46 protein-coding genes and 1 other RNA gene (2 of these 47 cut by a window edge) are annotated in these 57,671 nt (G+C 44.2%); 22 read left to right on the plus strand and 25 right to left on the minus strand.

Annotated features, from left to right (window positions below; translation table 11 throughout):
- The 4 genes from AC1DP6_RS17905 to fbaA form a co-directional block, all read right to left on the minus strand.
- Window positions 1-879, minus strand: partial view of a hypothetical protein gene (locus tag AC1DP6_RS17905; protein WP_477056064.1) — the 5' portion only. Its footprint begins 273 nt before the window's first position; the window shows 879 of its 1,152 coding nt (coding positions 1-879); it begins with the start codon at window positions 877-879; its stop codon lies beyond the left edge, outside the window.
- A 50-nt stretch (window positions 880-929) separates the two neighbouring features.
- Window positions 930-1,367 carry an SsrA-binding protein SmpB gene (gene smpB / locus AC1DP6_RS17910; RefSeq protein ID WP_331966655.1) on the minus strand — a complete coding sequence of 146 codons (438 nt, stop codon included), beginning with the start codon at window positions 1,365-1,367 and terminating at the stop codon, window positions 930-932.
- 96 nt (window positions 1,368-1,463) lie between these two features.
- Window positions 1,464-2,312, minus strand: coding sequence for an acetyl-CoA carboxylase, carboxyltransferase subunit beta (gene accD / locus AC1DP6_RS17915; RefSeq protein WP_477056065.1), 849 nt, complete (start codon window positions 2,310-2,312; stop codon window positions 1,464-1,466).
- Window positions 2,313-2,507: 195 nt separating this feature from the next.
- The gene (gene fbaA / locus AC1DP6_RS17920; protein ID WP_441576991.1) at window positions 2,508-3,575 is read right to left on the minus strand and encodes a class II fructose-bisphosphate aldolase; all 1,068 of its coding nucleotides are present in this window, start codon (window positions 3,573-3,575) and stop codon (window positions 2,508-2,510) included.
- A 136-nt stretch (window positions 3,576-3,711) separates the two neighbouring features.
- Between fbaA and AC1DP6_RS17925 the strand changes: the two genes are divergently transcribed.
- The gene (locus tag AC1DP6_RS17925; RefSeq protein WP_477056066.1) at window positions 3,712-4,524 is read left to right on the plus strand and encodes an alpha/beta fold hydrolase; all 813 of its coding nucleotides are present in this window, start codon (window positions 3,712-3,714) and stop codon (window positions 4,522-4,524) included.
- Here AC1DP6_RS17925 and AC1DP6_RS17930 read toward each other — a convergent pair.
- The 3 genes from AC1DP6_RS17930 to AC1DP6_RS17940 all read right to left on the minus strand — a co-directional run bounded on the left by AC1DP6_RS17930 (window position 4,521) and on the right by AC1DP6_RS17940 (window position 7,233).
- Window positions 4,521-4,958, minus strand: a complete 438-nt coding sequence (locus AC1DP6_RS17930) for a QcrA and Rieske domain-containing protein (RefSeq protein ID WP_477056067.1) — start codon at window positions 4,956-4,958, stop codon at window positions 4,521-4,523. The genes AC1DP6_RS17925 and AC1DP6_RS17930 overlap by 4 nt on opposite strands.
- A 60-nt stretch (window positions 4,959-5,018) precedes the next feature.
- Entirely contained in the window at window positions 5,019-5,792 is a 774-nt protein-coding gene (locus tag AC1DP6_RS17935; protein ID WP_477056068.1) for a helical backbone metal receptor, read from the minus strand.
- Between the two features lie 82 nt (window positions 5,793-5,874).
- Complete coding sequence (locus AC1DP6_RS17940; protein ID WP_477056069.1) at window positions 5,875-7,233, minus strand: pyridoxal-phosphate dependent enzyme; 1,359 nt, start codon at window positions 7,231-7,233, stop codon at window positions 5,875-5,877.
- Window positions 7,234-7,513: 280 nt separating this feature from the next.
- Here AC1DP6_RS17940 and bioD point away from each other — a divergent pair, with 280 nt between their 5' ends.
- The 10 genes from bioD (at window position 7,514) to AC1DP6_RS17990 (ending at window position 18,358) form a co-directional block, all read left to right on the plus strand.
- Complete coding sequence (gene bioD / locus AC1DP6_RS17945; RefSeq protein ID WP_477056070.1) at window positions 7,514-8,158, plus strand: dethiobiotin synthase; 645 nt, start codon at window positions 7,514-7,516, stop codon at window positions 8,156-8,158.
- The gene (locus AC1DP6_RS17950) at window positions 8,155-8,730 is read left to right on the plus strand and encodes a 5-formyltetrahydrofolate cyclo-ligase (RefSeq protein ID WP_441576997.1); all 576 of its coding nucleotides are present in this window, start codon (window positions 8,155-8,157) and stop codon (window positions 8,728-8,730) included. The genes bioD and AC1DP6_RS17950 overlap by 4 nt, the downstream gene beginning before the upstream one ends.
- 6 nt (window positions 8,731-8,736) lie before the next feature.
- Entirely contained in the window at window positions 8,737-9,807 is a 1,071-nt protein-coding gene (gene lpxK, locus AC1DP6_RS17955) for a tetraacyldisaccharide 4'-kinase (RefSeq protein WP_477056071.1), read from the plus strand.
- 15 nt (window positions 9,808-9,822) lie between these two features.
- Window positions 9,823-12,915: a ribonuclease R gene (gene rnr, locus AC1DP6_RS17960; RefSeq protein ID WP_477056072.1), complete on the plus strand. Its 3,093-nt coding sequence runs from the start codon at window positions 9,823-9,825 to the stop codon at window positions 12,913-12,915.
- 24 nt (window positions 12,916-12,939) lie between these two features.
- On the plus strand, window positions 12,940-13,911 hold the full coding sequence (locus AC1DP6_RS17965; protein ID WP_477056105.1) for a polyprenyl synthetase family protein: 972 nt from the start codon (window positions 12,940-12,942) through the stop codon (window positions 13,909-13,911).
- Between the two features lie 185 nt (window positions 13,912-14,096).
- Window positions 14,097-15,728 (plus strand): amino acid permease, encoded by a 1,632-nt coding sequence (locus AC1DP6_RS17970; protein ID WP_477056073.1) that lies wholly within the window; start codon window positions 14,097-14,099, stop codon window positions 15,726-15,728.
- A gap of 136 nt (window positions 15,729-15,864) precedes the next feature.
- On the plus strand, window positions 15,865-16,329 hold the full coding sequence (locus AC1DP6_RS17975) for a DoxX family protein (RefSeq protein WP_441577001.1): 465 nt from the start codon (window positions 15,865-15,867) through the stop codon (window positions 16,327-16,329).
- 101 nt (window positions 16,330-16,430) lie between these two features.
- Window positions 16,431-17,480, plus strand: coding sequence for a Smr/MutS family protein (locus AC1DP6_RS17980; protein WP_477056074.1), 1,050 nt, complete (start codon window positions 16,431-16,433; stop codon window positions 17,478-17,480).
- A gap of 25 nt (window positions 17,481-17,505) precedes the next feature.
- Window positions 17,506-17,882, plus strand: an RNA gene (gene rnpB / locus AC1DP6_RS17985) — RNase P RNA component class A.
- Window positions 17,883-17,947: 65 nt separating this feature from the next.
- Window positions 17,948-18,358: a DUF4870 domain-containing protein gene (locus tag AC1DP6_RS17990; protein WP_441577003.1), complete on the plus strand. Its 411-nt coding sequence runs from the start codon at window positions 17,948-17,950 to the stop codon at window positions 18,356-18,358.
- Between the two features lie 120 nt (window positions 18,359-18,478).
- Here AC1DP6_RS17990 and AC1DP6_RS17995 read toward each other — a convergent pair whose 3' ends face one another.
- Window positions 18,479-20,176 (minus strand): S8 family peptidase, encoded by a 1,698-nt coding sequence (locus AC1DP6_RS17995; RefSeq protein WP_477056075.1) that lies wholly within the window; start codon window positions 20,174-20,176, stop codon window positions 18,479-18,481.
- A 359-nt stretch (window positions 20,177-20,535) separates the two neighbouring features.
- Here AC1DP6_RS17995 and AC1DP6_RS18000 point away from each other — a divergent pair, with 359 nt between their 5' ends.
- A complete protein-coding gene (locus AC1DP6_RS18000) occupies window positions 20,536-21,069 on the plus strand; it encodes a histidine phosphatase family protein (protein WP_477056076.1) in 534 nt (177 codons plus the stop codon).
- A 368-nt stretch (window positions 21,070-21,437) separates the two neighbouring features.
- Here the strand turns inward: AC1DP6_RS18000 and amaB are convergent, their stop codons facing one another.
- From amaB to panC, 9 genes are all read right to left on the minus strand, one after another.
- On the minus strand, window positions 21,438-22,964 hold the full coding sequence (gene amaB / locus AC1DP6_RS18005) for an L-piperidine-6-carboxylate dehydrogenase (protein WP_477056077.1): 1,527 nt from the start codon (window positions 22,962-22,964) through the stop codon (window positions 21,438-21,440).
- 23 nt (window positions 22,965-22,987) lie between these two features.
- On the minus strand, window positions 22,988-23,878 hold the full coding sequence (locus AC1DP6_RS18010) for a 2-oxoadipate dioxygenase/decarboxylase family protein (RefSeq protein WP_477056078.1): 891 nt from the start codon (window positions 23,876-23,878) through the stop codon (window positions 22,988-22,990).
- An 89-nt stretch (window positions 23,879-23,967) separates the two neighbouring features.
- Window positions 23,968-25,038: a saccharopine dehydrogenase family protein gene (locus tag AC1DP6_RS18015; protein WP_477056079.1), complete on the minus strand. Its 1,071-nt coding sequence runs from the start codon at window positions 25,036-25,038 to the stop codon at window positions 23,968-23,970.
- 492 nt (window positions 25,039-25,530) lie between these two features.
- Window positions 25,531-26,346 (minus strand): 3-methyl-2-oxobutanoate hydroxymethyltransferase, encoded by an 816-nt coding sequence (gene panB, locus AC1DP6_RS18020; protein WP_441577009.1) that lies wholly within the window; start codon window positions 26,344-26,346, stop codon window positions 25,531-25,533.
- A 181-nt stretch (window positions 26,347-26,527) separates the two neighbouring features.
- A complete protein-coding gene (locus AC1DP6_RS18025) occupies window positions 26,528-27,415 on the minus strand; it encodes a Ppx/GppA phosphatase family protein (RefSeq protein ID WP_477056080.1) in 888 nt (295 codons plus the stop codon).
- 44 nt (window positions 27,416-27,459) lie between these two features.
- Window positions 27,460-29,607, minus strand: coding sequence for a polyphosphate kinase 1 (gene ppk1, locus AC1DP6_RS18030; protein WP_477056081.1), 2,148 nt, complete (start codon window positions 29,605-29,607; stop codon window positions 27,460-27,462).
- A gap of 218 nt (window positions 29,608-29,825) precedes the next feature.
- Window positions 29,826-30,854: a lysylphosphatidylglycerol synthase transmembrane domain-containing protein gene (locus tag AC1DP6_RS18035; protein WP_477056082.1), complete on the minus strand. Its 1,029-nt coding sequence runs from the start codon at window positions 30,852-30,854 to the stop codon at window positions 29,826-29,828.
- A 44-nt stretch (window positions 30,855-30,898) separates the two neighbouring features.
- On the minus strand, window positions 30,899-31,243 hold the full coding sequence (gene panD, locus AC1DP6_RS18040) for an aspartate 1-decarboxylase (RefSeq protein ID WP_133811105.1): 345 nt from the start codon (window positions 31,241-31,243) through the stop codon (window positions 30,899-30,901).
- Window positions 31,244-31,364: 121 nt separating this feature from the next.
- Window positions 31,365-32,228, minus strand: a complete 864-nt coding sequence (gene panC / locus AC1DP6_RS18045; RefSeq protein WP_477056083.1) for a pantoate--beta-alanine ligase — start codon at window positions 32,226-32,228, stop codon at window positions 31,365-31,367.
- A gap of 110 nt (window positions 32,229-32,338) precedes the next feature.
- On the opposite strand from panC, the gene AC1DP6_RS18050 reads away from it, so the two are divergent.
- The 4 genes from AC1DP6_RS18050 to AC1DP6_RS18065 all read left to right on the plus strand — a co-directional run bounded on the left by AC1DP6_RS18050 (window position 32,339) and on the right by AC1DP6_RS18065 (window position 37,827).
- Window positions 32,339-33,157: a glycogen/starch synthase gene (locus AC1DP6_RS18050; protein WP_133811107.1), complete on the plus strand. Its 819-nt coding sequence runs from the start codon at window positions 32,339-32,341 to the stop codon at window positions 33,155-33,157.
- Window positions 33,158-33,211: 54 nt separating this feature from the next.
- On the plus strand, window positions 33,212-34,573 hold the full coding sequence (locus AC1DP6_RS18055) for a DUF4270 family protein (protein ID WP_477056084.1): 1,362 nt from the start codon (window positions 33,212-33,214) through the stop codon (window positions 34,571-34,573).
- Window positions 34,574-34,595: 22 nt separating this feature from the next.
- A complete protein-coding gene (gene metK, locus AC1DP6_RS18060) occupies window positions 34,596-35,852 on the plus strand; it encodes a methionine adenosyltransferase (RefSeq protein WP_441577015.1) in 1,257 nt (418 codons plus the stop codon).
- Between the two features lie 562 nt (window positions 35,853-36,414).
- Complete coding sequence (locus AC1DP6_RS18065; protein WP_477056085.1) at window positions 36,415-37,827, plus strand: right-handed parallel beta-helix repeat-containing protein; 1,413 nt, start codon at window positions 36,415-36,417, stop codon at window positions 37,825-37,827.
- A 99-nt stretch (window positions 37,828-37,926) separates the two neighbouring features.
- On the opposite strand, the gene AC1DP6_RS18070 is transcribed toward AC1DP6_RS18065, so the two are convergent.
- The 6 genes from AC1DP6_RS18070 to AC1DP6_RS18095 all read right to left on the minus strand — a co-directional run bounded on the left by AC1DP6_RS18070 (window position 37,927) and on the right by AC1DP6_RS18095 (window position 45,241).
- Window positions 37,927-38,868, minus strand: coding sequence for an alpha/beta fold hydrolase (locus AC1DP6_RS18070; RefSeq protein WP_477056086.1), 942 nt, complete (start codon window positions 38,866-38,868; stop codon window positions 37,927-37,929).
- Window positions 38,869-38,874: 6 nt separating this feature from the next.
- Window positions 38,875-39,645, minus strand: a complete 771-nt coding sequence (locus AC1DP6_RS18075) for a carboxylesterase family protein (protein WP_477056087.1) — start codon at window positions 39,643-39,645, stop codon at window positions 38,875-38,877.
- Window positions 39,646-39,700: 55 nt separating this feature from the next.
- Window positions 39,701-40,417 carry a TolC family protein gene (locus tag AC1DP6_RS18080; RefSeq protein WP_441577019.1) on the minus strand — a complete coding sequence of 239 codons (717 nt, stop codon included), beginning with the start codon at window positions 40,415-40,417 and terminating at the stop codon, window positions 39,701-39,703.
- Window positions 40,414-41,844 carry an O-antigen ligase family protein gene (locus tag AC1DP6_RS18085; RefSeq protein ID WP_477056088.1) on the minus strand — a complete coding sequence of 477 codons (1,431 nt, stop codon included), beginning with the start codon at window positions 41,842-41,844 and terminating at the stop codon, window positions 40,414-40,416. Before AC1DP6_RS18085 ends, AC1DP6_RS18080 begins: the two co-directional genes overlap by 4 nt.
- A gap of 120 nt (window positions 41,845-41,964) precedes the next feature.
- The gene (locus AC1DP6_RS18090; protein ID WP_477056089.1) at window positions 41,965-43,044 is read right to left on the minus strand and encodes an acyltransferase family protein; all 1,080 of its coding nucleotides are present in this window, start codon (window positions 43,042-43,044) and stop codon (window positions 41,965-41,967) included.
- 10 nt (window positions 43,045-43,054) lie between these two features.
- Complete coding sequence (locus tag AC1DP6_RS18095; RefSeq protein ID WP_477056090.1) at window positions 43,055-45,241, minus strand: GumC family protein; 2,187 nt, start codon at window positions 45,239-45,241, stop codon at window positions 43,055-43,057.
- Window positions 45,242-45,271: 30 nt separating this feature from the next.
- Here AC1DP6_RS18095 and AC1DP6_RS18100 point away from each other — a divergent pair, with 30 nt between their 5' ends.
- Window positions 45,272-45,415 carry a hypothetical protein gene (locus AC1DP6_RS18100; RefSeq protein WP_477056091.1) on the plus strand — a complete coding sequence of 48 codons (144 nt, stop codon included), beginning with the start codon at window positions 45,272-45,274 and terminating at the stop codon, window positions 45,413-45,415.
- Window positions 45,416-45,637: 222 nt separating this feature from the next.
- Here the strand turns inward: AC1DP6_RS18100 and AC1DP6_RS18105 are convergent, their stop codons facing one another.
- Together AC1DP6_RS18105 and AC1DP6_RS18110 are read right to left on the minus strand one after the other, a co-directional pair.
- The gene (locus tag AC1DP6_RS18105; protein ID WP_477056092.1) at window positions 45,638-51,760 is read right to left on the minus strand and encodes a fibronectin type III domain-containing protein; all 6,123 of its coding nucleotides are present in this window, start codon (window positions 51,758-51,760) and stop codon (window positions 45,638-45,640) included.
- A 387-nt stretch (window positions 51,761-52,147) separates the two neighbouring features.
- The gene (locus AC1DP6_RS18110; protein WP_477056093.1) at window positions 52,148-53,332 is read right to left on the minus strand and encodes a glycosyltransferase family 2 protein; all 1,185 of its coding nucleotides are present in this window, start codon (window positions 53,330-53,332) and stop codon (window positions 52,148-52,150) included.
- 423 nt (window positions 53,333-53,755) lie between these two features.
- Between AC1DP6_RS18110 and AC1DP6_RS18115 the strand changes: the two genes are divergently transcribed.
- The 5 genes in view from AC1DP6_RS18115 to asnB are tightly spaced (at most 47 nt apart) and all read left to right on the plus strand, a layout consistent with a single transcriptional unit that may run on beyond the window.
- Window positions 53,756-54,148: a response regulator gene (locus tag AC1DP6_RS18115; RefSeq protein WP_441577025.1), complete on the plus strand. Its 393-nt coding sequence runs from the start codon at window positions 53,756-53,758 to the stop codon at window positions 54,146-54,148.
- Between the two features lie 47 nt (window positions 54,149-54,195).
- On the plus strand, window positions 54,196-55,341 hold the full coding sequence (locus tag AC1DP6_RS18120) for a sugar transferase (protein ID WP_477056094.1): 1,146 nt from the start codon (window positions 54,196-54,198) through the stop codon (window positions 55,339-55,341).
- Complete coding sequence (locus AC1DP6_RS18125) at window positions 55,341-56,549, plus strand: glycosyltransferase family 2 protein (RefSeq protein ID WP_477056095.1); 1,209 nt, start codon at window positions 55,341-55,343, stop codon at window positions 56,547-56,549. The genes AC1DP6_RS18120 and AC1DP6_RS18125 overlap by 1 nt, the downstream gene beginning before the upstream one ends.
- On the plus strand, window positions 56,533-57,456 hold the full coding sequence (locus AC1DP6_RS18130; RefSeq protein WP_477056096.1) for a glycosyltransferase family 2 protein: 924 nt from the start codon (window positions 56,533-56,535) through the stop codon (window positions 57,454-57,456). Before AC1DP6_RS18125 ends, AC1DP6_RS18130 begins: the two co-directional genes overlap by 17 nt.
- Window positions 57,444-57,671, plus strand: partial view of an asparagine synthase (glutamine-hydrolyzing) gene (asnB, locus tag AC1DP6_RS18135; RefSeq protein ID WP_477026426.1) — the beginning only. It continues 1,674 nt past the right edge of the window; 228 of the gene's 1,902 nt are visible here — the first part of the coding sequence; it begins with the start codon at window positions 57,444-57,446; the stop codon falls past the right edge of the window. Before AC1DP6_RS18130 ends, asnB begins: the two co-directional genes overlap by 13 nt.

Raw genomic sequence — 57,671 nt, forward strand, 5'->3', positions numbered from 1 at the left:
CTTTTTGGTTATATACAAAGTAGCCGTTACCGTTTTATAAACATTGCTTTCTTTCCCGGTGGTATCTTTGGTAGTACCTACGATAATTTCTTTCGAAACATCGCGCTGGATGCGATCTACGTAGGTTTGTCCTACTATAAAATCAAAAAAGCGCAATTCAATATATTCATCAGGACGGAGATTTCCATTGCGGGCCACACGCTCATCGTAAAACTGCACAAACTGGTTAATATTGCGTTGTTGCAGGTTTCTGACGAGATAGTCCCGGAACTGGTCTGCGGAGAACTGGTAATAAGGAGAGCGCACCTCAATTTCGCTGACTACTACATTGATAACGCCCAGTTGATAGGCTTCATCTTTTCTTTGTTTGGTGTCGCGGTAGTTGGGGATGAGCTTAAGGGCAGCGCTAAATTCTTCATATGCCTGGCGTGCACTGGCTTTATCACCCTTGTCCAGTAGTGACATGCCCCTGTCGTATCGCGTTTCTGCGGCGTTTTCCTGGGCTCCTGTAATGGCATCGCTATAGTCCTTTGGTTGCACCAGTTTAAGGGCAGCAGGGGATTTATGAATGCTGTTATAAAGGCCTTGCAACGCCCTGTATTCATTACGTACAGATTCCCACTTCAAGTCGTTATTGGAACGCAGGTAGGCATTCACCCGTTCTTCCCGCTGTAATTGGGCCTGTTTATAAGCATCTGGCAGCATTCGGGTAGCGGTAGCATCCTGGGGCTTACGTTGCAGCTTCTTTACGAAGGCATTAACAGCTTCGTCGTACCTGCCTTTATTATATAATTTTTCGCCTGATTTGCAGGAAAGGAAGAAGGTGTAAAGGAAAATGGCGGCTACACTGAGTAGCTGCCTCCATAATAACTTTTTCAAGGGGATTAATTTTATAAGGATATGTTTGCCTGCTACAGCCCCGTTCCTGCCTATTTGTATTGTCTTCTGAGTTCTCTGTCAGCTTCTCTGGCTTTAATGGAGTCGCGTTTATCATGCAGTTTCTTTCCTTTACCAACACCTATTTCAATTTTGGCAAGACTTTTATCTGTGATAAACATACGCAGAGGCACGATGGTGTAGCCGCGTTCTTTGATTTTATTTTCAATTTTTCTTAATTCCTTCTTGGTCAGCAGCAATTTGCGTTCACGTATGGGGTCGTGGTTGGAGGAGGTGCCATGGGTGTACTCGGCAATATGCAAGCTTTTTACAAACAATTCTCCTTTGGAAAAATAGCAGAATGAATCATTGAAACTCACTTTATTGGCACGAATAGACTTAATTTCCGTTCCCAGCAATACCATCCCGGCAATATATTTATCTTCTATTGCGTACTCGAAATATGCCGATCTGTTCTTTAATTCTGCCATTTATGAAGCTGTAAGCCTTTAGCTTTTAGCTGTTAGCCGTCAGTATTCAGAGATGTTTATCTGAAATACAAAAGGGCTAACAGCTAAAGCTAACAGCTAGTTTTTAAATATGGTCAGCAAACTAGCCAACCTCGTCTTAAGTTCTTTTCTATCCATGATGAAATCCAGGAAACCGTGCTCCAGCAGGAACTCAGCGCTCTGKAAACCAGCAGGCAAGTCTTTTTTAATGGTTTCTTTAATGATCCTCGGACCTGCAAAACCAATCAGTGCACCCGGTTCTGCAATGTTCAGGTCGCCCAGCATTGCGTAGGAAGCGGTTACACCACCGGTAGTAGGATCGGTCATTAAAGAGATGTAAGGCTGTCTGGCATTGGCCAGCTGTGTAAGCTTGGCAGCCGTTTTAGCCATCTGCATCAACGAAAAAGCGCTTTCCATCATACGGGCACCCCCGGATTTGGAAATGATCATCAGCGGCATTTTGTTAACGATGCAATAGTCAATAGAACGGGCAATTTTTTCACCCACTACCGATCCCATAGAGCCCCCGATGAAGTTGAAATCCATACAGGCTACTACCAGATCGTTGCCTAATACCTTGCCGGCACCAACCGTCATGGCATCTTTTAGGCCCGATTTCTTCTGTGCATCTTTCAACCGGTCGCTGTAGGGCTTCAGATCTTTAAAGCCCAGGAAGTCCGTCGGGTATATATTTGGGAACAGTTCCTCGAACTGATTGTTATCAAATATGATCTCAAAATACTCTGCTGAGTTAATACGGTTGTGATAATTACACTTATCACAAACATAGAAATGCTCTTTCAGATCCTTTACAGTGGTGGTTTTTTTACAGTTAGGACACTTGTGCCACAAACCATCCGGTGCTTCTTTCTTTTCACTGGTGGTGGTAGAGATGCCTTGTTTAATTCGCTTAAACCAGCTTGACATATTTTACTATTAGATTAGAAAATAGTGGTGCAAGATACGAATTATCGTATAAAGCCAAAAACATATAGGGAAAAGCTTTTAGCTATTACCGTTTAGCCCTTAATAAACAGAACGGAGACAAAAGCGATAATTTAATATTATTCGCTCCTGTCTCCGCTTACTAATAGCTGGTAGCTAATGGCTGATAGCTATTTATTATGCGTTTCTGTTAATACAGTTCAGATCTCTGAATGCTTCTTCCAGACGCTTAACAAAGGTTTCTTCACCTTTGCGCAGCCATACGCGTGGATCATAGTATTTTTTATTTGGCTTGTCAGCACCTTCGGGGTTACCCAGCTGGCCCTGCAGATAATCTTTCTTTGCTTCGTAGAAATCGTGGATACCTTCCCAGAATGCCCACTGCATATCTGTATCGATATTCATTTTGATAACGCCATAACCCAGTGCCTCTGTGATCTGGTGCTTAGGAGAACCGCTACCACCGTGGAATACATAGTATACTGGCTTAGCAGCAGTTTTGTATTTTTCCTGGATAAATTCCTGGCTGTTGTGCAGGATCACCGGACGCAGCTCAACGTTACCAGGCGTATACACACCATGTACGTTACCGAAAGCAGCGGCAACAGTGAAACGTGGACCTACTTTAGATAAAGTTTCGTAAGCGTAAGCTACTTCTTCAGGCTGTGTGTACAGTTTAGAGTTATCTATACCGGAATTATCCACGCCGTCTTCTTCACCACCAGTTACGCCCAGCTCAATTTCGATGGACATACCCAGCTTGTTCATTCTCTCAAAATATTTATGAGAAATTTCGATGTTTTCAGCAATTGGTTCTTCAGACAGATCCAGCATGTGAGAGCTGTACAGTGGCTGACCGTGGAGCTTGAAGTATTGTTCGCCCGCATCCAGCAAACCATCAATCCATGGTAACCATTTTTTAGCAGCGTGGTCAGTATGTAATACTACCGGTACACCATAATATTTAGCTACTTCATGTACGTGCTTGGCGCCGGAGATACCACCTGCAATGTTCGCCTGCAGCTTATCATTTGGCATGCCTTTACCGGCAAAAAATTGTGCACCACCGTTGGAAAACTGTATAATTACCGGTGAATTTACTTTAGCAGCTGTTTCCAGTACCGCATTCACGGAGTTAGTTCCCACAACATTCACGGCAGGCATAGCAAATCCGTTGTCTTTGGCATCGTTATACAGCGCATCCAGCTCTTCGCCGAATAATACGCCAGCTCTGTATTTTCCCATACTCTGATATGTGTTTTATTTTTTAGGAAAGCAAATATAAGGAGTTAAATAGAAGATTTATAGCGAAAAGTAAGTGCTTATGTATTAAATCTACCAACAGAAAAATGTATTTTACCCGATCTCAACCCGCATCAGCATGAAATCATGTCTAACCCTGTTTATATGGGCGCTTCTGCAAATACCCGCTGCTACCGTGTTTGGTGGGAATGCAAACGATTCGCTTACTTACTATACTTCTTTTGATGGTACCCGGATTCACTACACCGTAAAAGGTACAGGGCAACCGGTATTATTAGTGCATGGTTTTATTACAGATGGTGAGTCCTGGAAAAAAACAGCTTTATACGATTCGCTGGTATTACATGGCTTCAGGGTAATTACGCTGGACCTCCGGGGAAATGGCGCTTCAGATCATCCGCACGATAGTACCGCCTATCTGCAGGATGCGGAAGCTAAAGATATCATGGGACTCATCACTTACCTGGGGCTGAACAGCTACCAGGTGGTAGGCTATTCCCGGGGAGCTATTATAACAGCCCGTTTGCTGGTGCTCGATGCCCGCGTACGTTGTGCGGTAATGGGAGGGATGGGCACCGCCTTTACCGATCCGGCCTGGCCACGCCGGCAGTTATTTTATGAAGCCCTTTCCGGAAAAGAGGTACCGGAGCTGGCGGCCATGGTAAAAAATGTTCAAAAGGCCGGTCTGGATCAACGCGCCCTGGCACTGATGCAATTTGGCCAACCCGCCACTTCACCACAGGAGCTGGCCAAGGTGCAACAACCGGTATTGGTCATAGGAGGAGATAAAGACGGAGATAATGATACCGGTGGATCATTGGCAGCGATGATGCCGGCAGGTATGCATGGCACCGTAGAAGGAGATCATAATACCGTGGTGCGTACTGCTCCTTTTGCCGCATGGGTACTAAATTTCCTGCAAACGCATTAACTAACGGTTAATGTATTGCCGTCCACTTTAATAGTATACGCCGTTAATGCAGCAGTAGCTGGCCCGGTGTTTACCGCGCCGGTTGTGCTATACCGGCTGCCATGACCGCAAGGCGCATTGCATTCTATTAATTTAGTGCCGTTGTTGAAATTAGCTACGGTGCAGCCCTGATGAGTACAGGTACTGGAGAGCGCCGCAAAATTAGTTGCTGCATTACCGGCGCTGGTACGGATAATAATAACGCCATTGGATATTTTAAAATCGCCGACGTTAGGCAGGTCGGACGTTAGGTTGAGTGACAGCCTGGGATTGCCACCAGTAGGAGGGGGAGGCGTATCGGAGCCGCCACCTCCTTTGCTGCAAGCTGCCAAACCTGCTGTACAGGCTAATACGAGTGTTAATCCAATGTTGGAAACAAAATCTCTTCTTTCCATAGAAATGCGTTTTAGTTGATCGATAAACTGTTTACGCAAATGGAAAGCGGRAGGTTGCCTTTAAAAGTTAAGGGAAGAAAAGTAAGCCGCGGATTCCAGTAATCGGCTGCCATACCAGGAAAACATTTCCCCGTCTACCAGCTCAATACGTGCATGTGGCACAATGGCCTGCAATTCGGCCATATGCTTTTCTTTAAAAGGATAAGGTTCAGATGATAATAACAGCAACTCACAGCCGCTTCCGGACAGCTGTTCAGGGGTAATGGCAGGATAACGAAGTTGTTCGCCAAATACATTATGCAAACCGCAGGCACTTAGCATTTCATGGATAAAAGTGTCGCCACCCGCGACCATCCAGGGATCGCGCCAGATGAGATAAGCGGTGGGAATCGGAACGGGACGTACCGGCAACGCGGCAAAACCAGCTTTTATTTGTGTCACCAAAGTGGCTGCAGTGGATGAACAGTGGGTTACAGCGCCTATACCGGTGATCATGTCATAAGCATCCTGCAGCGTTTGTATATTACTGACCCATACCGGGTAATCGGCCATCAGCGGCTCCACATCGGTTGCCAGGTTTTCTTCTTTGTTGGCAATAATCAGATCCGGTGATAACGCCGCAATTCTATCACGGTGTATATGTTTGGTACCGCCTACCTGTGTTTTTTTCCGGAACCACGCGGACGGATGTACGCAGAATTTAGTAATGCCCACCACTTCATGATCGAGCCCCAGCGAATATAGTAATTCAGTTTGGGAAGGCACCAGTGAAATGATTCGCTGTGGCGGGTGTTCAAGTGTTATCTGTCTGTTTAGCTGATCGGTAAAAATCATGTAAAGGTGATTATGTAAGTATTTTTTTATAGAGATGTTACCCACATGAGCCACATCTCTATAAAAAAATAACAATCGGCTGCTATCTGCCTAATGCCTGGATAATATCATACTTGGTAACAATGTGGTGGTTGCCACTATCGTCCTTCGTCAGCACGGCGCCATTTTCCCGGTTAATGTAAACGGAGAGCTTTTCTATAGGCGTATCCTGGCTTACCAGCGGGAAGGACGACTGCATCACTTGCCTGATCAGTGCATCTTTCAGGTTGGCATCATCAATCAGTCGATTGAATAAACCGTTTTCAGAAATGGCGCCAATGATTTCTCCGCCCTGTTCAACGGGGATATGTTCTATGTCATATTTTTTCATGCGGGCAATCGCTTCGCTCACTTTCTCATCGGCGTTAATGGTGACCAGTGGCTGGTTACGGCGGCTGTTCACTACGTCTTTTACTGTTTTAACATCCAGGAATCCGCGTTCCATCATCCACTGATCATTGTATATTTTTCCTACATAACGGCTGCCATGATCATGAAAGATGACCACCACCAGGTCTGTTGGCTTCAATGTTTCTTTCAGCTGTATAAGCCCTGCTATAGCTGATCCGGCAGAGTAGCCAACAAAAATGCCTTCTTCTTTGGTGATGCGGCGGGCCATCACAGCAGCATCTTTATCCGTTACTTTTTCGAACTTATCAATCACTTTCATATCGTAGTTCTCCGGCACAAAATCTTCCCCAATACCTTCCGTGATATAAGGATATACTTCGCTCATATCCAGTTCGCCGGTTTCGAAATATTTTTTCAGCAGGGAACCATAGCTGTCAATGGCCCATACTTTTATGTCCGGATTTTTTTCTTTCAGGTATTTCCCGGTACCTGTAACGGTGCCGCCAGTGCCGGTGGCCACTACCAGGTGGGTAATTTTACCTTCCGTTTGTTCCCATATTTCCGGACCGGTTTGTTCGTAGTGAGCTTCCCGGTTAGCCAGGTTATCGTATTGATTTACGTAAAAGGAATTGGGTACTTCGGTGGCCAGTCTTTTTGATACAGAGTAGTAGGAGCGGGGATCTTCCGGTTCCACATTGGTAGGACATACAATTACTTCTGCACCTACAGCTTTCAGGATATCYACTTTTTCCTTGGATTGTTTATCGGTGGTCGTAAAAATACATTTGTATCCGCGGATAATCGCTGCCAGCGCCAGGCCCATACCGGTGTTGCCGGAGGTGCCTTCAATGAGGGTGCCACCTGGTTTCAGCAATCCTTTCTGTTCTGCTACATCCACCATTTTTATGGCCATGCGGTCTTTAATAGAGTTGCCCGGGTTAAAAAATTCTACCTTGGCGAGGACGGTACATGGGAGAGAAGCGGTTACGCGGTGCAACTTTACCATCGGGGTGTTTCCTATCGTTTCGAGTATGTTATCACAATATTTCATAAAAAATGAGGTTGTATAGTTACGAAAATAAGGAATTGCATTGATACGCGTGGAACCGGGGGATGGCCTTCGGCGATTGTCTTTTCTCCCGATTAAACTGATTAACTGATTTGTATGTTTTTTTTAAGGTCTTTTTAGAAAAGTACTTACTTCGTTTTAAAAGCTCTTTCAAAAGGATAATATTATTAGAACAATCAAAATCCTCAAAATCAGTTTACCCGGGAGAAAAGACAATCGCCGAAGGCGATCCCCTCCACACTTTCTTATTATCTTTGCCCCGATGAGTGAACGAATTTTTATCACCGGCATAGGTACCGGTGTAGGCAAAACCCTCACATCTGCCTGTATTACCGAAGCGTTAACGGCAGATTACTGGAAACCTGTACAAACAGGTTTGATGGAAGGTACAGATACGGATACGGTGCTATCATTATTGTCCAATCCGGTGTCAGTTTGTCACCCGGAAGCCTGGCGTCTGCAGGCACCTGCCTCCCCGCACCTGGCAGCACGACTGGAAAATACGACGATAGATATAACGAAGATTCTCGCGCTGGCAGACGAATACCAGCCGATGGGGCGTCCTTTGCTGATGGAAGGTGCGGGAGGCGTGATGGTACCTGTCAATGAGTCGGTTTTTACCCTGGACCTCATCGTAGCGCTGAAGGCCCGTGTGGTGATAGTGGCGCAAAACTACCTGGGAAGCATTAACCACGCATTATTGACTGCACGTATACTGCAACATACAGGCGTTCCCGTTATTGGGTGGGTTTTTAGCGGAGATCACCACAGTAATGAAGAGGATATTGTAAGATGGAGTGGCTATCCCAAAATTGGCCGTATCCCGCTGGCAGAACATGTAGATAAGGCATTTGTACAACAACAGGCACAGTTGTTGACATCCTCGCTGCATACTTTAATGGCATGACCACGAAAAAGGATATACGAAAACATTTCCTGGAGCAACGGCTCAACCTGGACGATGATACTTCCCTGGCATTGAATGAACGCCTGCTGGCAAATTGCCGGCAGCTGGACTACAGTCGTAGCCGGATGGCACATATTTTTCTTCCCATCTCCGAAAAAAAAGAAGTAGATACCTGGCCCCTGGTAAAATGGTTGCGGGAACAACAGCCGCAAATGGCATGGGTGCTTTCCCGGTCGGATATGAAAACGGGCGAAATGACCCACCATCTCTGGAAAACCAATACTATACTGGTAAAAAATAAGTTCGGCATTCCGGAACCGGATCAGGGCGAAGTAGTACAGCCGGCCGATATAGACCTGGTATTTGTACCTTTACTGGCGTTCGACCGGCAGGGTCAAAGGGTAGGTTATGGCAAAGGAATGTATGATCGTTTCCTGCAACAGTGTGGCCCCGGAGTGCGTACCATCGGCCTTTCGCTGTTTGAACCCATTCAAAAGATTGAAGACGCCGATGCCTGGGATATCCCGTTACAAACGGTAGTGACCCCGGATCATATTTATCAATTTAAATAAACAACAGTGCTCAGATATCTTAGTTTTATTTTATATCCCTTTTCCCTGCTGTACGGCCTTGTGATGTGGCTACGTAACCGTTTTTATGATAAGGGACTGTTGACAGCGGTAGAATTCGACCTACCGGTTATTGCTGTGGGCAACCTTTCTGTAGGCGGTACCGGTAAAACACCACACGTAGAATACCTGATCCGTTTGCTGAAAGATTATTTTAAAACGGCCACCCTCAGCCGGGGGTATAACCGCCGTACCAGCGGCTACCTGTTGGCCGATGAAAAAAGCACAGCCGCCGATATCGGGGACGAACCCATGCAGTTTCATGATAAATTTCCGGATGTAAAGGTATGTGTGGGAGAGGAAAGGATGTTGGCTATTCCCCAGCTGCTGGGGGATGAACCGGATACCCAGGTGGTACTGCTGGATGATGCGTTCCAGCACCGCTCCATCAAGCCGGGCATGAATATTATGATCACCGACTACAGCCGCCTGTTTACCCGCGATCATGTGGTGCCCTTCGGCCGTTTAAGGGAAGGACGTGCCGGTTATCACCGGGCAGACTGTATTATCGTATCGAAGTGTCCGCCGGCCATGAGCGCGGGGGAGAAGGTAGCCCTGGAAAAAGAAATTAAACCATTGCCACATCAGCGGCTCTTTTTCACTACCTTGCAATACGGCGCCCTGTCCGATATGATTACCCATCAACCGGTGGAAATCCCCAAATCAGCAACCGTATTGCTGGCGTGCGGTATAGCAAGGCCCGAACCATTGCTCGAAGAATTGAAACGACGTTACGAACAGGTATACCTCTTGTCTTTTCCCGATCATTACTATTATACTGAAAAGGATATTGAAAAAATCAAAAAAGAATGCAGCGAGTTACCCGGCACCGAAAAGATTGTCATTACCACAGAAAAAGATGCGGTAAGATTACATCTGCTCAAAGGAGTGCTGGCAGAACAAAACCTGCAGATTACTGTTATGCCAGTGGAGATTTCATTTCTCTTTGGCGAGGCAGCATTATTTAATAACTTTATTTTTGACTACGTAGGCCGGCATCTGCCAGTCCCTGGTCAATAATAACTTACGACTAACATGAGTAGAAAAAAGAAAAATAAAAAAGGCAGTAACAACAACTCCACCCCGAACACCAATAACAACAATAGTAGCCAGAAGAAAACCTTTAAAGGCATATTGGAAGTGACCAGGTCAGGAATGGCCTTTGTGATTGTAGACGGCCTGACAAAGGACATCATGGTGAAGCAGAAGAATCTGCATACTGCCCTTGATAAAGATGAAGTGCTGGTAGACGTGCTAAAAGCAGCGCGCAACGAAGGCCGGATGGAAGGCATCATAACGGACATCCTTAAACGAAATAAAACGGAATTTACAGGTACCCTGCAGGTAAGCAAAAGTTTTGCTTTCCTCATTCCCGAAAAGGGATTGTTTATGCCGGATATCTACATTCCAGCCAACTCCCTCGGAGGTGCTAAAAGCGGCGATAAAGCCGTGGTGAAAATAGTGGCCTGGGGAGAAAAATCACGTAAACCGGTAGGAGAGATCGTAGAAATTCTCGATGCCAGCGACACGAATGATCTGGCCATGAAAGAAATCCTCATCGAAGCAGGATTCCCGCTCAGCTTTCCCAAAGAAGTACTGGAAGAACTGAACACCATCCAGGAAAATATCTCAGAAGAAGAAGTTGCCAAACGTAAAGATATCCGCAAAATCCTGACCATGACCATCGATCCGGTGGATGCCAAGGATTTTGATGATGCTATTTCTATACGCCTGCTGAAAAACGGACAGTATGAAATCGGTGTTCATATCGCTGATGTGAGTCATTATGTATTGCCCGGCACAGAACTGGACAAGGAAGCGGATAAACGCGCTACCTCTGTGTATCTTCCGGATCGTGTACTGCCGATGCTGCCAGAGAAAATTTCCAATGAACTGTGCTCTCTGCGTCCGCATGAAGATAAACTGACTTTCTCCGCCATGTTCCAGATGAATGAGAAAGGAGAAATCAGACAACACTGGATTGGCCGCACGATTATTCACTCTGATCACCGCTTCACCTATGAAGAGGTACAGGAGATCATTGAAAGCAAGGACGGTCCCTTCAAAAATGAAGTGCTGTTGCTGAATAAAATAGCGCAAACCATGCGTGCACAACGTTTTGCTCATGGCGCTATTAACTTCTCTTCACAGGAAGTACGCTTTAAACTGGACGAAACAGGCAAGCCTATTGGCATTGTGGTGAAGGAAAGTAAAGAAGCACACCAACTGATCGAAGAATTTATGCTGCTGGCTAATAAAACCATTGCGGCATATGTAGGTAAATTAAGAATTAATAAACAACCGATACCTTTCCCGTATCGGGTACATGATACGCCGGATCCGGAAAAACTGAAAGTGTTCGCGCTCTTTGCCGGTAAATTCGGATATAAATTTGACCTCAGTACACCTGAAAGCATCGCTACGTCCTTCAACAACCTGTTGTTGAATGTGAAAGGCAAGCCGGAACAGCCGGTGCTGGAAACATTGGGTATCCGTACCATGGCCAAAGCTATTTACACAGTGAATAATGTGGGCCACTACGGTCTTGGTTTCGAAGACTATTGCCATTTTACTTCTCCCATCCGCCGCTACCCAGATGTACTGGTACACCGTGTACTGGCAGAATGCCTGGCCAACAGTGTAAGGCCGGATAAGCAGATGGAACAGAAATGTAAGCACAGCTCTGAAATGGAACGCAAAGCCATGGAAGCTGAAAGAGCCGGTAACAAATATAAGCAGGTAGAATATATGCAGCAGTTTATTGGTAACACCTTTGAAGGGGTTATCAGTGGTGTGGCACATTTTGGTTTCTGGGTAGAAACCATGGATACCAAGTGCGAAGGCCTGATCAGCATCCATAACCTGAATAAAAGAGAAGAATTCCAATATAACGAAGGAGAATACGCATTGGTAGGTCAGAGCACCGGCCGCAAATTTCGTATAGGCGAAAAAGTGAGTATCCGCGTAGTAGCCGCCAACCTGGCTAAACGTCAACTGGATTACGATCTGGAAGATGAGCTGACAGGTACCGGCACCGCCAGGGCTGAATTCCAGCCTAAACGTCACGATGACCGTAAAGATCACCGTAAGGATGATCGCCGTGACGACCGCCGCGATGATCGTAAGAAGAAGAAAGAAAAACATCGTGGTGAGTCTGCATCTAATAAACCATGGCAGCAGGGCGCTAACGGCGTATCTAATGTACCACAGGTGTCCAGACGTGAGCCGGAACCAGTACCGGTGGTAGACCAGGTAGTAGCGGAAACGCATGTGGTACCGGTAACACCGGTTCCTCCTGCTCCCGTATCACCAGCAGCGGCGCCACCAGAGAAAAAGAAATGGAGAGAAAAAGCACCGGCTACTGAAAAAGCAGCCGATGCTCCAAAAGAGATAACAGCAGCACCAGAAGTGAAAGCTCCGGCAAAAGCGGTTGAAAAACCAGCACCTGCTAAGGTAGCAGCTGTGAAAGCGTTGGTTAGTGCAGTGCAAGCTAAAACAACTGAAAAGTCAGCACCGGCGAAAGCTCCGGCGATTAAAACACCTGCCAAGGCGGCCGCTAAACCAGCACCCGCTAAGAAAGCAGCAGTGGTAGCCAAGCCAGCCAAAAAAGCAGCCGCTAAACCAGCACCCACTAAGAAAGCAGCTGTGGTAGCTAAACCAGCCAAAAAAGCAGCAGCTAAACCGGCACCAGCTAAGAAGGCAGTCGCTAAACCAGTTAAGAAGGTAGCCGCTAAACCGGCACCGGTTAAGAAGGCAGTCGCTAAACCAGCTAAGAAGGTAGCTGCAAAACCGGCACCAGCTAAGAAGGTAGCTGCAAAACCAGCACCAGCTAAGAAGGCAGTCGCTAAACCAGCTAAGAAAGTAGCTGCAAAACCAGCACCAGCTAAGAAGGCAGTCGCTAAACCAGCTAAGAAAGTAGCTGCAAAACCAGCACCAGCTAAGAAGGCAGTCGCTAAACCAGTTAAGAAGGTAGCTGCAAAACCGGCACCAGCTAAGAAGGCAGCCGCTAAACCGGCTAAGAAGGTAGCTGCAAAACCAGCACTAGCTAAAAAGGCAGCCACCAAGTCAGCTCCTGCAAAGAAAGCAGTGGTGAAACCGGCAGCTAAAAGCAAGTCAAAGAAAAAGTAAATAATAAAATACGAGCCACCAGTGATGCATTCATTTCAGGAGTTAACAGCGCAGTTTAGTCAACATTTTGAGAAACAACATTTTCCGGAACAACCCAGTAAGTTATATAATGCCGCCTCCCATATCCTGGATATCGGCGGTAAAAGAATACGGCCGGTATTGTGCCTGATGGGAAACGAGTTATTTGATACCCTGCATCCGGATGTCATGGAAGTGGGCAGTGCAGTAGAGCTTTTTCATAATTTTACATTATTACATGATGATATCATGGATAAAGCCCCGCTCCGCCGCGGTAAGGCTACCGTACATACGGTATATGGCGAACCGGCTGCTATCCTTGCAGGGGATGTGATGCTCATCAATGTATATGAACACCTGAATAAAATAGATGCACACTATAAACAAAAAATCATCGCTGTTTTTAACAAAGCCGCGATTGAAGTTTGTGAAGGGCAGCAACTGGATATGGACTTCGAAGGAATGGAAGCGGAAGAAGTAAAGTATGATGACTACGTCCATATGATTGGCCTGAAAACATCTGTGTTGCTGGCTGCCAGCTTACAGCTGGGCGCTATCATCGGCGGCGCTGGTGACGGAAATCAACAGCATCTTTACTCGTTCGGTAAAAATATCGGTATTGCCTTCCAGATCCAGGACGATTACCTGGATGCATTCGGAGATCCGGAGAAATTCGGTAAACAACAGGGGGGCGATATCCTGGTGAATAAAAAGACTTTCCTGCTGCTGAAGGCGCTGGAATTGTGTAATCCAACAGAGCGTGCAGAATTAAAAATGCTCCTGGAAACTTCTCCGGCCGATAAAGTAGAACGGGTACTGTCGTTATTCCGCAGTTGTAAGGTAGATGAGTGGGCAGAAAAGGAAAAAGAACGTTTCCAACAGCTTGCTTTTCAAAGCCTGGACAGCATTGCGGTGCTGTCTAACCGCAAAACGGCGTTGATGGAATTGGCTAACTACCTCTTAAACCGTCAGCAATAAGGTTTGTATTTAAAATCGCATTATATTCGCGCTTGTCTTATTCAGGATGAAGTGATATGATATGCTGATTGCACTGATTTTTTCTGAGAGATTTAATCAGCGCAATCAGCATTCTTATTTTTAGCAGGGTAAGATGGTATATTTAGTAAATTTAAAAACAACTGTAACACGTAATTCCTTCGCCAATGTCAAATTCGCTGTTTCGAAAAAAATCGCTTGCCACAATTATAAAAGATGCCAAAGACGGATTGGCAGACGGTCATGGAACAGGAGGATTGCATAAGGTACTAAAGGTGAAAGACCTTACCGCGATGGGAATTGCCGCCGTTATTGGCGCCGGTATTTTTTCCACTATCGGGGAGGCCTCTTTTCATGGTGGTCCGGGGGTATCATTGCTATTTGTTATCACTGCTGTTACCTGCGGCTTCTCTGCCCTTTGCTACGCAGAATTTGCTTCCCGGGTACCAGTATCGGGCAGCGCCTATACTTACTCTTACGTTACTTTCGGAGAACTCGCCGCCTGGGTAATCGGTTGGGCGCTGATCCTCGAATATGCCATCGGGAATATTGCCGTGGCCATTTCCTGGAGCGGGTACTTCAATAACCTGCTGGGAGGACTGGGTTTAAGCTTGCCTTCCTGGCTGGCCAGTAACTACGACAGCGCTACCCCTGCTATTATAGCGGCTGCACCGCATATTGCTGGTATCCCCATTATTCTCAATCTCCCCGCGTTTATCATTGTAGTGCTGGTGACTTACCTGGCCTATGTAGGTATTCAGGAAAGTAAACGTAGTGCCAATTTTATGGTGGCGCTCAAAATACTGGTGATCCTGTTTGTGATTGCAGTAGGCTTTTTTTACGTAAATAAGGCGAATTGGCACCCTTTTATGCCTAACGGCTTCTCTGGTGTGCTGAAGGGGGTATCTGCCGTATTTTTCGCTTATATTGGCTTTGACGCCATCAGTACTACCGCCGAAGAATGTGAGAACCCGCAGCGAGATTTGCCCAAGGGTATGATCTATTCCCTGATCATCTGTACGGTATTATATATCCTGATTTCTTTTGTACTCACGGGTATGGTCCCTTTTTATAAATTAAAGGTAGATGATCCCCTGGCTTTTGTTTTTGACCAGGTACATTTACCATGGATCAGCTACCTTATTTCCATCAGTGCGGTGGTGGCTACTACCAGCGTATTGCTGGTGTTCCAGATCGGTCAGCCACGTATATGGATGAGCATGAGCCGGGATGGGCTGTTGCCAAAGCGTTTCAGCAAAATTCACCCGCGTTTCCAGACACCTTCCTATGCTACCATCATTACTGGTATTTTAGTAGGTGTGCCGGCATTGTTCCTGAACCTGACCATTGTAACGGATCTTACTAGTATAGGTACCTTGTTTGCTTTTATCCTTGTTTGTGGCGGTGTGTTGATATTGCCGAGAGAAGAAAAGGCTGCCGTAAAGCGTTTTCAGCTGCCCTATATCAACGGACAGATTATTGTTCCCGCCCTGGTAATAGGCCTGGTGGTGTTGTTCCATAAGGAAATTCTCCTTAAGTTTTCTATGGAAGGTGGCTGGGAAGTATGGAAACACAACATTCCTTTCTACATATTTGTGGTGGTAACGGTGTTGATCACCTTTTTCTCTGCTACCCGTAAACTCTCTCTGATACCGGTGCTGGGGATGTTGAGCTGTTTTTACCTGATGACGGAAATAGCCCTGAAGAACTGGATCGTTTTCTCTATCTGGCTCGCATTAGGGCTCACCATTTATTTCGCTTACAGCTATACCCACAGTAAACTCAGTAAAAAAGCATAAAATACAGGATATAAGCCATTGTGGCCGGCATAACAGCGAAGTTTATACGTTGTTATGCCGGCCACAATGGCTTGGTGCATTCCGCTTTATATTTCGTAACTTCATAGTAGCTCTTTGATCTTAAAATTTATATTTTATGAACATGCTACAACAGGTTGAACACTGGGGTGACAGACATAGCCCCAATTGGCTGAGTGCCGTACGTATACTGCTGGGAATATTTCTGATGGCCGTAGGTGTCTTGTTTGTCATGAACAGAGACGCGCTGGTGGCCACAATTAGTCAGAAACCTGCCCTGGCAGCCATATCCGTAATGTTAGGGCATTATATCGTATTTGCCCATATTGTTGGTGGTTTATTTATTGCGATGGGTCTGCTCACCAGATTCTGCGCTATCGCGAATATTCCGGTATTACTGGGAGCCGTTTTCCTGGTGCATTCTCCTTCCGGTTTATTTAATGTGTATCCGCCTATGGCATTAACAGTGCTGGTACTCTGTCTGCTAATTTTATTTGTTGTTGAGGGCAGTGGCCGTATCTCTGTAGACAGGTACATGCACAATCACCCCGAAAAAGTACGCAGCCGTAAGTATGCTGAGTAAGGGTTATCGTGGTGATATTCATATGCAATACCCCGTCTGATAAATCTCTTCCACACATATCCCTTCAAAATTCTATTTTTGTATTTCAGAAGAATGCAATTATGAAATACCAAATAGGCGACAGCATCTTGCTGTTGAGTTCAAAAGAAGAAGGAACGGTTGTAGACGTTGTGAATGATAATATGGTGATGATAGAGGTACGCGGGACATCATTCCCGGTATATCTCGACCAGATTGACTTCCCATATTTCCATCGTTTCACCCAGCAAAAGCTGGTGAAAGATAAACCCAAACTGATCCCCGGGGACGAGATTAAAGTAGACAGAAGTAAGTACGAAGTATTTAAAACAGACAAAGGAATGTTCCTGTCTGTTTTGCCGGTATACCAGATGGATGGCCTGGATGAAACAGTGAAACTGATGAAGTTTCACCTGTTTAACGACACGCCACATGCCATGCGTTTTTATTTTCAGATCTGGCTGAACAACCAGCTGGATCTGGAAATAAAGAATGAGATTCAGCCGTATAATAATTTCTACCTGGCTGATCTGATATTCGAATCGCTGAATGATAACCCGCGGTTTGAATTTTCTTTTTTCCTGAAAGAGCCACAACCCAAGCTGGCCACCTCCATACAAAAGACCTGGAAAATAAAGCCCAAACAAATGTTTGTGCAGCTGGAGCAGTTGCGTATTAAAGAAGAGGCTACAATTACGTATCCTTTGTTCGATAAATTTCCTGAAAAAGAGCCGGAGCCTCCTGCACCAGTGGAATCCGCCAAAAAGAAGGCGCCTATTACTACACTGGGATCCGGAAATTTTGCCAGTCTTTTAAGTAAAATCCAATTACAACCGGAAACATCGCTGACGCCCAAAACGGAAGTGGATCTGCACATTGAAGCACTGGAGAAAAATTGGAAAAGGTTGAGCAATATTGCTATTCTGGCTATACAACTCAATGCATTCCAGCGTTACATGGAACTGGCCATCAGTCATCACCAGCATAACCTGATTGTTATTCATGGTGTGGGCAAAGGAAAACTACGGGATGAAATTCACCAGGTACTTAAACAAACACCGGAAGTAGCCAGTTTTGTAAACCAGTATCATGCAAAATATGGCTATGGTGCTACAGAAATAACATTTAGGTAATATTTTTCTTTACCTTCGCGCCTCAACTACAAACCGTGCTATCGTTTCACTGACTTGTTCAGTGGGAAGGAAAGTCCGGACAGCGCAGAGCAACGCACCACCTAACGGGTGGGGCCTGGTGCAAACCGGGAACAGCAAGTGCCACAGAAAATAACCGTCTGCTTCGGCAGATAAGGGTGAAAATGTGGGGTAAGAGCCCACGGTGCAGGCAGGTAACTGTTTGTGCGGGTAAACCTTGCGTGCTGAAATGCCATGTATACGGTCGCCTGAGGGCTGCTCGCCCGATGACCGAGGGTAGGCAGATACAGACAACGTGCGAACGTTGTCGCAGATAAATGATAGCAGTCTGTCCCGGCTTTGCCGGGGCAGAAACAGAATCCGGCTTACAGGTTTGTAGTTTTTTTTCTTCCCCTTTTTAGATATGCTAAAATAAGCGCTAACTTCCCATTAATATTAATCTCTATTTTATGAACCAGAAAGATGAACATACCTGGGGAACCCTGGTACACCTGGGCGGCATTATAGGTATGGCCGTAATCCCTACTGTGGGCAACATTATCGGTGTACTTGTACTTTGGCTGATCAAACGTAGCGAATCCGCTTTTGTAGATGATCAGGGCAAGGAAGCTATTAATTTCCAGATCACCCTCAGCATAGCTGCGGTGGCAGTGAACCTGATCAACAATATTTCTAATGGATTCTGGTCATTGACCAACTTCTGGCACTATACACGCGGGGAAGCTTTCTTCACCTGGGGCTGGACCGAACTGTTAGGTGTGATATGGCTGATCAATATTATTTTCAGCATCATTGCGGCCGTGAAAGCGAATAAGGGAGAGTCTTATAAATATCCACTGAGCCTGCGTCTTGTTAAATAGAGCTTGAAGCAAAAAACATAAAGCAAAAAGCTATTGTGTAGTAGAATAAAGCGTATATCATTCGCTTATATCTTGTACACAATAGCTTTTTGCTTTCAGCTTTATGCCTTCTGCCTGCTATTAGTTCTTTTTAATGGGTTTCACTTTTGCTTTGCGCTGCTTTTTCCCCTTCACATTTTCTCCTTTAATAGTTGCAGCCAGCTTCAACGCTTCATAACTGTTTATTACACCACCGGTTACTGACAGGTCAGAGAAATTTATTTTTTCATCTGCACTACCTGGTTTATTAACAAGGATAGTGCCGTCTGGTAAAGGAGTGGCACTTTTTTCCAACACATATTTCAGTTGCCTGGCACTGAGCTCAGGATAGTAGGAGAGTACCAGTGCCGCTACACCTGCCACTACCGGGCTGGCCATACTGGTGCCACTGGCACTGCCGTATTTATTGCCACCTGGAACAGTAGAATATATTTGTACACCTGGTGCAAACAGGTCTACACCCTTTTTGCCGTAGTTAGAGAAGCTGGCTACTTTATCATTGCCGGTACCAGTGCTGCTGGCGCCTACTGTAATGAAGTTGGTAGCGGTAGTACCATCCAGAAAATCAGGGTTAGGGAAGTTCAGTACAGAATCATTGTTGCTGCCATCGTTGCCTGCAGCATGCACCAACAATACACCTTTCTCTTCTGCATACTTAACAGCAGCATCTACCCATTCTTTATGGGGCGAAAAGGGTTTACCAAAGCTCATATTGATGATCTGCGCACCATTGTCTACCGCGTAACGGATAGCCAGGGCTACATCTTTATCTCTTTCATCACCATCCGGAACGGCTTTCACAGCCATGATGCGTACGTTGTCGGCAACACCGTCCATACCCACACCATTGTTTCTGGAAGCTGCAATAATGCCCGATACGTGTGTGCCATGGAAGCCAAAGGCGCCCATTACATCATTGTTGCCGTATTTATTATCGTTGATATCTTCGAGGTTATCACCTACAATTTTTTCTCTGTTGGCATTCGGCATTACTTCTGTGCTTTCTGCCTTGCGTTTCAGTTCATTCATGTATTCATCGAACTCCATTTTAAACTCACTGAAGGTGGCTGGCTCATCACCGGCACTTTTGAGTAAACGGGTCATGAAATTACGTGCCAGCAACACGTCCTGGTTGGTAGTTTGAATACTATCCAGTTGTGCCACATTGAAATCTTCCTTACCGAGATAAGTCTTCAGAATCGATTCACATTTATTTACATTTTCCTGCAGTTTAGCCATGCTTTTGTATTGCATCTTAAACTGGGAATTAGGTTTTTCTACTTTCGATTGCAATTGTTGCCAGATAGCATACTCTTTGGAGTCTTTTGCAAGGGCAGAATCAGGGTTGCCGTATTTGGTTTTATAGCGATAATATTCGCGGGCGGCTTCTTCTGAATCCTCTTTTAAACTGCTGCCATCTTTACCACCAAGGAAGTTCCATCCATGGATATCATCTACGTAGCCATTATGGTCATCATCCTTGCCGTTGCCGGGAATTTCGCGGGGATTGGTCCACAGTATACCTTTCAGGTCTTCATGTGTGGTATCAATACCAGAGTCGATCACCGCCACAATCACGGGGGTGCTTTTCTTCCCTTTTAACAATTCCTTATAGGCTTTTTCAGTAGATGTACCAAATACGCTGTCGGTATCATAACTCAGCAGATGCCAGTTTTTGGGGACCTGGGTTTTACTTTGCGCGCTGGTATTTGTTGTAAAAGCAGTCATTAATGCAACACACCCTGCCAGGACTGCGACCTCTCGACTAAACAATTTCATGTTCAATAATTTTCCCGATATATAAAACAACTAAAAATATCTTGATGATAACAATAAAGGTAGAGAAAAAGCGGTATAACATTAAATATTAATGATAAGCGCGCTATATGTTGGTTGATTGGGAGATTGAAGGACAATAAAGGAGATAATTACCTGATCTCCAGCCTAATGGAACTGAACTGATCTTATCTTGATTCCGTTGCCCGACCAGTCCGATTGCCACCTGTCACAATCTGCTTTGTGGATCATTTTACCTGTTTTAGTTTTACATCATTCCCTCAGGCATCTATACTCTCATCTACCGTTGTTCTAAACGAGATTTTTACAGATTCGTTTTCATTTATTTAAATTTACCAATCATGCTGAAGACTCTTTTCATGGCCGCTTTGCTGGCCACCGGTACACAGGTATTTGCTACAGAACCTGAAGTAACCACTATCATTTTCGTGAATGCTGCTGAAATGGAATCATCTCCATCTTCAGATCCCGGCCTGAGTGCCTCCGGTACAGAACAGGCATCCCAACTTGCCACCTCGCTGGCAGGAACGGACATCAGTGCCATCTATACTACTTTTATTAACCGCGCGGTACAAACCGTTACCCCACTGGCGAAAGCCCATCAGCAACAGCTGGATTACTTCCGGTTGAATGGTGATCCGGAGCTTACTTCCAACATAGTAAAAGACATGATAAAGAAGAATAGCGGCAAAACCATTGTTATTTGCAGTGATCCGGAAAATATTACTGCGATGATACGGCAGGTAGGGGTGAAGGGTAAAGACGTTAAAACCCTTTATGACAAAGGATGTGGACAGGTTTTAGTGGTGAAGCGCAGTGGTAATAATACGGCAGTAGCACAAAAGTTGAATATGAATATTCAAAAAAAAGTCTAATATTTATATCCGGAAGAGTATTTAATGGCTTCTCGCTATTACTTACTTTTCTCATAAGCATGGTTTCCGTTTAACGAAAAGCGGGGTTCTCTAACCTCGCTACTATTTTTAAAAACCATGCGATCGATGTATGTAGAGTGAGCAACCAGGGTTGCTTCAATGATTTTAACAGGACATCTTTTATCAACCGCTTTTAAAAATCTGATCGGGTGGCATACCTTTCACGAAAATTAAAAGCTCCGGGGCAAAGGCCTCGGAGCTGAAGAGACCAGAGATTACTCCGAAAATATTAGTGATAATACATGTTATAAAAATGAAAAAGGAGAACATACCATATGTTCTCCTTTTTCATTTTTTATAAAAACAGACTAGATATCAAATTTAATACCCTGTGCCAGCGGCAGACTGTTAGAATAGTTGATGGTATTGGTTTGACGGCGCATGTAAGCTCTCCATGCATCGGAGCCACTTTCGCGGCCACCACCGGTTTCTTTCTCTCCTCCAAAAGCACCACCTATTTCCGCACCGGAAGTACCGATGTTTACGTTGGCAATACCGCAATCAGATCCGGACTGAGACAGGAATTGTTCTGCTTCACGCAGGTTAAGCGTCATGATAGCGGATGAAAGTCCCTGTGGTACATCATTCTGCATCGCAATCGCTTCTGTCAGTGTTTTATATTTCATGACGTACAGGATGGGAGCAAAGGTTTCATGCTGTACAATTTCATATACATTTTCAACCGCCGCAATGCAGGGTTTCACATAGCAACCGGATTCATAGCCAGTGCCAGAGAGTACGCCGCCTTCCACGAGGAAGGTGCCTCCCTGTTGTTTTACCTGCTCTATTGTGTTGAGGTATGCATCTACGGCTGCTTTGTCTATGAGTGGGCCCACGTGATTATGCTGATCCAGTGGGTTGCCTATATGCAGCTGTGAGTAAGCTTTTACCAGTTTTGCAGTGAAGTTATCATACACACTTTCATGGATAATGAGACGGCGGGTAGAAGTGCAGCGTTGTCCGGCAGTACCTACAGCACCAAACACAGCACCAATCAGTGACATGTCAAGGTCCGCATCCTGGGAAATGATGATGGCATTGTTTCCACCCAGCTCCAGCAGGGAACGGCCCAAACGTTGCCCCACAGCAGCACCTACAGCTTTACCCATACGGGTGGAACCGGTAGCGGAAACCAGGGGAATACGGGTGTCGTGCGCCATCCATTCGCCGGCATCGCGGTTGCCCGTTACCAGGCAGCATACGCCTTCCGGTACATGATTGGCCGCAAATACGGCGGCGACTATACGTTGACACGCTAAAGCGGTAACAGGTGTTTTTTCTGAAGGTTTCCAGATACATACGTTTCCGCAAACCCACGCCAGCATGGAATTCCATGCCCATACTGCAACAGGGAAGTTAAAGGCGGAAATAATGCCCGTAATACCCAGCGGATGCCACTGTTCGTACATCCGGTGTCCGGGACGCTCAGAGTGCATGGTTAATCCATGCAGCTGACGGGATAATCCAACCGCAAAATCACAGATGTCAATCATCTCCTGTACTTCTCCATATCCTTCCTGTAAACTTTTTCCCATTTCATAGGATACCAGTTTACCCAGCTGATCTTTATGCTCCCGCAGGGCTACACCTATTTGTCTTACTATTTCGCCTCTTTTAGGTGCAGGCCACATGCGCCATTCTTTGAAAGCCTCCTGGGCTACTGCCACTACCAGGTCATAATCTTCCCGGGTAGCACTTTTCACGGTAGTAATCTTTTTATTATTTACCGGTGAAAAGGAGGTAATATCTGCTCCGTGAGCAGGCACCCAGTTATTACCGGTGCTGATACCACTTTGTTCTGTAGTGATGCCGAATGCTTTTAAGATGTCTTCCATTATGGGTGTATTATTAGACTAAATTAGGAACTTTTTTTTGTTTGGGTGGCGTAAGTGCTTTCGAAGATCTTATCGGCATTGCCGGCTTCGAAACCTTCCCGTCTTTGTTCCCTGCCTATTTCGCTGGCAGGTAAATGTGCAAATTGGGGGAGAACTTTTCTTTCTGCAAACTCTACATAAGAACCTGCGATGGCCTGCTTTTCACCGTTTGCAAATTCGGCGGTGATCATGCCCGCCACTGTAGCGCTTTGCAACAGGTTACCGTCCGGACTTGTTTTGATTTTTCCGCCGGCATCATTCAGGCGGAAGCCATGCTTTTCCAGGAAGGCGTTGAATTCAGCTACTGTATTATATCCCTGAGGGAGATTGTGTACACTGACGGTAAAGTGATTGAGGTAATACCGGTTATAAATCACCCAGGCAGCGTATTCGCTTTCCGCGGCCAGCAGCTGGTAATCGGCCAGGGTAGGCGTGCGCCAGAGAGAGCTGTGTAAAAAGGTATCTACTGCGTTGGCATCATCCAGGTTCAGCGTATTTACCGGATCCGTTTTTACTTCACTGGTGTAACGGTGAATAATCTCCTGTGCGGCTTCGCTCAGGTCATTCACCCTTAATTCGCTGATAAATATACGTGGGTACTGAGGCTCCGGAGGGGCATACCACCAGGCATCCAGCTTCTTGGCAGCGAAATGGTATTTATCCATTTTCGTATAGCCATAATGAAGAAATATTTTCTCCAGGGATTGTACGCCCAGCTGAGGCACCCCCATTGTTCTGAAAGCGATATGATCATTCTCGATATCATCCGCCTGCTGAATCATCCCTTCTTTGACCATGGCTGTTATCACCGCTGCCACATCCGGTACGCGTTGCTGATAACGTTCCATCAGCCCTTTTAATACATCTTTTAACATGAGATGAAGCTTTTTAGTAATTAGCCGTTAGTGTTTTTAATAAAGAGGCTACTCTTCACCAAAATTTACTAATGACAATCCTTTAACTGCTAATTATAATATACCGCAAAGCGGTTGTTGATTAAATCGTTGAATGCCACGTCTTCCTGACGAACAAAGCCATTAGCCGGCAGGAGGCCTTTTGCGTGCAGATCTATGACTGCACAGGCAGCACCAGCTGTGGTCAGTTGTATGGCGGTGAAATCCTTGCCTGCAACTGCCTGGTTGTAGATCTTACGTGAATAGGAGCGTTGTACGGAACGTCCGTTCACCATTCCTGAAACAGATACAAAAACCAGTACTACATCCTGCGCAGTGAAAGGTATGCTATCTTCCATAATCTCCTTCAAAATATCCCTTTTTTTATTAAGCTTTAGTTCGCTCAGGAGTATCTTCATCAGGTGGCAGTGGCCAGGGTAGCGCACCGTTTTGTAATCCAGGTTGTATACTTTTTTGTCCAGTATTTCGGCCAGGGCGCCCAGTCCGCCGGAGGTATTAAAGGCTTCATATTCCACTCCATCCAGTGCAAAACGCTCGTAGCCTTCCATGGGCATTACCTCTTTACGGGCGCCTTCATAGATGGCATCGCAGGGGTTACAATATTCATTGATCAGCCCATCGGTGCTCCAGGTAAGGTTATACATGAGGCTATTGGTAGGGAACTGTGGAAGTGCTCCTACGCGCAGGCGAACCGCATCCAGCGAATCAAACTGTTTGGCAATATCATAAGCGGCAATGCTGATAAAACCCGGTGCCAGACCGCATTGTGGCATAAAGCTAACATTGGCTTTGGTGGCTATTTCCCTGATAGCATTGGTAGTGGCCACATCTTCCGTTAAATCAAAATAGTGGGTATTGGCCTGGGCGGCGGCGGTAGCAATTTTTACATTCAGGAAAAAGGGGCAGGCGCTCAGTACAATGTCCTGGTCCTGAAGGCCCTGCTGTAATGCGTTGGCATCGTTTACATCCAGGATGGTTTTGCGGATACCGGTATCGGTGCATTTGTCCAGTAAAGCCTGGTTGCTGTCTGCCAGCGTTACTGCATAGTCGCCGGACTGTTGTAAAAGAAAGGCTGCGGTTTCGCCGATCTTGCCGGCGCCGATAATCATTACACGTTTCATAATCTGTTTGGAATTATAGTGATGAGCGGAGCGTGGTTTGCTCCGTTATGAGTGAATATATATACGGGTCCGGGATGCTACGTATATCCATTAGCGTTATATAGTGATCATGCACTTTTTAGATTGGAAAAAAGGATCCAATACGAAAAAAGGAATGACAACAGCCAATAACAATAATAAATGTTAGTCTTGCTGAAACACAGCACCAGGAACCGCTTTAGCGGCATTAAAGAAAAGATGTGCAGGGAAAAATACCCCTTGTGCTACCTATGGCACATGGGAGCAAGTGCTCCGTAGATAGGAGAGTAGAGAAAGCTGTATGTTTAACAGGTAGTTCATTCAACTTGCGAAAAGTGCGAGGCGAATATAGGGAAAAATTATGAATTACAAATTATGAATTACGAATTACGGATTTGTGCGGAGATGGTAAACGCGAAGATCATCTGCCCATAAATTCGTAATTCGTAATGCTTCATCATTGGTAATGCTCAATTAATATTGTTCATTATCGTTCGGGAAATCCTTTGTTTTTACATCATTGATGTAAGCCTGGGTAGCGCCATAAATCTGCCCGTAAAGGTCCAGGTAACGGCGGAGGAAGCGCGGTTTGAAATCTTTGTTGATGCCCAGCATATCGTGCATCACCAGCACCTGTCCGTCTACATATTTACCGGCTCCGATACCAATCATAGGAATACTTACGGTTTCCGTCACAGTTTTGGCCAGGGCAGCGGGAATTTTTTCCAGCACAATGGAAAAGCAACCTGCTTCCTGCAGTAATTTCGCATCGTTGATGAGCTTATTGGCTTCTGCCTCTTCCGTAGCGCGTACGGCGTAGGTGCCAAATTTGTAGATCGATTGTGGTGTTAATCCAAGATGGCCCATTACCGGCACTCCGGCAGAGATAATCCGTTTTACGGATTCGATGATTTCTTCGCCGCCCTCAATTTTGATTCCATGCGCACCGGTTTCTTTCATGATGCGGATGGCAGAACTGAGTGCTTCTTTGGAGTTTCCCTGGTAAGAACCAAATGGAAGATCCACGACTATGAAACAACGTTTAATCGCCCTTACTACAGAAGCGGCGTGATAGATCATCTGATCTAGTGTAATAGGGAGCGTGGTTTCATGACCAGCCATTACATTGGAAGCAGAATCACCGACCAGCAGTATATCGATCCCTGCATCGTCAAAAATGCGGGCCATGGAGTAGTCATATGCCGTCAGCATAGATATTCTTTCTCCGTCCACTTTCATCTTCTGCAGTGTATGCGTGGTGATACGCTTTATTTCTTTATTCACAGACATAAGCAGTAGCTTTTAGCATTTTGCTGTTAGCAATAACTGCAAAGGTGGCAATATAAAAAGATAAATGGAAATGTTTTTTTTAGCTTTTAGCTATTAGTATTCAGGTGCAGACGGCTACTTTTCATGTATATGATTATTGTTTGCAGGTTAATACCTAAAAGCTAACTGCTAAAAGCTACCCTCAGCTGCTAACAGCAATTTCTTCGTAGAGCGCATGAATAAGGCCATCGGCCAATCCGATCTTTGGTACATAAATTTCCGGGGTATCGGCCCAGCGCATCACATTCACATAGATCTGCAATGCAGGTACGATCACGTCAGCGCGGTCTTCCCGCAGGCTATAGAGGTGGATCCGCTCTTCTACGGTGAAACTGCTGAACTCCTTGTGATAGTCTTTCAGTGTATCCAGCGATAGAGGCTTGCCTTCCTTGCGTTTGGAGAGAGAGAATATTTTATTGATGTTGCCACCGGAACCAATTGCGATCACGGGACCTATGTTCTTTAATTGTTGCTTCAGGAAGTCTTTCATCACCTGCCATTGGGCTTCTGTTACCTGTTGCTGCAACAACCGGATGGTGCCTATGTTGAAAGACTCCTTAAAGATCTGTTTGCCACCACCAAACAGGGTAAGTTCTGTACTGCCGCCGCCTACGTCTATATAGAGGTAAGACTTGGTTTTATCCATGTTTTCTGCCACATGGTTTTCATAAATGAAAGACGCTTCTTCCTGCCCCGAAATGATCTTGATATCGATGCCTGTCTGCGCCTTAACTTCCTGGAGAATAACCGTAGCATTGCTGGCATCACGCATCGCGGAGGTGGCGCAGGCTTTGAGATACTTCACTTCATACACATCCAGCAACAGCTTATATGCCTTGATGGTATCGATGAGGTGATTGGCTTTTTTCTCAGAAATAACATTGTTGTTAAATACATCAAATCCCAGTCGCAGCGGTACTCTCACCAGATTCAGTTTGGTAAAGTCCATTACGCCCGTACTGTTTGGCGATGCTTCTGAAATGAGCAGCCTGGCAGCATTGGAACCTATATCAATCGCAGCTAATTTCATCTGTCAGTCGTTATATCAAGGGGCAAAAGTAAAACATTTTAAAGTTACAGGTACTGTTTTTCGTGCAGGTATTTGTAGATCTCTAATTGTGTACGTATTTTTTTATCACCATCTTTCCGGTATTCATTGAGCTGTTCATTATCGAGTATACGGGCTTTTACGTTGCCGCTCAATTGAATTTTCATGATGTCAATCAGCTCCTGGCGTATAGCCGGATCCGTTATGTGTGCAGCTGCTTCTATGCGGTGGTCGAGGTTACGTACCATCCAGTCGCAGGAAGCAATGTATACTTTTTCCTGGCCTCCATGATGGAAAATGAATACACGTGCGTGTTCCAGGTATTCATCCACAATGCTGACGGCCGTGATATTTTTCTTCCACTTTTTATTTTCTGTATAAGCGCAGCAGATGCCCCTGATCACCATCTTCACATCTACACCTGCCTTAGCCGCTTCATATAGTTTGGAAATGAGGGTAGCATCAGAAAGGGAGTTCATTTTAACGATGATACCTGCTTTCTTTTTATGCTTGGCATTCTTTATTTCCCGGTCTATCAGTCGCAGGAAAGTATCACGCATATTGAGCGGACTCACCGGCAGCGTTTTGCAGCCTTCCAGTATTTTAATATCATGCCGCGGGTTTTCCAGGTAAGCAAAGATGCGGTTCATGTCGGCAATGATGGCACGGTTGGTGGTGAGCAGGCAATGATCACCATATACGCGGGCGGTTCTTTCATTGAGATTACCGGTGCTCACAAAGCCACACTGAATGGTTTTGGTGCCTATCCGTTTTTTGATCACACAAAGCTTGGCATGTATTTTCATATTCGGAATGCCAAGCAAAACTTTAACTCCTTCTTCTTCCAGTCTTGATTTCCAGTCGAGGTTAGCGGCTTCATCAAAGCGGGCGCGGAGTTCCAGCACTACCGTTACCTGCTTGCCATTGCGTACGGCGTTTACCAATGCATTCACTATCTTGGAATTACGGGCAAGCCTGTACGCTGTTATTTTGATGGAAGACACATTCGGATCAATCGCTGCTTCTCTTAACAGATCGATGATGGTATCAAAAGAGTGATAAGGGAAATGCAGCATTACATCCTGCTGTTGTATCACATGCATCACGCTGGGTGCATTGAGAAAAAGCGGATGTGTAAAGGTTTTGCGGTGTAAATGTGGAGGGAAGATGGATTCCGGGAAATCCATAAAGTCCTTGAAATTATGGATACGTGCTCCGGGGATCAGGTTATCTTTTCCGGATAGTCCTTGTCTGCGCATCAGGTATTCCAACAGCAGTGGGTCAATATCCTTATCATATACAAACCGCACAGGCTTCCCTTTGCGCCGGTCTTTCAGTCCTTTTTCAATCTGGTGAATGAGGCTGTCGGAGATGTCGTTATCTATATCCAGTTCCGCGTCACGGGTTACTTTGATGATGTGGGCAGAAAATTTATCATAACCAAAATAGACGAATATATTCGGTAAACAGAAGCGTACCAGGTCTTCCAGCAGAATGATATCATGCTCGCCGGGTTTGGACGGAAGAATGATGAAGCGGGGAAGTACCGTAGTGGGAATTTCTATCAGTGCAAATTTTTGTCGTACGGAATTATCCTGCCGGGCCAGTACAATGGCCAGGTAAATAGATTTGTCGCGTAGAATGGGGAAGTGCTGTATGCTCTCAATCATCAATGGGATGATGTTGGTGCGTACCTGTTCGTTGAAGAAATTCAGTACAAATTTCTGTTGTTCTTTATTGAGTTGTTTTTCAGTACGGAGAAAGATATGCTGCGCCTCCATTTCAGTGGCAATGTCTTTCCATACGAGGTCAAATTCGCGTTGTTGTTCAATTACACGGCTTTGTATTTCGTCCAGTATTTTATCCGGATTTTCTTCCAGGTGCATTTTGGAGGCTTTGCCGAAAGACATCATTCTTTTGAGCGTGGCTACTCTCACCCTGAAAAACTCATCGAGATTATTGGAGAAGATACCTAAGAAGCGGATACGTTCATGGAGCGGGACAGTCTTGTCTGCAGCTTCCTGCAGTACTCTGGCGTTGAAAGAGAGCCAGCTGATATCCCTGGCAATCATTTTTTTCTTTTCTGCCAGTGGCTTTTTCCTGGTTGTTTTCTTTTGTACTATTACATCGGGCATTGTCATAATATCAAGGTTCTCACCATTCGGCAAACGCATACAAACATATTTACATTCAAAAAATTCACTTCATCTAAACTACGATGATACAGCTTTCGCTTTAATTAGAGTATTAAATTAAAGTTAAAGAAAAGCGGGGAGAAACGGGTAGATTTTGTATTGATCCTCATTAACTTAAAAAGAGAAGCGGAGACCAGAGTGTATAAACACTTTGGCATCCGCCTCTCTTTTTATCTGTTTATAATGTTAAAATCAGTTTAATCCTGCACTGGTGCCAATACGTTTTTTTTCTTGTTGTAGATGGGTAATGCTATGAGGCTGACAAAGCCCAGAATTATTACCAGGATGGTTTGTGCCACCCAGATGATCCAGCCAAAGGCGARGCCTATAGCCGAAGGGATGCTGTAGATTTCCAGTGTTTTCTGCACCAGCGGTTGATAGGCGCCGATACCACCTGGCATAACGATCATGCCTACACTACCAATCATCAGCACAGCGAGGGCCGCACTCATACCCAGATGGGAGGTTTCCTGCAGGCAGAAAAAGCCGATATATACCTGTGACAGGTAGCAGGACCAGATGAGTATAGAGTGAATGATAAACCAGATCTTTTTCTTTTTTTCCATTTTACCGATGGAGAGAAATCCTTCAGTGATGCCTCTTATCAGGCTTTTAACGGTGATGGCTATTTTGGATCTGGCAAAGCGGCGCAGCAACCAGCCGAGGAGTACAACGAACAATGCCAGGATAACGACGGCGATGAGCAGTTGTATGCCGTTGGCATGTGCTATTTTATCCGATACCGGTTGAAAGATCGTTTCATTCACCAGGGAGCCCAGAAGGTCCAGTTGTGTAACAATAGTGAGCACCATCAGGAGAACAAGACATACCAGGTCCACGGCTCTTTCCGCAATCATGGTACCTACCAGTTTATCGGCGGGTACTTTTTCGTACTGTGCAATGATGCCGCAACGGGTTACTTCACCCAGACGGGGCACGGCCAGATTCACCAGGTAGCCCACCATCACGGCGAAAAAAGTATTGAGGGTGGTTGGCTGATGTCCCAGTGGTTTCATCAGCAGTTTCCAGCGCACAGCGCGAAACCAGTGACTGGCGACACCAATGCTCATGGTGGGAATCAGGAGCCAGTAGTTGGCTTTGCGTAACGCCAGATTGATTTTGCCCCACTCATCTGCTTTGATATTCCTGGTGAACAGCCATATCAGAAGCACCCCTATGCCAAAAAAGCAAATAAACTTAATGACGTTCTTAAGCGTTTTGGGCATGATCCAAAGTTATTTTAGGGCGTTAATAAAAACAGTATACGGGTTTACAGTTTATTCCCTTCTTTAGGGAAAATGGCAATAGGTGTATATTTTTTAGCTTCTTCAAAATCCATCGTGGCATAGGAAATAATGATTACTATGTCACCCGGGGCAACGAGTCGGGCAGCGGGGCCATTCATGCAGATTACACCGGAACCACGTTTACCTTTGATAACATAGGTTTCCAGTCTTTCTCCGTTATTTACGTTCAGTACCTGTACTTTTTCGTACTCAATTAAACCAGCGGCATCCATCAGATCTTCGTCAATCGTAATGCTTCCAACGTATTGCAGGTTGGCTTCCGTAACTACCGCGCGGTGAATCTTACACTTTAAAATTTCGATTTGCATAATTTATAACTGGCTTAACGCTGTAAAAAAAGAGCGTTCGCAAAGCTAGGAAAAAAATATGGAAGATCGAACAAGGCATGCAGCAGTAATGCAGTGTTTGCTGGATGCCTTGTCCGGCAGGCTAGAGGCTTCCCTGCAGTACCATGTTGTCGATGAGTCTTACACCATCCAGCCAGGCGGCAACGGCTGCGATTACTGTAGCGTTTCCCGGTGGCTGGTCGAGCGGGTGGAGCATGTCGTCGTCCAGCTGAAGGATATCCACGTATTCAGGCTCAAAACCCTGTTTTTTCAGGTCATCAAATGCTTCATGTGCACCTTCCATGAAGTGAAGGCCTTTTCCGAAATTATTTTTAATGTGAAGGAGGGCCTGATAGATGGCGGTGGCTTTTTTTCTGGCGGCGGGAGAGAGGCGTGCATTGCGGCTGCTCATGGCCAGACCGTCTTTTTCTCTTTCGGTAGGACAAACCACCAGTTTCACGGGAGAATGAGTGACTACGAGCAGCCGGCGGATGATCAGACACTGCTGCAGATCTTTTTGTCCCATAAAAAGCTGGTCAGGTTGCACAATATCAAGTAACTTGTGAACAATGCGGCCCACGCCCTGGAAATGTCCGGGACGAAATTTGCCTTCGAGGATCGTTTCCAGGTTGCCAAAGTCGTAATGCAGATTACTTTCCAACCCTTCCGGGTACATTTCTTCTACGGATGGTAAAAAAAGAATATCTGTTGATACGTTATTTAATTTTTTAATATCCTCCTCAATGGTGATAGGATATTTTTCAAAATCTTTTGGATCATTAAACTGAGTTGGATTGACAAAAATGCTGCAAACGACCACATCATTATTTTCCCTGGCGGCCTGAATAAGTGACAGGTGCCCGTCGTGGAGAGCTCCCATAGTGGGCACAAAGCCAATGCTTTTGTTGCTTTTTCTTACCAGGTCCAGGTGCTTCTTCAGGTCCGTGCTGCGCTTAAATAGATACATAAATCATTGCTTAAAAGGATGTTAAAACTGACAGATTGGCCAATATTCCGTAAAAAATCCGTAATTTTGCAAGCCAAATTAAAAATTACTGCATTAATAATCAGCGTTAAATGTCCACAAAGAAAAGAATTCTTTTTATTGCCCAAGAGATGTCGCCGTACCTGGAATTGAGTGATTACGCGGCAATGGTCAATAAAATGGCAATTAAGTCCAATGAGGCTGGCCTGGAAGTGAGAGTGATCATGCCTAGATTTGGAATTATTAATGAGAGAAGACACCGTTTGCACGAGGTCGTAAGGTTGTCGGGGATCAACATTGTGATTGACGGGGATGACTACCCGTTGATTATCAAGGTGGCTTCGCTCCCGAATGCCCGGTTGCAGGTTTACTTCCTGGATAATGAAGATTATTTTAAGCGTAAGACTGTGTTTGCCGATGAAAACGAAGAGTTTTTTGACGACAACGCAGCCAGAGCTGTCTTCTTTTGTAAAGGAGCCCTGGAAACGGTGAAGAAATTCGGATGGCCTCCTGACATCATTCATTGCAGTGGCTGGATGACTTCTCTGATACCCATGTATCTGAAAACTGCCTACAAGAAGGAGCCGGTTTTTGCTAACTCAAAAATCATATATTCGTTGACGCCCAATACGTTCAAGGAAAAGTTAGGCACTACCTTTGTTAAGAAGGCCACGATCAGCAACCAGATCAAAGAAAAAGATATGGAGCTGTTTAAGGAAGGTACCAATACTGCATTGAACAGAGGCGCAGCTAAATACGCGGATGCTGTTGTACTTGCCGGTGATAAGCTGGAAAAGAAAGTGGTGGATGAAGTGAAAGCAGAAAAAGGTAAGATCATTTTACCTTACAAAAAAGAGAACGAAGATCTCGGTGATTACCTGCAATTGTACAACCAGTTGCTGGGAAAATAGTTATCTTAAAACATGCTCGGGCAGTTAAAACAATACTCACTAACAACATAACGCGTGAAGATCAATTTCAGGAACCTTAGCTTCTTAGCTACCTATATTACTCTACTGTACGGAGCAACCGGTTGTAACAAATCCACTCTTTTGGGTGGTGGCCTTATTCCTCCAGGCGATTTCGTGAATGCACAGGACACCGTCCTCAATGGTGTTATTGCCAACAACATACTCCGGTATGATTCTACTATTTTAAACGGCAATACTGCCTATGCCAAAATACTGGGTTCCATTACAACAGATCCTGTTTTTGGTAAAACTCACGCTTTCGTATATACGCAGGTGTCTTTGCCTTCGAGTGCCTTCACTTTTGAAGGTGCCGGACAAACCCTGGATTCAGTAGTGTTGTCACTCAGCTATAATGGCTATACCGGCGACTCTGCAGCACCTCAAACTTTCAGGGTGTATCGTATGGCGGAAACCAAATTTACGATCGATTCCAACTACGCTTATAACAGGGCACTGGCATACAATCCCGGTGAATTACTGGGCCAGGTAACCGTTACACCACTGTCACTCCGTGACTCTGTCAGTGTATATGGTACCAAGGAAACAGCCCAGTTGCGTATTAAACTGAGCACTGCTTTTGGCCAGGACCTGCTGAAGCAGAAATCGGATGGTGCATTTGCGACAGATTCAGCTTTCCGTGCTTACCTGAAAGGGTTTGCCCTGGTACCGGATACCAACCTGGGTACCAACAGGAATATGATTTATCTGAACCTGAATAACAGCAATACTAAGCTGACAGTATTTTATAAGAATTCAGAAAAAGATTCACTGCGTGCTACCATGGCATTTAATCAGTATGCCAGCGCACATGCCAACTACTTTACCCGCAATTACAATGGTTCACAGGCCGGCCGGTTCATTAATACCGGCAATCCAAAAGGAGATAGCATCCTGTTCCTGAATGCCAGCCCTGGTTTATATACCAAGCTGACTATACCAGGTCTGGAAAACTTCCCGGCTGTTCTTATCAACAAAGCGGAACTGGTCATTACACAAATAACTTCTGGCGTAAGTGATATGAATAATATTTTTATTGAACCAGGAAGCTTATCTTTACGGCAGTATGGAAACGGGGACTCCACCAAAATCCCTATCGATTATTATACGAGTGGCGGCGCAGCCTATTTTGGCGGCAGTCGTCAGGTGATAACCAATTTTGGAGGCATACAGATTGTGCAGTATACCTTTAACCTTGCCAACACGGTACAAAGGTTTATCAAGAAACTCGATACTAATAACGGCTTCAAACTGGAAGGCTATTCTCCACTTTACATGGATGTTAACCGTGTGAAAGCTGGTGGTAGTAATTTATCTCAGTACAATATCAAGCTCAGAATTATTTACACTAAACCATAAAACTACTAATCCCCAGTTTTTTATGCCTTATTTATTTACATCTGAATCCGTTTCAGAAGGACACCCTGATAAAGTAGCCGATCAGATCTCTGACGCTTTGATCGATAACTTTCTGGCTTATGACGCGAAATCTAAAGTAGCATGCGAAACGCTTGTAACTACCGGCCAGGTTGTATTGGCAGGAGAGGTGAAGTCTGAAGCCTACCTGGATGTGCAGGATATCGCAAGAGAAGTGATTCGCAAAATAGGTTATACCAAGAGTGAATATATGTTTGAAGCCAATTCATGCGGTATCCTCTCTGCTATTCACGAACAATCACCTGATATCAATCAGGGCGTTGACCGCAAATCCCCGGAAGAACAAGGTGCCGGCGATCAGGGTATGATGTTCGGTTATGCCACCCGTGAAACAGACAACTATATGCCACTGGCATTAGACCTGGCGCACAAACTGTTGCTGGAACTGGCAGTACTCCGTCGTGAAAATAATGAAATCAAATACCTGCGTCCGGATGCTAAATCCCAGGTAACTATTGAATATTCAGATGATAATAAACCGGTAAGAATTGACACTATCGTGATTTCTACCCAGCATGATGATTTTGATGAAGATGAAAAAATGCTGGCCAAGATCAAGGAAGATATGATCAATATCCTGATCCCGCGTGTTAAAAAACAACTGAAACCAGAACTGCAGAAACTGTTCGAAGGTTTTGATATCAATCACCACATCAACCCAACCGGTAAATTTGTAATCGGTGGTCCTCATGGTGATACTGGCTTAACCGGCCGTAAAATCATCGTAGATACCTATGGTGGTAAGGGTGCTCATGGTGGTGGTGCTTTCTCAGGTAAAGATCCTTCCAAAGTAGATCGTTCCGCAGCTTATGCTACCCGTCATATTGCTAAAAACCTGGTAGCTGCAGGTGTTTGTGATGAAATACTGGTACAGGTATCTTATGCGATCGGCGTAGCTAAACCATGTGGTATTTATGTAAACACCAGCGGTTCTGCCAAAGTGAAACTGAATGATGGAGAAATTGCAAAGAAAATTGAAGAAATCTTTGACCTGCGTCCTTACGCTATTGAGCAAAGACTGAAACTGCGCAATCCTATCTACAGTGAAACTGCAGCTTATGGTCATATGGGCCGTGAACCTAAAGTAGTTACCAAGGTATTCAACAAAGGCAAGAAACACGAGAAGAGTGTGGAAGTGGAATTGTTTACCTGGGAAAAACTGGATTACGTTGATAAAGTAAAAGCTGCATTCGGTTTATAATCAAAACCAGATGTCAACATTATAACAACAGCCGTTTCAATTTTGAAACGGCTGTTGCATTTTATGTGGTGAACATCTTTTGACTTCACCTGTTTTTAATGCAACACCACCATTTTTTTAAAATGTGGAAAAGTTTTTCAGATTTTTTAAAAAAAGTTCAAAAAAAGTTACATATTATCATTAAATATACCTTATATTTAATGATAATACGATTGATTGGCCTACGTTTCACGCCCTGTAAGTGGGTGATGGGTTCGTTTATTCTTTTTAGATGATGGTTAGGACACTGGTTTTATTTCTGTAAATGGTTATAAAATTCTCCCGGACATTTTACTCGATAATATTTCAACAAGGGGGATCGTTATGATGCTGCTTTTATATCCAAAATTCTGGATATTCGCAGCCAGAAATTATAATCTAACCTTTTAATTGTTTCCGGAGATAATTAATCAGGCGCCATTATTCTTTTGAATTACCGAATCCATATCAGAGAAAATCAATTGCAATTACCATTGGGTAGTTGTGAACTTTTTATTGAAACCATATAATTATCTGAAAAACCATGAAGCGCAACACCACCTCACGACTGTCTATGTACACAATCGTATCACTTGCAATGGCTTTTATTTTTACGACTGAGAGCTGTAATAAAGCACAAATAGATGCAGTAAAACCGGGACTATCAAAGCCCGATACAGCAACCACCGCCAAGCCTCCGGTTAATACAAAAGAAATAGTTATTGTACCAGACAAAGACGGGCGACTGCTTTTAGATGGAAGTATCTACAAAGCCGGAGATATACTGGCGCTGAAGGGCATATTTACTGCTGTTGTTATCAACAATCTTAAGGGGTCTGCAGCAGCTCCGATTATTGTAAAAAATGCCGCCGGCACTGTTGTTAAAGTAGGTAATCCTGCCTGGAGTGGCGGATCCTGGGCAACTGCGCTTAGTTTCGTAAACTGTCATTATGTAAAAGCCGGAGGTGAGAAATCTAAATCCGATTTCATCATAAGCGGAAGCACACAAGCTGGTAAAGAAGCTTACTTTGACTTGTCTTTAAGTCAGCATACTGATAATTTTGAGATCAGCAATATCACCATACAAAATGGTGGTACCGGCATCTGGGCTAAAACAGATCCATTAAAAGGAGATGCGACTACGTACTATCCGAATTCGTATATGGAGAACCTGTCAATACATGATGTTTCCATCAGTGGTACCAACAATGAAGCCTTTTATATCGGTCATACCGCTCTTTATTGGAACTTAACTGCCAATGCGCCTTATTATGGTGCTCCGGCTGGATTTACACCCGGACAACAGTATGTACAACCCATTAAATGGCGCAATGTTAAGATTTATAATAATGAAGTGGCCAACGGTGGAGCAGATGGTATTCAAACCGCTGCTATTGACAAACTGGAAATATATAGCAATACAGTTACCAACTGGGGTGGTCAGCACAATTCCGGCCATAACGGTGGTATCCTGATAGGAGGGCGTACAACCAATACCAATGTACACGACAACTATGTACATGATGGTTGGGGTGAACTGATTCAGTTTTATGGTTCCGGTGAAAATGGTGCTACCCATATTATTCATAATAATCTCCTGAGAGATAACCAGGGCGATGGGGTAAGCTTAAGAGGAACCGATAACGCAGTTATTCAGATCACTAACAATACCATCGCAAGAGTGGGAGGAGTATCTCTTCGTATTAACGGTTATCAGGGCATGACGGCCGCTCAGATCGTGAATGGCAACGCCTTTATACAACCGCGTGTAAACGGCGGCTCTATTGTGCCAAATGCTTACATTTATACTGAAAACGGAGGTACCTACAAAGAAGGTACAGCTGCAGACATCAACACTAAATTCCCTACAGTGGATGCAGCAGGTGTTGATCCTAACAATTACTACCAGCCATTGGGCACTTCCAAAGTGCTGACTTCAGGATTCAGGAAAAAGTAAGGTCTTATTGATCTACAGGTGAATGTTCCTGATACAGGGCATATCTTATAAACGCAAAGCCGTCCTGGTTATAAGGACGGCTTTTGCATTTTCCGGACATCACTGAGTTGCCTTCAGATACTCCCACATCAGCTCATTTACTATCTGTGGTTGCTCGTAGTGGGGCATATGCCCGGCGCTGTCTACTTCATGTACTTCTAAAGTTGGGTATAACGTCTTATAAGAACTTAATTTTTCTATGGGGAAGAAGGGGTCCTGTTTGCCATAGAGCAACAATATCTTTCCAGGGGCTATTTGTTTTAACAGATACAATTGATTCTGATTGAGCATATTCATCCAGGAAGAGTGTGTAAGCCGCTTATATCCACTGAAATTCATGAAGTACTTCAGCCGTTGCGAATAGGTATTAAAGAGTGGCTGGTTCACGAACTCTTTACGTTGATTTTCTACAGAACGGGGATACCAGTAAGCAGTCATCAGCACATCAGAAATGACAGGTATGCGAAGCAGTTTGCTCGCCTGCAGATCACCACTGGCGGCAGGTCCCAGCAATATTATACGATTGACGCGGTCGGGATGCCCGGCAGCATAGTCCAGTCCTATTGGTGCCCCCATGGACATGGCCAGTATATCAAAGGATTGCTGCAGATGAAGGGTATCGAGTAACTGCACCAGTTGTCTTCTGTAAAGACCAAGATCATAAACAGTATAGGGTCTGTCTGAATACCCCCTGCCATAAAGGTCATAAGCCAATATCCTGTAGCCTTTTGACAGGAGGTAGGGAATATTGTATTGCCATACCTCCATGCCACTGCTACCACCACCATGAATCAATACCAATAGCTTTGCGCTATCAGGGCCATATAATTTATAATGCACTAAGCCCTGGTCCAGCTGAATGAAGTTGCCGGGAGCCTGTTTGCGCGTAGCATCATCCAGCTGGGCGGTTTCCTGGCCGCTTTTAATGAACAGGAAACCAAGACAGGATATAAGCAGTACACAGATAACAGCAGGTAACCACCATCTTTTTAGCCGGGTCATAACTGATTATCTTTTATACTGGAGTAACCATTCATAAATATTCATTCCGTTTTCGCGGTAGGAAGGGTCGTAATACTGTTCCCAGCAGCAATGCTTATGATCGCCGGTGGTAAGCTTTGTAAGCCCTGGTTTGTATTTATTTGTACTATCAGCAAACAGTTTGCAGTTTCCGAGGAAAACCGGTTCTTCAGTACCACCAAAGTACCATACATGGATATTGTTTTCTGCCGTAATGCGGAAGCTTTTCATATTTTCCGCATCAATGGTGGCAGGAGACATATTGACGGCTGCAGCTACTCTTTTCGCCATTTTTTTATCTGTGACAGCCATGCCAACCGACCATCCACCGGCACTATATCCTGTGATATATATACGGGAGGAGTCAATTGGATAACGTTTCAAAACATCAGAAATCGCCGCATCAAGATGATCGGGACCGAGTGACCAGCTGGTGGCAAGTGGCGCCATGACAATAAACTCGTATTTTTTTCCATCCACTTTATTTACCGCATCAATATTTTTGCCCTCGTGCATTTGCCTGGCAACACCCTGCCGGAATATTTTAGTAATATCAGTACCGGCGATACTTCTGCCATGCAAGCAAATCAACAGCGGATATCTCTTCCCGCTTTTAACGTTGTCTGGTAGTTTTAACAGTGCCGGAATATGATGCCATGGTGTAATCTGAACTTCGATCTGCTTAAAAGGTTTCAGGTCCTGTCCCGCCAGGACTGCTGTTTGCAGCATCATACCTATAAAAAGGAGTATCTTCATCATTCAATCTTATTTGTCAGGTACCCCCTGAAGAGCACCTGGTTGCAAACTGCTTTTATTATAAGTGTAACAGTACTTCTTCAAGCGAAGTACCGATAATTGCTTCTAATGCAATTTTGGATTGCCTTACTTCTCTCTCAAGATTTACTTTACGTACCATTTCTGCATTATAGATGCGATAAGCGTCATTTAATCCTTCTACAGCTGTACCCTGATCACCGCCGGAAAACTTCTGTTCTACCTGTTTGTAATGATTGTAGGAATCTTCCAGGAGTGGTAACTGCAGTTCATACAGTTGTTTATTGGCAGAATAATCTTCGTAGGCACGCAATACTGCTGCTTTTAATGCAAGCTTTTCGCCTTCTTTCTGTTGATCAAATACTCTTCCGTTTGCTTTTGCTGCTTTTACTTCATTAGGAATGCTAATTAAATTTCCAAGTGGTACCATGATACCAAAGTTATACCTGGGGTATAAGGTGTTATTATTGGAAGTGCCGCTTCCCTTGATGGTAAATTCATTCAGGTTACCAGCTGCTGTAAGCATATTCAACCAACCCGCTTTTGCTCTGTTCTCATCGTATTTTGTGATTTCTTTTTTAATATCCAGTGCTTTGATTTGAGGATTGTTCATGGCAAGTTCCACCAGTTTTTCTTTCAACCTGCTTACTGTAGGTAAATCGGCCGGCAACCGCAAAATAATACTGGTATCTGCTTTCTGTGCCTGTGCCACAGTACCCGTAATAGCTGCCAATAAAAAGAATAATACACGTTTCATGTTGTGATATTTGGAGATGATAAATACTTTAATTTTATAGAAATTCCGTTAAGCCCGTAATAAAGTAATGCTGATTCTATCAGTCCTGAAGATTCCTGTGCATATATGCTCACCACGAGTGCAAACATTACGCATATAATCACCAGTGTTAATTGCTTTTCCGTTTCAGTATTGCTTCTGAAATAATTAGCTACCGTATACTGCATGACCAGAAAAATGTTAATGCAAACCAGTATAAGCCCTATATATCCCTGTTCCAGTACCGTACGGAGGTAGCCGCTATCTGGTGGGAATCCATCCAGTTCACTACCAGAACCTGGCTCACAACTCAAGAAGCCTCCACCTATCGGGTGTGTGTAGATGTAGGGCTGAATGCGATGCCTGTTGACATCACGTACATTCAGGGAAGCATCTTCTGATCCCGAGAAAGCAGTCCTTATTCTGATAACAGTAGTGTTGCTATGGAAGGGCCCAAACATCACTACGAGGAAGGCAAAAACAAATATCAATGCGCCTATGACAGCATTCTTGTTGCGCAGATTCACAAATAGCATAATAACCAGACCCATAGGTACCATGACATAGGCAGTGCGGGTACCTGAATACCCTAGTGCCATGAATTGCAATACCAGGGATATGAATAGCAATACCTTCTGAAACAGCGGTATCATTTTATTTGAACTGGTCAGTAATACAATATTTATAATGCATCCACAAGCCATTATTACACCAAAAACCGCAGGATCAGATACAAATGAAAAGATGCGGATACCGGTGAGGATTATTACAGTTTTAAATTTTTCAGGGTACCTGGCTATGAATGCTTTTTCAAAAGGCATTAAGCCAAACCATTGTTGAATACAGGCATATAGTGCTGCCAATGTTAGTATGATAATCCAGAACTTGAAGAAAATTTTAAGATCATCCATATTCCGGATCATCTTCATCACCAGGTACATGAAGATCATGTTACGCAGATACACCCTGGAAAAAGTTGTCCAGCCATGTCTGTCGTGCACATAAGCGGGATTGAAAAACTGGAGTAAAATAAACCCTGCGTATATGTAAAAGGTAATCAATACCGGATCGCGGAGAAAGTCAACCTTTTTTATACTTTTATCTCCTGATTTTAGAAGACTTCCCAATAAAGTAATTAATACCATGGCATCTATCAGCACACCTACACTCATTTCTGCACCAGACATTCTTTCCAGCAGCCGCACGGTGAGTGTCACCGTAAGTGCTATGTAGTAACCTGCGCGGTAGTTCAGAATGGAGATCCCCGCCACAGCAATACCAATCGCCAATCCCAGCAGCAGTACTGTATATTTTACGTCCTGGGCACTGATATACGCGATGGCCGGTACCAATATTACCCAACAGATAATAATAAACAGGCTATAAATATTTTTCTTCGCAAATTCCACTGGCATTGATTTATAAGAATACTATTTTAATAGCCATAGCAATAATTGTTAGCGCTATAAAGGTGACAATCAGCATCTGATGAAGATGTTGGTCTATTGGTTTCTTTTTTGGTTGTTTCCTCATATTAAATTTATATGGGCACTTTTTTTAGATACATGGTATTCACCGAATCTTCCCGTAAACAAGAAGGTCCATTTCAGTAACAGACATGTTCTGTACACTATAATTGAAAGGAAAATAGAGGATGGAATAAGTATCAGCAACAACGCGATACCGTTATCTACCCCCATGTACAACAATACTGCACGCAATAATGCGAAAATGCTTACATGCAACAGGTAAACGTATAGTGAGTAATGACCTATTACGTTTAAAAATTCCATCTTCCGGATACTGGCGAGCCAGGAAGCCAGGAGTATCACAAACAGGCAACCATTTAACGCGATAATCATAAAAAGATACAGGTTCATATCCTGGTGATGGAGATAATACCATTGCAGCAAGCCAAAAACGGGCGCCAGCAGCAACAGGTTTTTCAGTTTAGCGAATTGTTTTTGTGTTTGCTCCTGTAAAAAATAATCCGCAGCTGTATCTCCGATCGCAAAGAATATATAATGAAGCGCTATATCGTACAGCGTGCTGAATTCCCGAACATAAGGCGCAATGCCGAGTAATACCAATCCTGTCAGCAACTGCCATATTTTTTTATTACCAGTGATCCCTGAAACGACCGTGTAAAGCATCGTTACATTGAATAGTGCAAATAGATACCAAAGTTGATCCAGCGTTCTCGGCTGCAGGAAAATATTCAGGAAGTCTTTACCTGAACGTTCTGAATTGGCAAACCTGGAAAATACGATCTGCAAACTGATTTGTATTACTGCCCACAACAAGTAGGGATATAGTAAAGTATTAATCTTTAATAAAGTAAAGTTTTTAACACCTCTTTTTGCAATGCTCTTGCTGAAAAATACGCCGGAGAGCAGAAAGAAAAGAGGCATACGGAAGCTATATAACATATCGTTTATTGCCAGCACATTATGCGGCAATGAAACCCCACGCGCAATCAGACCATAAGCGATATGCCTGTATACCACCAGTATAATAGCTATGCCTTTCGCATAATCTATCCACGCATAACGTGATTCATTTTTTTCGGGGCGCAAACTAAAGACGTCAATTTTTTTCTGCAAATTCATAGTATCAAGATCATAACTCAATAAAGTCTTCTCTAACATCATTTAAAACAGCTCCCAGGAATTTGTCTCCCAATGATTCCAGGAATTCAGAAGATTCGCGATCAATTTGCTTCATTTTTAAACGGGAAGAGAAAATAGCGATTACACCTTCTGCATAGGCAGACAGCTCGCGGCTATCCGTGAAATCATTCAGGGGAGCTCCTTCCATCAAAATATAATCGTAATATTCTTTCAGCTCCTCCAGGTAATTGAGCAGGTGATTGGGAGGCAATATTTCCGAAGGCGTATAGTCTCCGCCTTTGCATCCAATAACTTCTATACCAGGGGTAGCGTATGATGTTACTATTTCTCGTACTTTTTCCATACTGAACTCTTCAGGAGCTACAGAGAAGTGTTCCAGCGTTGGTTTGGCGTCCATCTGCACGCTTACATCGTTGTTGCAGAAATTGGTGTCAATTACCAATACTTTTTTATTGCTCAGACTCAGGCTGTGCGCCACTGCCTGCAGGAGGGTAGTTTTACCCTGTTGCGGTTCGGTACTGGTGAAAAGGAAAATCCTCTTGCCGCTGTTTTCCAGTTCAAATCTCAGCTTACGTAGTAATTCCCGGAAAACGTTCTGTCTTTTAAGCCATTGGGCTTCGTCAGACTTTTTTTGCAATATTTCCAGCAGGTTATATTTCTRCAGATTAGTGTGATTGATAGTACCAATTAGTTTGAGGTTAGAGGTACGGTTGAAGATGGAAGGTGATTTAACCGAATTATCCATAAACTCTTTAAACAATATTCCCATACAGCAAAGCATGAATACCGCAATGCCGGACATACCCATAATCACCAGGCGTTTTGATGATTCGGGACTGAAGGCAGGCTGACCTTTCAAGGTCTGCCGGAAATTATCCTGTGGCACATTACGGTTATCCAGTGCAGAACCCAGTTTCTCTTTCAGTTTATTATATTCATCCTGCGCCAGTACCACTTCCTGCTGCAATGATCCCACTGTAGCTTCTTTGTTGGCGTATGACCCAACAGAGGCACGGAGATTACGGATTTTCCCATCAAGGGTGCTGATATTGAGTTTTGATGCGCTCACCTCTGCTTCCAAAGCACCTTTACGTTGAATAAGTTCTTCTTTTGTACTTACTTTACCATTAGGAGTGGAGGCATCGATCATGGCTTTCTGCAGCTTGCTGCGCTGCGCTTTTATTTTATCTGCCAGGACGTTATCATTTGAACCTGTCCGGGTATACTCATCATTCAGATCATTGATTTGTTTTCTTAAAGCGATGATGTCACCGTTTGAATTGGTATAAGCCGGTTTCCCGCTATTCATCTGAGACAGCTGTGTATTTACATTGTCAAGTGAAGCCTGTAGATTGTTATAGTTAGCTCTTTCATCTGACACAGATTTTTCGAACTGTTTAATCAGATCCCATTCATTGCCGCTGGCTGTTTCCACATTCAATACACCCTGTGCTGTTTTATAGCCCCGTAGCGCCTCTATTTTCTGATCCAGTTCCTGTTTCTTCTGATTTACGAGCGCCTCAAAAGTTTCCACGTTTTCTACAGAGCGTTCAGAGCGGGAACTGCGGTAGAAGCGTAAAAATTCTTTATAAAGCATATTTACGGTATAGGCCGACAGTTCAGGGTTTTCTGAGTAACAGTTGATGTTAATGTAATCCGTTCTCGACAAACGGCCTGCAAACAACATTTTACGGATGGATTCAAAGTCGTACTTGTACAGCTTCATAAATTCCAGCACTTTCCGTTCTTCAGGAATGGAAGAGGAAAGTATTTGCAGGGAATCGCTCTTCAGCCGGCAAATGCGGAGAATATCTTCCTTGTTGGCGCTTTTATATTCCGGCTTATTCAGCTCTTTTTCAGTAAGATGCCTGAATGGTTTATTGGTAGAAAGATCATGTATCATCAGGTCGCAGGCAAGGAGGCCTATCACCAGAGGAGAGTTCATGGTCTCAATAACGTTGTCGAACTTTACGTCTGCTTCAAACAGGTTTAAATTCTCGTCGCGCAGCTTGATCTGTTCATTGGTGGTAAACCCGGTAGCCATCTGCGCTGTAGAAGCATACAGTTTAGGTTTACCGATCGTAAAGGCCAATGCTCCGGCTATTGCAGCAATGGTGCTGAACAGTATCCACCACTTCTTTTTTAGTAACGCCTTTATAAAATACACGATATCCATATAGAAATTTTCCTTTAACTACGTTTTAATATGATATACAAGGTGGAAGTACGCGTTATTGCATACATGCCATGTTCCCGGTATGGTAACTGGAAGCTCAGAGGAGATGGTAAAAAAATAAGAGAGTTTCAGGCAATCGGCCGGAAAGCTTCTTTTGGTTTTGTCGGAGGATGAGGTTACAGAAGAGATAACCGGGGCATAGTTAGTCCTGGTATATCCGGTTAGAGTCCAAAGGTAAAAGATTATATTAAAAGACACTTTATTTTTAAGCGAAACATAAAAATTACTTGGTAATCGCTCAAGTTTAAGGGGTAACGTAACAGATTATAAAAAAAGACCGTTCGGGAATATTCCCTGGAACGATCTTTTCTTTATAATCTATTGTACTACTTATTGTTATTTTTTCATCAGCTTAACGCTCTTTGATTCGCCGGTAGAAGAAGTAATTTTCAGTATATACATTCCGGTTATGTTAACAAACCGCTGTGTATCGATCCTGATGAGATTTCTACCTTCAGGTACACCTTTTCTCATTTCACTGTAGAGCATCTTTCCGTTCATATCACTTATTTCTATCAGCATAGTAGCTGCTGATTTCTGCAGTGTCACGTCAACGGCCAGATTATCTACGAAAGGATTAGGGTATACATTTGCCTGCAGGTTGGCTTTAATCGCCATGTTATTGCCTGATACGGCAGTGGTAGGGTTGTTGCCCATTACCTGCTTATTATTGGCAAGATTACCTGGCGTATTTGGCGTAACATCTATTTCCATAGCGTTCAGATAGCCTACCTGTCCACCGGTTGGTATACTTAAGGTAAACGCAATTTCACCATTGGCATCTGCAGTGAGATTGATAAAGTCAGCTGTATTGGCTGTATTATTCTGTACGTTCAGGGTTTTGCTTACACCATTAACGGTGAACTGTGTGCTGCCGTTATCTGGCTGTGGTGCCCACCATTTGCTGCTGGACATGAACTTGATAACATAAGTGGTATTGGCACTCAATCCGGTTAAATGTCCGTGCATGGCAGGAGCGCCGGTGAAGAAACCTGATAATGAACCAAAGTATAGGTATTGACTGAGTACTACGTCCGGATACACACCGCTGTTGTTGCCGGTAGTGGCGCCTTCAACACCTGCAGCCCACCAGGTTTCATCAAAGTTGAGTCCGATACCGGTAGCCAGTCCCTGATCATTTTTAAGATTAGCGGTAGTGCCGCCGGAAATGTTGTTCCATGGAGCCGGAGCACTTGCATTGAGCATGAAGTTCAATAACAGTTTGTAACTGCCACCGGAACCTGCCGGCGGATTCACTGTAATGTTGAACGTGGTGGTGTCTGCTGCGCCATAAGAATCTCTGGCAATTACGCTCACATTGTTGTAAGCGCCTGCGTTGTTAATGGCCGGAGCCACTGCAAGAGATACACTACCGCCAGATTGTACCAGTGTTACAAAGGAAGGAAGATTCAGTGTACTGTAAGTGATCGGATTACCGTCGACATCAGTTGCCGTAACGGGGATATTCAGACTAGTACCTGCATCCAGGCTTTGATTACTGATATCAGTTATAGAAGGGGCGTGATTATTAGTAGGCTGTTGAGTACCTCCTGCATCTACTTCTATCGCATTCAGGTAACCTACCTGTCCGCCCGAAGGAATGCTCAATGTAAATACAATCTCTCCACTGGCACTCGGTGTCAGGTTGGCGAAGGTAACTACATTGGTGGTGTTGTTTTGTACATACAATGTCTGGCTCACTCCATTAATGGTAAACTTAGTGCTGCCGTTATCTGGCTGCGGTGCCCACCATTTACTGCTGGAGAAGAATTTCACTGTAAATGATTTGCCTGGTTCCAGACCTGTCAGGTGACCAGTCATGGTGGGGGCCCCGGTGAAGAAGCCGGCCAGTGAACCAAAGTACAGGAAGTCGTTCATTACAGCATCAGGGTATACACCACTGTTATTGCCGGTAGTAGCGCCTTCGCCGTTTGTTGCCCACCAGGTTTCGTCAAACTTCAGTCCCGCGGAAGTAGTTTGTCCCTTGTCATTTTTCAGAGCGGTGGTAAGACCGCCGGTAATATTATTCCATGGTGCCGGTGCAGTACTGTTTTGTTTTATACTCAGGAACAGTTTGTAGCCTGAAGTATCTCCACCCGCAGGAGCATTTACGGTAAGGTTAAAAGTGGAGGTATCACTGTTACCATGCGTATCAGTACCAATAATTCCTATGTTGTTAAACTGACCTGTATTGTTGGTAGCAGGGGATGCCAGCAGGTAAACGTTACCTGGAGATTGTACCACTGTAACAAATGAAGGCAGGTTATAACCAGCATAAGTGATGGCATCATTTTCCGGATCAGTACCGCTGACTGTTACGTGCAGGGTATCGCCGGCTGCCATTGTTTTATTGGCAATCGTTGCAATTACAGGTGGGTGATTTACCACAACGGTATCACCTGCGCCGCCTGCGTTCAGCTCCATGGCATTCAGATAGCCTACCTGGCCACCTGCAGGGACACTGAGCGTGAATTTAATTTCACCATTAGCATCTGCTGTCAGGTTTTCAAAAACAGCGGTGTTAGTGCTGTTGTTTTGAACGTTCAATGATTTGGTCACACCGTTGATAGTATACTGGGTACTACCATTGTTTGGTTGTGGCGCCCACCATTTGCTGCTGGAGAAGAATTTAATGGAATATGTCCTGTTTGTTTCCAGTCCGGTTATATGCCCGTGCATAGCAGGAGCGCCTGTAAAGAAGCCAGGTAATGAACCAAAGTACATGTACTCACTCATCACTACATCGGGATATACTCCACTGTTATTGCCAGTGTTTGCACCTTCTGTTCCGGCAGCCCACCAGGTTTCATCAAAAGTTAAGCCTGCGCTGGTTACCTGGCCATTATCGTCTTTCAGCCCCGTGGTAGTGGTGCTGGAAATATTGTTCCATGGAGCCGGTGCATTGTTATTAAGCTTGAAGTTCAGGAACAGCTTGTAGTTCGGAGTTGTTTTATCAACTACTGTTAATACAAAGCTGCGGGTATCTATTCCGCCCTGGTTGTCCTTGGCCTGTACCTTAATGGTGTAGGTGCCGGAGGCTCCGTATCCTGGTTGTACCGTGATGCGGCAGGTATCATTCTGGCTCTGCAGCGTTGCAAAAGATGGCAACTGTATAGCTGTCCAGGTAAAGGTATTACCAGGGTTCAGGTCACTCAGGCTTAGTTTGATAATCCTTGTAGCGCCTTCATCCGCACTTTGGGCAGGGATAGAATCTATTACCGGTGGATAGTTATCGTTTACTACGAGGTTGAAGAGGGTCGTATCACTACCGCCATTATTATCTTTAGCTATTACCCCCACACCGTTATAGGTACCCTGTTGCGCAGCTGCTGGTGCAATATTCAAGGTAGTAATTCCTGCATTCAGCTGCAGTGAAACGAATGCCGGGGCATTATACAAACTGAAAGTAACAGGATCGTTATCAGGATCCGTAGCAGCTACCGGTATGTTTTGGGTAGTACCGTAACGGATAGTCTGACTGGTGATATCAGTTATTACCGGTGCATTATTCAGTGATTTTGCTTTCACTGCCGGCGTAAAGATGGAGTAACCACCTTCTCCATATGCTCTTACTTTATAGTATGCTACTGTGTTGGCAACCAGTGAAGAGTCAGAGAAAGTTCCCTGTCCGGATACAACTGCGCCCAATGTTTTCAGCACGCTGAAATGAGTGCTGTCATTTAATGAGCGTTGTACTTCGTAAGCTGTTTCAATAGTAGAATTGTCTGTCCAGGTTAATTTCACGATCTGCGTGGAAATAGCCAGGGTAGCCAGATTGGTAGGTACAGCCGGTGGCAGTGGTTTAGGGGCTGTTGTTGCATTGGCAACAGAAGTATAAGCAGATTCACCATAGGTACCGATTGCCCTGATCTTATAGTAATAAGCAGTGCTGGCCAGTAATGCAGTATCTGTGTAACTAACAGCATTGGCAACCGCAGTAGCTACTATGGTATATGTTCCGCCGCTGGATGTACTTCTGTAAATTTCAAACCCTGTTTCATTATTACTTTTATCTGTCCAGGTCAGGTTTAACTTGCTGTAGTTATTCACTGCTACTGCCAAACCTGTAGGCGCAGTTGGTGCGGTACCATTGACTATCGAGGTATCAATAAATGCGTCAGACGGTATTAATTGTCTGGTAGATATACCTGCAGCTGTGCTGGTCCAGTATACTTCCATAGTTGCGCCGCCGCCTCCCTGGAAGTAGGTTACTGTAATCGGATAAACTCCTGCACTCGCAGTTACGGTTCCTGATGCAAATTGTGCACCATGTGCGCCGTCATTATTTACGGTAGCAATAGCTAAACTGGAATACGTTTTATTGAAATATAATTTACTGCCATCGTCCGAATTGGTTTCAAACTTATAGGAACCTGTTACTGGTATACGGATATAGCCAGTCCACATAAGCGCATAATTGCTGGCGGTACCAGCTGGTACTACGGTCAGATCCGGGATGTAGGATTTACCTGTTTGCGCCGGAGTAAGTGTAGTAAAGTTCGGAAGGGTTGTCCATGTACCATTGTAGAGTTTATAAGAAAGGTTTGCTTTCTTGGTTCTAATGGTAACCTGGTTACTGGGTGTAGAGAATTTTCCCGACACGTCTTTCGACTTCACATAGAAATTATACAGGGTACCATCTGCGAGTCCCGTTACGGTAGCTGTCAGCACATTGCCAACAGATGTTTTCAGCACATTGTTAGCGTAGACATCATAACCTGCAATACCTGCATCATCAGCAGCGGCCGTCCATGTTAAAACAACCTGATTGTTTGTAAAGCTGGTTATTACCAATGAAGGAGGGGCAGAAGGAGCAGAACTGTCTAATGCTGTAGTACCTTTCACTTCCGCAGATAGCGGTCCTGCAGCATAGTCATTTACCGGGCGTACCCTGTAGAAATAGTTTGTATTCGGTGTCAGGTTAATATCCGTAAAAGTAACAACGTTGGCGTTGTTTTTTCCTACAAGTATATATGGCCCACCAGCCTGTGTAGCTCTGTAAATTTCAAAGTATTTTTCATTATAAGTTGGTGTTGCATTTTCTACCCATGACAGTGCGATTTGTGTTTTGGTAAAGCTGTTTACTGCCAGGCTACTGATAGGATCCGGTGCATTAATACCGGTGCTGCCAACTACTCTGAAGGTATCAGAATAGGAGCCTATGCAATTGTTGGGCGATTTTACAYGTACCACATAAGCACCGATGGTGGAAGTAGTTAAGGTATTGGTGGTACTGATTACAGTAGTACTGCCTGCGCGCAGCCATTCATATGAATCCATGCCTGCGGGCACCTGTAAGGTAATATTGGTTGTACCATCCGGAGCCGGCAAAACATTGCTGACAAGGGCCGGAGAAGTGGTAATAACCGGTGCAGGCGTAGCTGGTCTGTAGCTGATCACCAGTGGGGCAGGAGACCATCCGGTCCAGCCATTTGGTAATTGTGCTCTTACCCTGTAACTACCGGGGGTAGTCACTACAATAGAATTTGCGGTACTGGTAGAGATAGTAGCACCATCTTTTTGCCACTCGTATTGTTGATATCCGGGAGATATACCAATGGTAATGGTCTGGCCCGGACAGAAGGTCGCGGAACCAAATAACGGATATGGATTAAGCCTGTTAGCCCTTAGCATAAACGGTGTAAAATCCGTTTCATTCCAGGCATCTATCCAGGTATTGTGAGCATCGTTGGGATAAGTAGTGAGTTTGAAATTACCGCCCGCCGCCTGTATCTGGGCTACTACCTGGTTGGTAGTATAAGGGGCAGGATTGCCATCCAGGCCACCCTGGAACAACCACATAGGTATGAACTTGTAGGTGTCGATGTGATTGGCGTAATCCAGTGCCATAGCACTCATTGGCAGAGATGCCGCTGTTAATTGCGGATAGCGCATGGTAAATTCCCAGGTACCCCATCCACCACCAGATAAACCGTTTACGGTTAAACGATCGGGATCTCCTTTGGCACTTGTAACTATCGAGTCTATTACTTCTTTCAGATTATCATAATCATTAGCACCCCAGAAGCCGCCCTGGCTTTGGGGGTATAAAATGTATCCATCAAATGTTCCATTATCAACACGATTCATCCATGTTTGTCCGCCCCACGATAAATGAAATTCATTATCGTAAATGGTTCCTTTTTCACCTACGCCATGGAAGAATAGATAAATGGGATACTTCTTGCCGTCATTTACCCCAGGAACGTATGTTTTAGGGAATTTAAGACGAAACGCCATGTTCTTATAAATGTAGCATTTATAAGAGTCGGTGTTATAACTCATCCTGACTGTTCTCACCCATTTTGTGATCTTATCATACTGGGGGTCAGCAGGGGGATTATTGGCATTGTAAGTGATGACAGGATCACTTGGATTGAGTGCAGACTGCGCATAGATGTTGGGAGCGCATAGCCAGATGAGCACAAAGAGGAGCAAGCGGTGTAAAGTTCGATTCATGGAAATACGTTATGTTATGTGACCCCCGGTTATTGTTTTGATAACCACAGGAAAATAAGATATAACAAGCACCCTTCCGGAAATCCGGAAATACTTGTAGTTCAGAGGAGATGGAAAAAATTAATTCCTACTTTGGAGATTAATCCAATAGTGGTGGGGCTTTGTCGAAGGATAAGGTATTGGAATATTACTGCTGATCAAAAACTATTCACTGTGAATGGTGTATCCTAAATTCGGCTCATTTGACAATTAATGACTTGGTGACATAAAGTTAGAACAGCTGCTAAATTAAATAACTGTTTATATATATTAAGATTTTTTTTGCAAACGGTCGTTTTTGGTTGGTAAACGCAAATGTTTCACTGGTGAAATGCGGCTGCAGTTTTTTTATTGCACGGCCATACTGCGCTGAGCACGTTCCCAGACGGCAGATTGCCTTTTCCGCAGGAACCGGATGCATCCTATATATACGGTTACATTCATGAAAACGAAGTAAAAAGGGATATAGAGGTATTTCGCTTTTATTTGTCGTATGGTAAGTACGTAACCAGCCAGGGCAGCCGAATAAAAGCATAGTTGTGCAATACCGGTTATAATATAGATATCATTTGCTTTTGTCAGGATAAGAATAAGATTGCTCACCAGTGCCAGTAACAGGCCAAGAGGGGCCAGCGTCCATCGGAGTACCCGGTGGGAAACATATTGCCAGGTTATTTTTGGATACCGGAATGGATTTAATAAAGGAAGTAAACGTCCCATCGATTGAAAGCCGCCGGCACAGATCCTTACTTTTCTTTTATATTCATCCCCCAGTGAAGCGGAAGACGTTTCCATAGCATACGCAGCCGGCTCATACATCACGGTATATCCCTTCATGTTTATCCGGAAGGAAAGCATGAAATCGTCAAGTATGGTGTCTTCCGGCAGTTGTTCAAACAGCGCTGTGCGAATAGCTATCAATTCGCCTGCAGCTCCCATCACACTATAGAGTTCCGCATCCCATTTCTTCAACAGGGATTCATATTTCCAGTACATGCCTTCTCCCTGCGCTTCGGCGGCACCGGTGGTGGGCATCACCTTTTTTTCTCCGGCTACCACGCCCACGCGATCATCTTCAAAACGCTTCATCAGCAGGGCAACCGCTGAAGGATTTAATAAGGTATTAGCATCCGATAATACAACGAAGGGCGTTTTTACCAATGCCATCGCACGGTTCACTGCAGCCATTTTGCCTTTGCGTTGCGGGTCGTATAACAGCTTTACCATCGGGTACCGCGAGATAATCTCGTTGGTGCTGTCGGAAGAGCCGTCTGTGACAAAGACGAACCGTATTTTCTCCCTGGGGTAGGATTGAGAAAGTGCATTTGCTATCTTTTCGGCAATAAAATCTTCCTCATTATAGGCCGCTACCAGGAAAGTAACTTCTGGTTCAAATGTGCTTTCCTTACGGGCGCTATTACCCTGCAGTAAACGCTTTATACGGATTACGATGTAAAGGAATATGCCATAACCTACATAACTATAGCATACGAGTATAAGACTTGTCCAAAATATCACAGACCAAATTGACATAGCGGGAAAGAATTTTATGGGGATGGTTGTTTTGCCACAAAAGTATTATAATTTGTTTCATAGACAACCTGAATTTTATATTATAATTTTGATTTAGATCTTTTTTAGAGATATTTCCCGACCGTTTACAGTGAAATTTCTAACACTTACCCCCTAAATTGAGTCGTTTACCAAAAAATCAATTGATGATATCAGGGAAATAATATTTTTGTTCCATGTTAATTGAATAACACGTTCAAATAACAGGACAACAGATAAGTAAAAACCATTTTTTCCTCTCTCATATCCCCTGAAAGAAACCGCAAGGGTTAATTACCTAATAATTCTTGACCAGATCCCATTTAAAGCCTTCAGGTGTAGGTTATGCACTGTACGCATGCTACCCAATTAACAGTTTTAAACATTGTTTAGAAAAGAAGGTAAATGAAAAAGAAAATTTTAATAATAGACGACAGTACGCCCATGCGTTATTTGCTGGAAGCGGTTTTAGGGAGAGAATATTCTGTAGTTTCTGCACCGGATGGTCTGGCTGCTATGACATGGCTCCTGAAAGGGAATAAAGCAGATCTTATTATTACGGATCTTCAGATGCCAAACATAGACGGGTGGGAATTACTCGATTATTTATCCGGCAGTTATTTGTACCAGGATGTTCCGGTTATCGTGTTGTCAGGATTTTTTGTGGAGAAGATGAACGAACTCCCAGACAAGTATAATAGTGTAAGACAAGTAGTCCAGAAACCCTTTGATCCTATGCAATTGTTGAATAAGGTGGGTTTCATACTAAATGAGCAATTGAGTATTTCTGCTGTATAGCAAGGTTGTTATATTGAATTAACCAATACACTACTAATAAGCGACATATGAATACCTTTACACCGAACCTGCTGCAGGTAGAGAGCATTAGAGGGGTGGGCAAAGAAGCCTTTCGTCCTGCTGCTGCTGATACCGAAAGCATTATACTTTTTGTTGGTCATCCCCATAAAGAGATGCTTACCGACAATAACCAGTTCAAATGTGTTGTGGCATCTAATGTGGAGGATGCAAGAAAGGTGATGTATCAACTGCAGTATGTCTTCAAAAAAATGCCGGCGGCAATTATTTACCGGTTCGAAAGTGCATATGAGTCAGCCCTGCCTGAATGGGAATCCTTTTTCGCCACTTATCAGTTCCTCAATTCTATCCCTTTTTTCATTTACGCGGATAAAGGTTTCGAGGAATTAAAATCATTGGTGGTTAAATACAGCTTTATTGATGACGTAATCACCCTGAACGCCTGGCATATGCTGGGTAATAAGGTCGCTATTGTAAGCAAGTTTAAGCGGATGCGTACTTTCCCTGCTTATAAAAAGATTTCCATCAACAAAAAGTTATACACCCGCAGGTTTTACAGCAATTTCATGAAGCGTTCGCTGGATGTGATGCTGGCAGCTACCGGACTATTGTTACTGAGTCCTGTAATGTTGCTGATAGCTGCCCTGATCAGGTTAGAGTCCAAAGGCCCCATCTTTTACGCCGCGAAACGCGCTGGCCGCAATTACCGTGTTTTTAAGTTTTATAAATTCCGGACAATGATCCCGGATGCAGACAGGCAGCTTGATAAAATAAAGCATCTTAATCAATATGACGGTAATGGTGCCGGACCTGTGTTTATTAAAGTATCCAATGATCCACGCGTAACAAAGCTGGGTGGATTTCTTCGTAACTCTAGTCTGGATGAAGTACCACAGCTACTAAATGTGCTCAAAGGCGATATGTCGCTCGTTGGTAACCGCCCTTTGCCCTTATATGAAGCTACTACGCTTACAACAGACGACTGGGTGGAACGATTCCTCGCTCCGGCTGGTATTACAGGTTTGTGGCAGGTAAGTAAAAGAGGTAAAAAAGATATGTCCGTGAAGGAACGGATAGACCTGGATATTAATTATGCGCATAAGCGCTCTTTCAGATATGATATGTGGCTCATCGTGAATACGCCACTGGCACTTGTGCAAAAAGATAATGTATAATGATAGCAATTATAGAGATAATACTGTTTGTTTACCTGGCCGGATGCGTATTCTACAATCTTTTGTTAGCCATTGCCGGCCGTTTAAGCCGGAAAAAAAAGATATTATACGAAGACACTCATATTTACGCCAAAATAGCAATACTTATTCCTGCCTATAAAGAGGACAGTATTATTTTATCTACGGTGGCCAGCTATAACCGGTTGCGGTATCCGGTAGACAAGTATGAAGTGGTGGTAATCGCCGATTCACTGCAATCAAGAACCCTGGAGGAGCTCGCTGCTACAGGTGTTAGTCTGGTACCGGTTAAATTCGACAAGAGTACAAAAGCGAAGTCACTGAATGCCGCATTTGAGTATTTAGGAAATGATTACGACCTGGCCCTGATTTGTGATGCGGATAATATGTTGGAAGAAGATTTTCTTTTAAAGATTAATCATGCTTACCAACAGGGAAATCCGGTTATACAAGGACAAAGGGTAGCGAAGAATCTCAATACACCTTTTGCCATCCTTGATGCGGCCAACGAAATTATTGCCAATTTCCTTTACAGAAAGGGAGCCAATGCTTTAGGATTGTCCTCTTCTGTCATCGGTTCTGGTATGGCTTTCCATTATCCGCTTATAAAAGAGATCTTACTGGAAATTCAGGCTACCGGTGGATTCGATAAAGTGTTACAGCTACTCGTGTTATCTAAAGGACACACGATCCTGTACCTGGAAGATGCCTATGTGTTTGATGAAAAGATTACACATGCAGCCGTATTTGAAAATCAGCGCAAACGCTGGATGTCAAGTCAGCTGGTATACCTGCGCACTTTCTGGAAGAAAGGATGGACAGCATTATTCAAGGGCGACATCAATTATTTTAATTTGGCAGTATGTCAGAATGCATTATTACCGCGTATGTTATTGCTTGCTGCTTTAACTGTACTGACCGCGTTTAGTTTTTTACTGCAGCCATTTTTAACAATACCCGTTGCCTTTTGGCTGGGACTGTTTGTATTGAATATGCTCTCCCTTTTACTGCCTATTCCGGGAAAATTTTTCACGAAGTATCTTTTCACAGCGGCCATTACCTTACCCCGTGCAATCGGTATTATGATATTACTGCTGTTTCGCTTAAAGGGTGCAGACAAAACATTTATTCATACTACGCATACCCAAACAGGTATTGACAATCCATTATTAGATGCAGCCAGAAAATAGTACATATTATCCACTGGTATCTATTATAACAGTTAATTATAATAATGCTAAAGTGACCGCAGAATTAATGAGGTCACTCCGGTATAACTCTTACCCCAATCTGGAGGTAATAGTGGTAGATAACGGCTCTGCCGAAAGCCCCGTGGCTGCAATACAAAAGGAATATCCTGCCGCGAAGGTGGTGTTGAGTGGAAAAAACCTGGGTTTTGCAGGGGGAAATAATCTTGGTATAAAAGCCGCCTCCGGAGAATACTTTTTCCTGGTTAATAATGATACTGAATTTACAGAAGGGCTGATAGAGGGCTTGTTGGAAGTATTCAGCAAATACCCGGATGCCGGCGTGGTAAGTCCAAAGTTTCATTATTTTTTCCATAAAGGAACGATTGAATACGCAGGATATAGAGCCGTGGATGCACTCACCGGAAGAAATAGCATGATTGGTTGCAAGGAGCAGGATAATGGTCAGTATGATGCCTTCTCCGAAACGCATTATGCCCACGGAGGCGCGATGATGGTGCCTGCGGAGGCCGTGAGAAAAGTAGGACTAATGCCGGAAGTTTATTTCCTGTATTATGAAGAATTTGATTGGTGCGAGCAGTTCAAACGGCATGGGTATAAGATCTACTACCAGTATAAATCATTGATCTATCATAAAGAGTCTATGACAACGGGAAAAAACAGCCCGCTGAAAACCTACTACATTACGCGGAACAGAATATTGTTCATGCGCAGGAACGTAAAACTTCCTGCCAGGTTGGTTTTTGTACTATATTTTATTTTCCTTACGATACCAAAGAATACAGCGCAGTTTTTATTAAAACAGGAATCAGTTCATTTGAAAGCTTTCTGGAATGGAATTCTCTGGAATCTTAAACGCCCTAAACCGGATAACATATGTGTGGCATAGCAGGGTTTATTGATTTTACCCAAAAATCAGATGCGGATACACTGCGGAAAATGACAGATGTGATGGCACACCGCGGTCCAAATGATGCCGGTTATGAAGTATATGAAGATCCCCGTGCATCTATAGGCCTCGGACAACGCCGCCTGTCTATACTGGACCTTTCCAGCTCAGGACATCAGCCCATGCATTACCAGCAATACTCCATTATTTTCAAT

It is taken from the genome of Chitinophaga sp. 01L420, from assembly GCF_056399985.1.

Coding starts and splice junctions, on each gene's coding strand:
- AC1DP6_RS17925 (WP_477056066.1), top strand. CDS start 3,712: ATGAAATCATGTCTAACCCTGTTTATATGGGCGCTTCTGCAAATACCC.
- AC1DP6_RS17930 (WP_477056067.1), bottom strand. CDS start 4,958: ATGGAAAGAAGAGATTTTGTTTCCAACATTGGATTAACACTCGTATTA.
- AC1DP6_RS17990 (WP_441577003.1), top strand. CDS start 17,948: ATGAACCAGAAAGATGAACATACCTGGGGAACCCTGGTACACCTGGGC.
- AC1DP6_RS17950 (WP_441576997.1), top strand. CDS start 8,155: ATGACCACGAAAAAGGATATACGAAAACATTTCCTGGAGCAACGGCTC.
- AC1DP6_RS18130 (WP_477056096.1), top strand. CDS start 56,533: ATGCAGCCAGAAAATAGTACATATTATCCACTGGTATCTATTATAACA.
- bioD (WP_477056070.1), top strand. CDS start 7,514: ATGAGTGAACGAATTTTTATCACCGGCATAGGTACCGGTGTAGGCAAA.
- AC1DP6_RS18090 (WP_477056089.1), bottom strand. CDS start 43,044: ATGAATTTGCAGAAAAAAATTGACGTCTTTAGTTTGCGCCCCGAAAAA.
- AC1DP6_RS18080 (WP_441577019.1), bottom strand. CDS start 40,417: ATGAAACGTGTATTATTCTTTTTATTGGCAGCTATTACGGGTACTGTG.
- AC1DP6_RS18115 (WP_441577025.1), top strand. CDS start 53,756: ATGAAAAAGAAAATTTTAATAATAGACGACAGTACGCCCATGCGTTAT.
- AC1DP6_RS18100 (WP_477056091.1), top strand. CDS start 45,272: ATGATATACAAGGTGGAAGTACGCGTTATTGCATACATGCCATGTTCC.
- AC1DP6_RS18120 (WP_477056094.1), top strand. CDS start 54,196: ATGAATACCTTTACACCGAACCTGCTGCAGGTAGAGAGCATTAGAGGG.
- panC (WP_477056083.1), bottom strand. CDS start 32,228: ATGTATCTATTTAAGCGCAGCACGGACCTGAAGAAGCACCTGGACCTG.
- ppk1 (WP_477056081.1), bottom strand. CDS start 29,607: ATGCGTTTGCCGAATGGTGAGAACCTTGATATTATGACAATGCCCGAT.
- AC1DP6_RS18125 (WP_477056095.1), top strand. CDS start 55,341: ATGATAGCAATTATAGAGATAATACTGTTTGTTTACCTGGCCGGATGC.
- AC1DP6_RS17975 (WP_441577001.1), top strand. CDS start 15,865: ATGAACATGCTACAACAGGTTGAACACTGGGGTGACAGACATAGCCCC.
- AC1DP6_RS18000 (WP_477056076.1), top strand. CDS start 20,536: ATGCTGAAGACTCTTTTCATGGCCGCTTTGCTGGCCACCGGTACACAG.
- amaB (WP_477056077.1), bottom strand. CDS start 22,964: ATGGAAGACATCTTAAAAGCATTCGGCATCACTACAGAACAAAGTGGT.
- AC1DP6_RS18010 (WP_477056078.1), bottom strand. CDS start 23,878: ATGTTAAAAGATGTATTAAAAGGGCTGATGGAACGTTATCAGCAACGC.
- AC1DP6_RS18015 (WP_477056079.1), bottom strand. CDS start 25,038: ATGAAACGTGTAATGATTATCGGCGCCGGCAAGATCGGCGAAACCGCA.
- AC1DP6_RS17980 (WP_477056074.1), top strand. CDS start 16,431: ATGAAATACCAAATAGGCGACAGCATCTTGCTGTTGAGTTCAAAAGAA.
- AC1DP6_RS18075 (WP_477056087.1), bottom strand. CDS start 39,645: ATGATGAAGATACTCCTTTTTATAGGTATGATGCTGCAAACAGCAGTC.
- AC1DP6_RS18065 (WP_477056085.1), top strand. CDS start 36,415: ATGAAGCGCAACACCACCTCACGACTGTCTATGTACACAATCGTATCA.
- AC1DP6_RS17965 (WP_477056105.1), top strand. CDS start 12,940: ATGCATTCATTTCAGGAGTTAACAGCGCAGTTTAGTCAACATTTTGAG.
- rnr (WP_477056072.1), top strand. CDS start 9,823: ATGAGTAGAAAAAAGAAAAATAAAAAAGGCAGTAACAACAACTCCACC.
- AC1DP6_RS18110 (WP_477056093.1), bottom strand. CDS start 53,332: ATGTCAATTTGGTCTGTGATATTTTGGACAAGTCTTATACTCGTATGC.
- AC1DP6_RS17935 (WP_477056068.1), bottom strand. CDS start 5,792: ATGATTTTTACCGATCAGCTAAACAGACAGATAACACTTGAACACCCG.
- fbaA (WP_441576991.1), bottom strand. CDS start 3,575: ATGGGAAAATACAGAGCTGGCGTATTATTCGGCGAAGAGCTGGATGCG.
- panD (WP_133811105.1), bottom strand. CDS start 31,243: ATGCAAATCGAAATTTTAAAGTGTAAGATTCACCGCGCGGTAGTTACG.
- panB (WP_441577009.1), bottom strand. CDS start 26,346: ATGTCTGTGAATAAAGAAATAAAGCGTATCACCACGCATACACTGCAG.
- AC1DP6_RS17995 (WP_477056075.1), bottom strand. CDS start 20,176: ATGAAATTGTTTAGTCGAGAGGTCGCAGTCCTGGCAGGGTGTGTTGCA.
- AC1DP6_RS18025 (WP_477056080.1), bottom strand. CDS start 27,415: ATGAAATTAGCTGCGATTGATATAGGTTCCAATGCTGCCAGGCTGCTC.
- metK (WP_441577015.1), top strand. CDS start 34,596: ATGCCTTATTTATTTACATCTGAATCCGTTTCAGAAGGACACCCTGAT.
- smpB (WP_331966655.1), bottom strand. CDS start 1,367: ATGGCAGAATTAAAGAACAGATCGGCATATTTCGAGTACGCAATAGAA.
- AC1DP6_RS17970 (WP_477056073.1), top strand. CDS start 14,097: ATGTCAAATTCGCTGTTTCGAAAAAAATCGCTTGCCACAATTATAAAA.
- AC1DP6_RS18050 (WP_133811107.1), top strand. CDS start 32,339: ATGTCCACAAAGAAAAGAATTCTTTTTATTGCCCAAGAGATGTCGCCG.
- AC1DP6_RS18070 (WP_477056086.1), bottom strand. CDS start 38,868: ATGACCCGGCTAAAAAGATGGTGGTTACCTGCTGTTATCTGTGTACTG.